The 56,028-nt window shown below is 55.5% G+C and carries 59 protein-coding genes and 1 pseudogene (2 of these 60 cut by a window edge); 38 read left to right on the forward strand and 22 right to left on the reverse strand.

All coding sequences use genetic code 11. From position 1 onward, the window contains the following. A protein-coding gene (gene gdhA, locus AC3WS9_RS13210; protein ID WP_492488790.1) for an NADP-specific glutamate dehydrogenase crosses the window boundary here: on the forward strand, positions 1–687 show its 3' portion. Its footprint begins 657 nt before the window's first position; 687 of the gene's 1,344 nt are visible here — the last part of the coding sequence; its start codon lies beyond the left edge, outside the window; its stop codon occupies positions 685–687. 86 nt (positions 688–773) lie between these two features. Here gdhA and AC3WS9_RS13215 read toward each other — a convergent pair whose 3' ends face one another. The 3 genes from AC3WS9_RS13215 to AC3WS9_RS13225 form a co-directional block, all read right to left on the reverse strand. Continuing rightward, the gene (locus tag AC3WS9_RS13215) at positions 774–2,681 is read right to left on the reverse strand and encodes a DNA topoisomerase III (protein WP_285150730.1); all 1,908 of its coding nucleotides are present in this window, start codon (positions 2,679–2,681) and stop codon (positions 774–776) included. Between the two features lie 4 nt (positions 2,682–2,685). After that, a complete protein-coding gene (gene selD / locus AC3WS9_RS13220) occupies positions 2,686–3,729 on the reverse strand; it encodes a selenide, water dikinase SelD (RefSeq protein ID WP_282494981.1) in 1,044 nt (347 codons plus the stop codon). A gap of 115 nt (positions 3,730–3,844) precedes the next feature. Beyond that, complete coding sequence (locus tag AC3WS9_RS13225) at positions 3,845–4,396, reverse strand: NAD(P)H nitroreductase (RefSeq protein WP_285144785.1); 552 nt, start codon at positions 4,394–4,396, stop codon at positions 3,845–3,847. A gap of 167 nt (positions 4,397–4,563) precedes the next feature. Here AC3WS9_RS13225 and sppA point away from each other — a divergent pair, with 167 nt between their 5' ends. From sppA to chiD, 5 genes are all read left to right on the forward strand, one after another. Next, a complete protein-coding gene (gene sppA, locus AC3WS9_RS13230) occupies positions 4,564–6,420 on the forward strand; it encodes a signal peptide peptidase SppA (protein ID WP_492488793.1) in 1,857 nt (618 codons plus the stop codon). Between the two features lie 60 nt (positions 6,421–6,480). After that, positions 6,481–7,497, forward strand: coding sequence for an asparaginase (gene ansA / locus AC3WS9_RS13235; RefSeq protein WP_285144787.1), 1,017 nt, complete (start codon positions 6,481–6,483; stop codon positions 7,495–7,497). 10 nt (positions 7,498–7,507) lie between these two features. Beyond that, positions 7,508–8,149 (forward strand): bifunctional nicotinamidase/pyrazinamidase, encoded by a 642-nt coding sequence (pncA, locus tag AC3WS9_RS13240; RefSeq protein WP_492488796.1) that lies wholly within the window; start codon positions 7,508–7,510, stop codon positions 8,147–8,149. Positions 8,150–8,183: 34 nt separating this feature from the next. Further along, positions 8,184–8,528, forward strand: a complete 345-nt coding sequence (gene yajD / locus AC3WS9_RS13245) for an HNH nuclease YajD (RefSeq protein WP_095281671.1) — start codon at positions 8,184–8,186, stop codon at positions 8,526–8,528. A gap of 187 nt (positions 8,529–8,715) precedes the next feature. Further along, positions 8,716–9,969, forward strand: coding sequence for a chitinase ChiD (gene chiD, locus AC3WS9_RS13250; RefSeq protein WP_492488798.1), 1,254 nt, complete (start codon positions 8,716–8,718; stop codon positions 9,967–9,969). 113 nt (positions 9,970–10,082) lie between these two features. On the opposite strand, the gene AC3WS9_RS13255 is transcribed toward chiD, so the two are convergent. Beyond that, a complete protein-coding gene (locus AC3WS9_RS13255) occupies positions 10,083–10,355 on the reverse strand; it encodes a YeaC family protein (RefSeq protein WP_282494975.1) in 273 nt (90 codons plus the stop codon). Positions 10,356–10,396: 41 nt separating this feature from the next. Further along, positions 10,397–10,810, reverse strand: coding sequence for a peptide-methionine (R)-S-oxide reductase MsrB (gene msrB / locus AC3WS9_RS13260; protein ID WP_100780525.1), 414 nt, complete (start codon positions 10,808–10,810; stop codon positions 10,397–10,399). A 340-nt stretch (positions 10,811–11,150) separates the two neighbouring features. On the opposite strand from msrB, the gene gapA reads away from it, so the two are divergent. Both gapA and AC3WS9_RS13270 read left to right on the forward strand, forming a co-directional pair. Then, a complete protein-coding gene (gapA, locus tag AC3WS9_RS13265; protein ID WP_282494974.1) occupies positions 11,151–12,146 on the forward strand; it encodes a glyceraldehyde-3-phosphate dehydrogenase in 996 nt (331 codons plus the stop codon). 74 nt (positions 12,147–12,220) lie between these two features. Next, positions 12,221–13,105 carry a D-hexose-6-phosphate mutarotase gene (locus AC3WS9_RS13270; protein ID WP_282494973.1) on the forward strand — a complete coding sequence of 295 codons (885 nt, stop codon included), beginning with the start codon at positions 12,221–12,223 and terminating at the stop codon, positions 13,103–13,105. An 83-nt stretch (positions 13,106–13,188) separates the two neighbouring features. On the opposite strand, the gene AC3WS9_RS13275 is transcribed toward AC3WS9_RS13270, so the two are convergent. Beyond that, positions 13,189–13,935, reverse strand: coding sequence for a MipA/OmpV family protein (locus tag AC3WS9_RS13275; RefSeq protein ID WP_282494972.1), 747 nt, complete (start codon positions 13,933–13,935; stop codon positions 13,189–13,191). A 435-nt stretch (positions 13,936–14,370) separates the two neighbouring features. On the opposite strand from AC3WS9_RS13275, the gene yeaG reads away from it, so the two are divergent. The 3 genes and pseudogenes from yeaG (at position 14,371) to AC3WS9_RS13290 (ending at position 18,326) form a co-directional block, all read left to right on the forward strand. After that, positions 14,371–16,305, forward strand: a complete 1,935-nt coding sequence (gene yeaG, locus AC3WS9_RS13280; protein ID WP_095281663.1) for a protein kinase YeaG — start codon at positions 14,371–14,373, stop codon at positions 16,303–16,305. Positions 16,306–16,429: 124 nt separating this feature from the next. Further along, positions 16,430–17,710, forward strand: a complete 1,281-nt coding sequence (locus AC3WS9_RS13285; RefSeq protein ID WP_282494971.1) for a YeaH/YhbH family protein — start codon at positions 16,430–16,432, stop codon at positions 17,708–17,710. A gap of 115 nt (positions 17,711–17,825) precedes the next feature. Further along, a pseudogene (locus AC3WS9_RS13290) lies at positions 17,826–18,326 on the forward strand (YbaK/prolyl-tRNA synthetase associated domain-containing protein). 21 nt (positions 18,327–18,347) lie between these two features. Here AC3WS9_RS13290 and yoaI read toward each other — a convergent pair. After that, positions 18,348–18,452, reverse strand: a complete 105-nt coding sequence (yoaI, locus tag AC3WS9_RS13295; RefSeq protein ID WP_285150737.1) for a small membrane protein YoaI — start codon at positions 18,450–18,452, stop codon at positions 18,348–18,350. Positions 18,453–18,663: 211 nt separating this feature from the next. Between yoaI and AC3WS9_RS13300 the strand changes: the two genes are divergently transcribed. After that, a complete protein-coding gene (locus AC3WS9_RS13300) occupies positions 18,664–19,110 on the forward strand; it encodes a DUF441 domain-containing protein (RefSeq protein ID WP_003857881.1) in 447 nt (148 codons plus the stop codon). Here the strand turns inward: AC3WS9_RS13300 and AC3WS9_RS13305 are convergent. Beyond that, entirely contained in the window at positions 19,094–19,885 is a 792-nt protein-coding gene (locus AC3WS9_RS13305; RefSeq protein ID WP_285144792.1) for an AraC family transcriptional regulator, read from the reverse strand. The genes AC3WS9_RS13300 and AC3WS9_RS13305 overlap by 17 nt on opposite strands. A 99-nt stretch (positions 19,886–19,984) precedes the next feature. Between AC3WS9_RS13305 and AC3WS9_RS13310 the strand changes: the two genes are divergently transcribed. Beyond that, positions 19,985–21,172 (forward strand): CynX/NimT family MFS transporter, encoded by a 1,188-nt coding sequence (locus tag AC3WS9_RS13310; RefSeq protein WP_324724135.1) that lies wholly within the window; start codon positions 19,985–19,987, stop codon positions 21,170–21,172. Between the two features lie 30 nt (positions 21,173–21,202). On the opposite strand, the gene AC3WS9_RS13315 is transcribed toward AC3WS9_RS13310, so the two are convergent. Then, entirely contained in the window at positions 21,203–21,910 is a 708-nt protein-coding gene (locus AC3WS9_RS13315) for a CTP synthase C-terminal region-related (seleno)protein (RefSeq protein WP_285144795.1), read from the reverse strand. Positions 21,911–22,057: 147 nt separating this feature from the next. Here AC3WS9_RS13315 and AC3WS9_RS13320 point away from each other — a divergent pair, with 147 nt between their 5' ends. Next, the gene (locus AC3WS9_RS13320; RefSeq protein WP_492488806.1) at positions 22,058–22,561 is read left to right on the forward strand and encodes a 2-thiouracil desulfurase family protein; all 504 of its coding nucleotides are present in this window, start codon (positions 22,058–22,060) and stop codon (positions 22,559–22,561) included. Beyond that, on the forward strand, positions 22,548–22,901 hold the full coding sequence (locus AC3WS9_RS13325) for a DUF488 domain-containing protein (protein ID WP_492488808.1): 354 nt from the start codon (positions 22,548–22,550) through the stop codon (positions 22,899–22,901). Before AC3WS9_RS13320 ends, AC3WS9_RS13325 begins: the two co-directional genes overlap by 14 nt. Here AC3WS9_RS13325 and AC3WS9_RS13330 read toward each other — a convergent pair. Continuing rightward, positions 22,887–23,192, reverse strand: a complete 306-nt coding sequence (locus tag AC3WS9_RS13330) for a hypothetical protein (protein ID WP_285158816.1) — start codon at positions 23,190–23,192, stop codon at positions 22,887–22,889. The two genes, AC3WS9_RS13325 and AC3WS9_RS13330, sit on opposite strands and share 15 nt — an antisense overlap. A gap of 82 nt (positions 23,193–23,274) precedes the next feature. Next, positions 23,275–23,517, reverse strand: a complete 243-nt coding sequence (locus tag AC3WS9_RS13335) for a putative hemolysin (RefSeq protein WP_282494962.1) — start codon at positions 23,515–23,517, stop codon at positions 23,275–23,277. A gap of 309 nt (positions 23,518–23,826) precedes the next feature. Between AC3WS9_RS13335 and AC3WS9_RS13340 the strand changes: the two genes are divergently transcribed. The 3 genes from AC3WS9_RS13340 to yoaJ are packed head-to-tail and all read left to right on the forward strand — an operon-like array spanning position 23,827 to position 25,071. Next, positions 23,827–24,855 (forward strand): sensor domain-containing diguanylate cyclase, encoded by a 1,029-nt coding sequence (locus AC3WS9_RS13340; RefSeq protein ID WP_492488811.1) that lies wholly within the window; start codon positions 23,827–23,829, stop codon positions 24,853–24,855. Between the two features lie 42 nt (positions 24,856–24,897). Beyond that, entirely contained in the window at positions 24,898–24,996 is a 99-nt protein-coding gene (locus AC3WS9_RS13345) for a YoaK family small membrane protein (protein WP_041689378.1), read from the forward strand. Then, the gene (yoaJ, locus tag AC3WS9_RS13350; protein WP_107704291.1) at positions 24,997–25,071 is read left to right on the forward strand and encodes a protein YoaJ; all 75 of its coding nucleotides are present in this window, start codon (positions 24,997–24,999) and stop codon (positions 25,069–25,071) included. Positions 25,072–25,795: 724 nt separating this feature from the next. Here yoaJ and AC3WS9_RS13355 read toward each other — a convergent pair. Continuing rightward, positions 25,796–26,044 carry a GlsB/YeaQ/YmgE family stress response membrane protein gene (locus tag AC3WS9_RS13355; RefSeq protein ID WP_154125112.1) on the reverse strand — a complete coding sequence of 83 codons (249 nt, stop codon included), beginning with the start codon at positions 26,042–26,044 and terminating at the stop codon, positions 25,796–25,798. Between the two features lie 481 nt (positions 26,045–26,525). Between AC3WS9_RS13355 and AC3WS9_RS13360 the strand changes: the two genes are divergently transcribed. Further along, positions 26,526–28,094, forward strand: coding sequence for a methyl-accepting chemotaxis protein (locus AC3WS9_RS13360; RefSeq protein ID WP_492488813.1), 1,569 nt, complete (start codon positions 26,526–26,528; stop codon positions 28,092–28,094). Positions 28,095–28,177: 83 nt separating this feature from the next. Here the strand turns inward: AC3WS9_RS13360 and AC3WS9_RS13365 are convergent, their stop codons facing one another. Continuing rightward, positions 28,178–28,390 (reverse strand): hypothetical protein, encoded by a 213-nt coding sequence (locus tag AC3WS9_RS13365; protein ID WP_095281643.1) that lies wholly within the window; start codon positions 28,388–28,390, stop codon positions 28,178–28,180. 97 nt (positions 28,391–28,487) lie between these two features. After that, entirely contained in the window at positions 28,488–29,150 is a 663-nt protein-coding gene (locus tag AC3WS9_RS13370) for a DUF1120 domain-containing protein (protein WP_492488815.1), read from the reverse strand. 267 nt (positions 29,151–29,417) lie between these two features. On the opposite strand from AC3WS9_RS13370, the gene AC3WS9_RS13375 reads away from it, so the two are divergent. The 5 genes from AC3WS9_RS13375 (at position 29,418) to AC3WS9_RS13395 (ending at position 34,838) form a co-directional block, all read left to right on the forward strand. Next, positions 29,418–30,116, forward strand: coding sequence for a fimbria/pilus chaperone family protein (locus tag AC3WS9_RS13375; protein WP_282494958.1), 699 nt, complete (start codon positions 29,418–29,420; stop codon positions 30,114–30,116). 19 nt (positions 30,117–30,135) lie between these two features. Beyond that, the gene (locus AC3WS9_RS13380; RefSeq protein WP_492488817.1) at positions 30,136–32,580 is read left to right on the forward strand and encodes a fimbrial biogenesis usher protein; all 2,445 of its coding nucleotides are present in this window, start codon (positions 30,136–30,138) and stop codon (positions 32,578–32,580) included. Then, entirely contained in the window at positions 32,577–33,131 is a 555-nt protein-coding gene (locus AC3WS9_RS13385) for a DUF1120 domain-containing protein (protein ID WP_282494956.1), read from the forward strand. Before AC3WS9_RS13380 ends, AC3WS9_RS13385 begins: the two co-directional genes overlap by 4 nt. 103 nt (positions 33,132–33,234) lie before the next feature. Next, positions 33,235–33,834 carry a helix-turn-helix domain-containing protein gene (locus AC3WS9_RS13390; RefSeq protein WP_282494955.1) on the forward strand — a complete coding sequence of 200 codons (600 nt, stop codon included), beginning with the start codon at positions 33,235–33,237 and terminating at the stop codon, positions 33,832–33,834. 329 nt (positions 33,835–34,163) lie between these two features. After that, entirely contained in the window at positions 34,164–34,838 is a 675-nt protein-coding gene (locus AC3WS9_RS13395) for a DUF1120 domain-containing protein (protein ID WP_282494954.1), read from the forward strand. An 89-nt stretch (positions 34,839–34,927) separates the two neighbouring features. Here the strand turns inward: AC3WS9_RS13395 and icd are convergent, their stop codons facing one another. After that, positions 34,928–36,178, reverse strand: a complete 1,251-nt coding sequence (icd, locus tag AC3WS9_RS13400) for an NADP-dependent isocitrate dehydrogenase (RefSeq protein WP_095281636.1) — start codon at positions 36,176–36,178, stop codon at positions 34,928–34,930. 108 nt (positions 36,179–36,286) lie between these two features. Between icd and rluE the strand changes: the two genes are divergently transcribed. The 8 genes from rluE (at position 36,287) to AC3WS9_RS13440 (ending at position 44,101) form a co-directional block, all read left to right on the forward strand. Continuing rightward, on the forward strand, positions 36,287–36,949 hold the full coding sequence (rluE, locus tag AC3WS9_RS13405; protein WP_282494953.1) for a 23S rRNA pseudouridine(2457) synthase RluE: 663 nt from the start codon (positions 36,287–36,289) through the stop codon (positions 36,947–36,949). 9 nt (positions 36,950–36,958) lie between these two features. Further along, the gene (locus tag AC3WS9_RS13410) at positions 36,959–37,432 is read left to right on the forward strand and encodes an NUDIX hydrolase (protein WP_095281633.1); all 474 of its coding nucleotides are present in this window, start codon (positions 36,959–36,961) and stop codon (positions 37,430–37,432) included. A 40-nt stretch (positions 37,433–37,472) separates the two neighbouring features. Further along, the gene (gene mnmA / locus AC3WS9_RS13415) at positions 37,473–38,582 is read left to right on the forward strand and encodes a tRNA 2-thiouridine(34) synthase MnmA (RefSeq protein WP_492488821.1); all 1,110 of its coding nucleotides are present in this window, start codon (positions 37,473–37,475) and stop codon (positions 38,580–38,582) included. Positions 38,583–38,609: 27 nt separating this feature from the next. Then, a complete protein-coding gene (hflD, locus tag AC3WS9_RS13420; protein ID WP_095281631.1) occupies positions 38,610–39,239 on the forward strand; it encodes a high frequency lysogenization protein HflD in 630 nt (209 codons plus the stop codon). Between the two features lie 19 nt (positions 39,240–39,258). Then, positions 39,259–40,629 (forward strand): adenylosuccinate lyase, encoded by a 1,371-nt coding sequence (purB, locus tag AC3WS9_RS13425; RefSeq protein ID WP_102103465.1) that lies wholly within the window; start codon positions 39,259–39,261, stop codon positions 40,627–40,629. Positions 40,630–40,753: 124 nt separating this feature from the next. Further along, a complete protein-coding gene (gene phoP / locus AC3WS9_RS13430) occupies positions 40,754–41,425 on the forward strand; it encodes a two-component system response regulator PhoP (RefSeq protein ID WP_282495018.1) in 672 nt (223 codons plus the stop codon). Beyond that, complete coding sequence (phoQ, locus tag AC3WS9_RS13435) at positions 41,426–42,889, forward strand: two-component system sensor histidine kinase PhoQ (RefSeq protein WP_285155209.1); 1,464 nt, start codon at positions 41,426–41,428, stop codon at positions 42,887–42,889. A gap of 90 nt (positions 42,890–42,979) precedes the next feature. Then, entirely contained in the window at positions 42,980–44,101 is a 1,122-nt protein-coding gene (locus AC3WS9_RS13440; RefSeq protein WP_282494949.1) for a ribosomal protein uL16 3-hydroxylase, read from the forward strand. Positions 44,102–44,227: 126 nt separating this feature from the next. On the opposite strand, the gene AC3WS9_RS13445 is transcribed toward AC3WS9_RS13440, so the two are convergent. Both AC3WS9_RS13445 and pepT read right to left on the reverse strand, forming a co-directional pair. After that, positions 44,228–44,719 (reverse strand): REP-associated tyrosine transposase, encoded by a 492-nt coding sequence (locus AC3WS9_RS13445; protein ID WP_492488824.1) that lies wholly within the window; start codon positions 44,717–44,719, stop codon positions 44,228–44,230. Positions 44,720–44,825: 106 nt separating this feature from the next. After that, entirely contained in the window at positions 44,826–46,049 is a 1,224-nt protein-coding gene (gene pepT, locus AC3WS9_RS13450; RefSeq protein WP_492488826.1) for a peptidase T, read from the reverse strand. 250 nt (positions 46,050–46,299) lie between these two features. Between pepT and potA the strand changes: the two genes are divergently transcribed. The 4 genes from potA to potD are packed head-to-tail and all read left to right on the forward strand — an operon-like array spanning position 46,300 to position 50,096. After that, positions 46,300–47,436 (forward strand): spermidine/putrescine ABC transporter ATP-binding protein PotA, encoded by a 1,137-nt coding sequence (gene potA, locus AC3WS9_RS13455; RefSeq protein WP_285155203.1) that lies wholly within the window; start codon positions 46,300–46,302, stop codon positions 47,434–47,436. Further along, positions 47,420–48,277: a spermidine/putrescine ABC transporter permease PotB gene (gene potB, locus AC3WS9_RS13460; RefSeq protein ID WP_285145876.1), complete on the forward strand. Its 858-nt coding sequence runs from the start codon at positions 47,420–47,422 to the stop codon at positions 48,275–48,277. The genes potA and potB overlap by 17 nt, the downstream gene beginning before the upstream one ends. Then, positions 48,274–49,065: a spermidine/putrescine ABC transporter permease PotC gene (gene potC / locus AC3WS9_RS13465; RefSeq protein ID WP_282494944.1), complete on the forward strand. Its 792-nt coding sequence runs from the start codon at positions 48,274–48,276 to the stop codon at positions 49,063–49,065. The genes potB and potC overlap by 4 nt, the downstream gene beginning before the upstream one ends. After that, positions 49,062–50,096 carry a spermidine/putrescine ABC transporter substrate-binding protein PotD gene (potD, locus tag AC3WS9_RS13470; RefSeq protein ID WP_492488829.1) on the forward strand — a complete coding sequence of 345 codons (1,035 nt, stop codon included), beginning with the start codon at positions 49,062–49,064 and terminating at the stop codon, positions 50,094–50,096. The genes potC and potD overlap by 4 nt, the downstream gene beginning before the upstream one ends. 118 nt (positions 50,097–50,214) lie before the next feature. Here potD and cobB read toward each other — a convergent pair whose 3' ends face one another. From cobB to lolC, 5 genes are read right to left on the reverse strand one after another with little or no spacing between them, the layout of a single operon-like run. After that, positions 50,215–51,036, reverse strand: a complete 822-nt coding sequence (gene cobB, locus AC3WS9_RS13475; protein ID WP_492488831.1) for a Sir2 family NAD+-dependent deacetylase — start codon at positions 51,034–51,036, stop codon at positions 50,215–50,217. 15 nt (positions 51,037–51,051) lie between these two features. Further along, the gene (gene nagK, locus AC3WS9_RS13480) at positions 51,052–51,963 is read right to left on the reverse strand and encodes an N-acetylglucosamine kinase (RefSeq protein WP_492488833.1); all 912 of its coding nucleotides are present in this window, start codon (positions 51,961–51,963) and stop codon (positions 51,052–51,054) included. 56 nt (positions 51,964–52,019) lie between these two features. Continuing rightward, positions 52,020–53,264, reverse strand: a complete 1,245-nt coding sequence (lolE, locus tag AC3WS9_RS13485) for a lipoprotein-releasing ABC transporter permease subunit LolE (protein ID WP_492488835.1) — start codon at positions 53,262–53,264, stop codon at positions 52,020–52,022. Then, on the reverse strand, positions 53,264–53,965 hold the full coding sequence (gene lolD / locus AC3WS9_RS13490) for a lipoprotein-releasing ABC transporter ATP-binding protein LolD (protein ID WP_282494939.1): 702 nt from the start codon (positions 53,963–53,965) through the stop codon (positions 53,264–53,266). The genes lolE and lolD overlap by 1 nt, the downstream gene beginning before the upstream one ends. Then, positions 53,958–55,157, reverse strand: coding sequence for a lipoprotein-releasing ABC transporter permease subunit LolC (gene lolC, locus AC3WS9_RS13495; protein WP_492488837.1), 1,200 nt, complete (start codon positions 55,155–55,157; stop codon positions 53,958–53,960). The genes lolD and lolC overlap by 8 nt, the downstream gene beginning before the upstream one ends. Before the next feature lie 61 nt (positions 55,158–55,218). On the opposite strand from lolC, the gene AC3WS9_RS13500 reads away from it, so the two are divergent. Next, positions 55,219–55,452 carry a hypothetical protein gene (locus AC3WS9_RS13500; RefSeq protein WP_492488839.1) on the forward strand — a complete coding sequence of 78 codons (234 nt, stop codon included), beginning with the start codon at positions 55,219–55,221 and terminating at the stop codon, positions 55,450–55,452. Then, positions 55,427–56,028, forward strand: the 5' portion of a protein-coding gene (locus tag AC3WS9_RS13505; protein WP_492488841.1) for an acyltransferase family protein. 472 nt of this gene lie beyond the right edge of the window; 602 of the gene's 1,074 nt are visible here — the first part of the coding sequence; it begins with the start codon at positions 55,427–55,429; the stop codon falls past the right edge of the window. Before AC3WS9_RS13500 ends, AC3WS9_RS13505 begins: the two co-directional genes overlap by 26 nt.

Consider the following 56,028-nt stretch of genomic DNA (forward strand, 5'->3'; position numbering starts at 1 on the left):
GAGGCGATGTTAAAACGTCACGGTCTGGGCTTCGAAGGAATGCGCGTGGCGGTGTCGGGCTCCGGCAACGTGGCGCAGTATGCGATTGAAAAAGCGATGCAGTTTGGCGCGCGCGTGGTGACGGCGTCGGACTCGAGCGGCACGGTGGTGGATGAAGCCGGTTTCACGGCGGAGAAACTGGCACGCCTGTGCGAAATCAAAGCCAGCCGCGACGGCCGCGTGGCGGATTACGCGCGCGAGTTTGGTTTGACCTATCTGGAAGGCAAGCAGCCGTGGTCAGTGCCGGTGGATATCGCCCTGCCGTGTGCGACGCAGAACGAGCTGGATGTGGAGGCTGCCCGGACGCTTATCAAAAACGGCGTGAAAGCGGTGGCGGAAGGGGCGAATATGCCGACCACCATCGAAGCGACGGATCTGTTCCTCGAAGCGGGCGTGTTGTTTGCGCCGGGTAAAGCGGCGAACGCCGGTGGCGTGGCGACGTCAGGCCTGGAGATGGCGCAAAACGCCGCGCGTCTGGGCTGGAAAGCCGAGAAAGTGGATGCGCGTTTGCATCACATCATGTTGGATATTCACCACTCCTGCGTGGAGTACGGCGGGGAAGCGGAGCAGACCAACTACGTGCGCGGCGCGAATATCGCCGGGTTCGTGAAGGTGGCCGATGCGATGATTGGGCAAGGGGTGGTTTAAGCCGCATCATCGTGTGTTGCCGGGTGGCGGCTCCGCCTTACCCGGCCTACAAAACCCGCGAAAGCACGAATCGTTGGCCCGTTTTTTCAGGCCGCACTCTTCTTCTTAAACTTCTTCTTCGCGTCACCACCGCCCGGTGCCACCATTCCGCGGAATGATTTCACCGGCGTATTGCGCGCCTGATTGATCAACTCAAACAGGGTACCCACCAGCGGCTGCATAAAGTCCTGATAGCGGCACTGCTTCTCGCTGATCTGCGTCAGGATCGACTCCCAGTGCGCCGTCATGTCCGGTCGCGCAGCCAGCTCCGGCAGGGAGTGAATCAACGCCCGCCCCGGATCCGTCGAGTGGATATAGCGCCCTTTTTTGATCAGGAAACCACGCTTAAACAGAAGCTCGATAATCCCCGCGCGCGTCGCTTCTGTGCCTAATCCATCCGTGGCGCGGAGGATCTTTTTCAGATCTTTATCCTGCACAAAACGGGCAATCCCGGTCATCGCCGAGAGCAACGTCGCGTCGGTAAAGTGGCGCGGCGGCTGAGTTTGTCGCTCAATCACTTCACCCTTTTCGCACAGCAGTTCGTCGTCTTTCGCCACCACCGGCAGCGGCGTGCCGTCGTTCTCTTCGTCGCGCTCTTTGTTGCCGAGCAGCGTGCGCCAGCCCGCTTCGGCGAGGAAACGCGCTTTGGCGACGAATTTGCCTTTGGCGATCTCCAGTTCAATCACACATTTGCGGAACATCGCGTCCGGGCAAAACTGCATCAGATACTGACGCGCCACCAGGTTATAAACCTTCGCTTCGTTCTCGCTGAGATTAACGTTGCTGGCGCGCGCCGTCGGGATAATCGCGTGGTGCGCGTCGACTTTTTTGTCATCCCAGCAGCGGTTGCGGGTGTCCGGATTCACGGCGGGCTGCGGGAGCAGGTCCGGCGCGTGAACGCCAATCGCATTCAGCACCGCATGACGCCCGGCGAAATGCTCTTCCGGCAGGTAGCGGCTGTCGGAACGCGGATAGGTGATGAGCTTGTGGGTTTCGTAAAGCTTCTGGCAGATATCGAGCACGTTCTGCGCGCTCATACCGAAGCGTTTACCGGCCTCAATCTGCAGGGCTGAGAGGGAAAACGGCAGCGGCGCGGGTTCTGATTCCCGTTTATCGTTATAGCTGGTGACTATCGCCGGCTGGCCGTTGATGCGGTTAACCACGTGATCCGCCAGCGGGCGATGCAACAGCCGCCCCTCTTCGTCCTGGTAAGATTCACAGGCGTCGCTCGGCTGCCAGGTGGCGGTAAACCGTTCCTCTTTCGGGGTGACGATATGCGCCTTCACCTCGAAGAAATCTTTCGCCACGAAGTTTTCGATCTCTTCGTCGCGGCGCACCACCAGACCGAGGACTGGGGTCTGCACGCGCCCGACGGAGAGCACGCCCTGATACCCGGCGTTACGCCCGAGAATGGTGTAGGCGCGGGTCATATTGATGCCGTACAGCCAGTCGGCGCGGGCTCGCGCCAGGGCCGAGACGCACAGTGGGATAAACTCGCTGTTGGCGCGCAGACGCGTAATCGCGCGCTCAACCGCCTGCGGGTTGAGATCGTTGATCAGGCAGCGCTGCACCTGCTGACGCTTTTCCGGCGCCAGCTCGAGATAGTCGAGCACCTCGTCCACCAGCAGCTGCCCTTCCCTGTCCGGGTCACCCGCGTGAATCACTTCTTCCGCGTCGTGCAGGAAACGTTTGATGACGTTGAGTTGCTTAGTCACGGAAGGACGCGGCTGCAGTTTCCACTTTTCCGGCACGATCGGCAGATCGTTGAGATTCCAGCGCGCGTAGCGGGCGTCGTAGACATCCGGCTGCGCCTGTTCCAGCAGGTGACCGATACACCAGGTGACCACCTGCCCGTTACCGCATTCGATAAAGCCGTCGCCCTTGCGATGCGGCTTGGGAAGCACATCGGCAATCGCACGGGCCAGACTCGGCTTTTCCGCAATAAACAGACGCATCGAATTAACGGATCTCAATCATCGGACGACCGCCGCGGGCAGTCACCAGCTCGCCAATGGCGCTCAGGCTGATGCCAAACTCGGCCGCCGTGGCTTTGACTTCGGCTTCCGCGTCAGGGGTGACGGCCAGCAGCAGGCCGCCGGAGGTTTGCGGATCGCACAGCAGATCGCGCCACTCTGTTGGCATGTCGCCCATCAGATGGCCGTAGCTGGCAAAGTTACGCTGGGTGCCGCCCGGCACCGCGCCCTGGGCGATGTACTCTTCCACGCCCGGCAGTTTTGGAATGTCCTGATACCAGACCTGTGCCTGAACGCCTGCGCCCTGACAGACTTCGCTCAGGTGGCCGAGGAGACCAAAGCCAGTAACGTCAGTCATCGCTTTGACGCCGTCGATATTGGCAAACGCCGCGCCCGCCAGGTTCATCTGACACATCACTTCCGTGGCGAGGCCAATATGTTCTGGCTTAAGCAGGGATTTTTTCTCCGCGGTAGTGAGCACGCCGATACCCAGCGGTTTGGTGAGGAACAGCTTGCAACCTTCCTGCGCGGTGCTGTTGCGCTTCACGCGCTCGGTCGGCACCACGCCGGTGACGGCGAGGCCGAAGATCGGCTCTGGCGCGTCGATGGAGTGTCCACCCGCCAGCGCAATGCCCGCCTGCTGGCAGGCAAAGCGACCGCCTTCGATCACTTCGCGGGCGATTTCCGGTGGGATGGTGTTGATCGGCCAGCCGAGGATGGCGATCGCCATGATCGGTTTACCGCCCATCGCGAAGATGTCGCTGATGGCGTTGGTCGCCGCGATACGCCCGAAATCAAACGGGTTATCGACAATCGGCATAAAGAAGTCGGTGGTGCTGATAATGCTGGTGCCGTTACCTAAATCGTATACCGCCGCATCGTCACGCGTTTCGTTGCCGACAAGCAGGTTCGGGTCGACAAACTTCGCCTGTTCGCTGTGCAGGATGGTCTCCAGCACTTTAGGGGAAATTTTACAACCGCAACCCGCTCCGTGGCTGTATTGCGTTAAACGAATAGTTTGCTCGCTCATGGACATCTCCTGTCATTGCAATCGCGCTATGGTAGCGCTCATTCCGTGATGAGGTAAGTATGACTGTCTGAATTATGCGACGCTTGCTCATAATCCAGACAGTTTAGCGTGATTATCAGAATCGGGTGACGAACGGGGCGGTGTCAGGCGTGGAAATGGTGGTCGAGGCTTTCAGCTGCGGCGTACCTAAATAGAGGAAGCCGACGATTTTGTCGTGCTCGGCGCAGGAGAGTCCTTCGCGTACCACCGGGCTTTCCGTCAGCGGACCGGTGCGCCAGATGCCGTTAAAGCCCTGGGCGACAGCGGCCATTTGCATCGCCATGACCGCGCAACCGGCGGACATCTCTTGCTCCCAGACTGGTACTTTGTGTTCGGGCTGGCATTTTGCCACCACCGCAACGATCATCGGCGCGCGAAACGGCGCATTGCGCGCTTTGTCGATCGCCTTTTCATCCTGCTCGGCGGCCATCGCCCCATTCTCCAGCAGGGTGCTGAAACGGTCGCGGCCCTCGCCTTCGATGATAAAGAAGTGCCACGGCGTCAGGGTGCCGTGATCCGGCGCGCGCATACCGGCGCGCAGAATGTTTTCCAGCTGTTCGCCCGCAGGCGCAGGTTCCGCCAGGCGTGAAGCGCTACGGCGGTTAACAAGCAGTTCAAGTGCGTCCATTGATTAACTCCTGTCTTGAAATTTATTCACAAAATTAACACGAGAGCAGAATTTGTTACAGCGCAGTGGGCGATTCCTGCTGACAAGTGGCGGTTGGGTCATTACGATAACCCCACATTGCCGTCCAGTCGCGACGGAAACGGTCATTATCTGGTTTGGGAGAATACATGCGAACCCTTTGGCGAATTTTTGCCGGTTTCTTTAAATGGACGTGGCGGTTGCTCAACTTCGTGCGCGAACTGGTGATGAATGTCTTTTTCATCTTCCTGATCCTGGTCTGCGTGGGCGTCTGGATGCACATCAGTAGCAGCAATCAGGCGCAGCACTCCGAGCGCGGCGCGCTGCTGCTGGATATCACCGGCGTGATTGTCGATAAGCCGTCCACCAGCAATCGTCTGGGCGTGATTGGCCGCCAGCTGCTGGGCTCGACCTCTGATCGCATGCAGGAAAACTCCCTGTTTGATATCGTCGACGCCATTCGTCAGGCGAAGGACGATCGCAACATTACCGGGATCGTGCTGGATTTGAAAAACTTTGCCGGGGGCGATCAGCCGTCGATGCAGTACATCGGTAAAGCGCTGCGCGAGTTCCGCGACAGCGGCAAGCCAGTGATTGCGGTCGGCGATAGCTACAGCCAGGGGCAATACTATCTGGCGAGCTTCGCTAACAAAATCTGGCTCTCCCCGCAGGGCACCGTCGATCTGCACGGTTTTGCCACCAACGGTCTGTACTACAAATCGCTGCTGGATAAGCTGAAAGTCACCACCCACGTCTTCCGCGTCGGCACCTATAAATCCGCCGTTGAGCCGTTTATTCGTGACGATATGTCCCCTGCCGCGCGTGAAGCGGACAGCCGCTGGATCGGCGAGCTGTGGCAGAACTATCTCGCCACCGTGGCGGCGAACCGTCAGATCACCCCTGAGCAGGTCTTCCCAGGCGCGCAGGCGATGCTGGATGGCCTGACCATAGTCGGCGGCGATACGGCAAAATACGCCCTGGATAACAAACTGGTCGATACGCTCGGCTCTAGCGCCGAGATCGAAAAAGCGCTGACCAAACAGTTCGGCTGGAGCAAAGAAGACAAGAATTACAGCGCCATCAGCCTCTACGATTACACGCCGAAAAAACCGGATGAATCGGGCGACAGCGTGGCCGTGGTCTTCGCCAACGGAGCGATCATGGACGGGGAAGAGACGCCGGGGAACGTGGGCGGAGATACCACCGCGTCGCAGATCCGCGATGCGCGTCTGGATCCAAAAGTGAAAGCCATCATCCTTCGCGTGAACAGCCCTGGCGGCAGCGTCAGCGCCTCGGAAGTGATCCGTGCGGAGCTGGCCGCAGCGCGTGCAGCGGGCAAACCGGTTGTGGTGTCGATGGGTGGGATGGCGGCATCCGGGGGGTACTGGATCTCCACGCCTGCGAACTACATCGTGGCGAACCCAAGCACGTTGACCGGCTCTATCGGTATCTTTGGCGTCATTAACACCGTCGAAAACAGCCTCGATTATCTGGGCGTGCACACGGACGGCGTGGCCACCTCGCCGCTGGCGGATGTGGCGGTGACCAAATCCCTGCCGCCGGAAGTGTCGCAGATGATGCAGCTGAGCATCGAAAACGGCTACAAGCGCTTTATCACTCTGGTCGCGGAGTCGCGTAAATCGACGCCAGAGCAGGTGGATAAAATTGCTCAGGGCCACGTCTGGACCGGTCAGGATGCGAAAAGCAACGGTCTGGTCGATAGCCTTGGCGACTTCGATGACGCCGTCGCGAAAGCGGCCGAGCTGGCGAAGCTGAAACAGTGGCACATCGCCTATTACCAGGATGAGCCGACGTTTGTGGATATGGTGATGAACAGCATGTCCGGTTCCGTACGTGCCATGCTGCCTGCCGCGATTCAGGCGTATCTGCCTGCGCCGGTGGCCACCGCAGCCAATGTCGTCAAAGCCGAGAGCGATAAGCTCGCCGCCTTTAACGATCCGCAAAACCGTTACGCGTTCTGCCTCACCTGCGCTAACGTACGCTAAACCCCGTCCCCTCTTCTCGCGAAGGGGGGATTTTTCTTTGAAGCACAAGAACACACTATCATGCAGAAGAAATCGATTTATGTGGCGTATACCGGCGGGACCATCGGTATGCAGCGCTCCGAAAATGGCTACATTCCTGTTTCCGGTCATCTGCAGCGCCAGCTCGCGCTGATGCCTGAGTTCCACCGCCAGGAGATGCCGGACTTCACCATTCACGAGTACGATCCGCTGATGGACTCCTCGGATATGACGCCGGAAGACTGGCAGCATATCGCGGAAGATATCAAAGCCCATTACGACGAGTACGATGGCTTTGTGATCCTTCACGGCACCGACACCATGGCGTTCACCGCCTCGGCGCTCTCCTTCATGCTGGAGAATCTGGGTAAGCCGGTGATTGTCACTGGGTCGCAAATCCCGCTGGCCGAACTACGCTCCGACGGGCAGATCAACCTGCTGAACTCCCTGTACGTGGCGGCCAATTATCCGATCAACGAAGTGTCGCTGTTCTTCAACAATCGCCTCTATCGCGGAAACCGCACCACCAAAGCCCACGCCGACGGTTTCGACGCCTTTGCGTCGCCAAACCTGCAGCCGCTGCTGGAAGCGGGTATCCATATTCGCCGCCTGGGCACGCCGCCTGCGCCGCACACGGCGGGCGAGCTGATCGTTCACCCGATCACCCCGCAGCCGATTGGCGTGGTGACCATCTATCCAGGCATCTCTGCCGACGTGGTGCGTAACTTCCTGCGCCAGCCGGTGAAGGCGCTGATCCTGCGCTCCTACGGCGTTGGCAATGCGCCGCAGAACGGCGAGTTCCTGAAAGAGCTGCAGGAAGCGAGCGATCGCGGCATCCTGGTGATTAACCTGACTCAGTGCATGTCCGGCAAAGTGAATATGGGCGGTTACGCCACCGGCAACGCGCTGGCGCACGCCGGGGTGATCAGCGGGTTTGATATGACGGTCGAAGCCACCCTGACTAAACTTCACTACTTACTCAGCCAGAATCTGGACGTGCAGTCCATGCGTGCGGCGATGATGCAGAACCTGCGCGGCGAGCTGACGCCGGACGAATAAGGAGTTTTTTATGAAGCAACGAGCCCTGCTGCTGGTCGATCTGCAGAATGATTTCTGCGCCGGTGGTGCGCTGGCGGTGGCCGGTGGTGATAGCACCGTGGACGTCGCCAATACGCTGATCGGGTGGTGTAAAGCGCGCGGCGAAGCGGTGGTCGCAAGCCAGGACTGGCATCCGGCGAATCACGGCAGCTTTGCCAGCCAGCATAACGTGGAGCCTTTTACCCAGGGTGAACTGGACGGACTGGCGCAAACCTTCTGGCCGGATCACTGTATCCAGCAGACCGAAGGGGCGGAACTGCATCCCCTGCTGGATCAGAAGGCGATCGACGCGGTGTTTCATAAAGGCGAAAATCCTAATATCGACAGCTACAGCGCCTTTTTCGATAATGAGCACCGCCACAAAACCGCCCTCGACGATTGGCTGCGCCATCATGAGATTAGCGATCTGATCGTGATGGGGCTGGCAACGGATTATTGCGTGAAGTTCACCGTGCTCGATGCGCTAAAATTAGGGTATAACGTCAGCGTGATCACCGACGGCTGCCGCGGCGTAAACATTCAGGCGCAGGATAGCGCGCTGGCGTTTATGGAGATGTCGACCGCAGGGGCGACGCTGTACACGCTGGCAGACTGGCAAGAGACGCAGGCGTAAACGCATTTTTATATCATTCAGGAGTGCCAGTGTTATGGCTTTTATCCCTAAAAACTATGCCCGACTGGAAGTCGGTTACCGCGAAAAAGCGCTGAAGCTTTTCCCGTGGGTCTGCGGTCGCTGCAGCCGTGAGTTTGTCTATTCCAATCTGCGTGAGTTGACGGTGCACCACATCGATCACGATCACTCGAATAACCCGGAAGACGGCAGCAACTGGGAGATGTTGTGCCTGTTCTGTCACGATCATGAGCATTCCAAATACACCGAAGCGGATCTGTACGGCTCAACGGTCGTCGCGGGTGAAGATGCGCAGAAGAGCGTCGGGGAAGCCACATATAACCCGTTTGCGAATCTCAAATCGATGATTGATAAAAAGTAATCGCACGGTTTGACATGCCCGGTGGCGCTACGCTTACCGGGCCTACAATCTGAAGCCGCCCCCCGGCAATCTCCTGTAAAGTGAACTCCCTCCCAACACAAACGAAGCGGCACTGCTATCCTCAATGGGCAGTTTTTTGTCACATCCCTGATGTGGCTTACTTTTTTTAAGTCAAAGAGGATACGTTATGAAGCTATTGCCTGTGATGGCAGCATTACCCCTGCTCTGCGCGCCATACCTTTTCGCTGCTGATCTGATGTCCGTCGGCTACTTCAACGGCGGCGGTGACGTGACTGCCGGCCCTGGCGGTGATATCGACAAGCTGGACGTGCGTCAGATTACCCATCTCAACTACTCGTTTGGTCTTATCTACAACAACGAAGCCGGTGAAACCAACGCCGCGCTGAAAGATGCCAGTAAGCTCCACCAAATCTGGCTGTCGCCGAAAGTCATGGCCGACCTGCATAAGATCCCTGAACTGCGTAAGCAAAATCCGCAACTGAAAGTCCTGCTTTCGGTCGGCGGCTGGGGCGCGCGCGGATTCTCCGGGGCGGCGGATAGCAAACAGAGCCGCGCCGTGTTTATTCGCTCGGTGCAGGATATCGTCAACACCTACGGTCTGGATGGCATCGACCTCGACTGGGAGTACCCAGTGAACGGCGCGTGGGGCCTCGTGGACAAGCAGCCCGCGGATAAAGACAACTTTACCGCCCTGCTGAAAGAGATCCGCGAAACGCTGCCGAAAGAGAAGTTAGTCACCGTGGCGCTGGGCGCGAATGCGGAGAGCCCGAAGAGCTGGGTCGATGTGAAAGCGATCGCGCCGTATCTGAACTACATCAACCTGATGACCTACGATATGGCCTACGGCACGCAGTATTTTAACTCGAACCTGTACGACTCGACGAAGTGGCCGACGGTGGCCGCGGCGGACAAGTACAGCGCTGATTTTGTGGTGAACAACTATCTTGCCGCCGGGCTTAAACCTGAGCAGGTGAATCTGGGGATCGGTTTTTATGGGCGCGTCCCGAAACGCAGCGTTGAGCCGGGCATCGACTGGACGAAAGCGGACGCCGAGAAAAACCCGGTGACGCAGCCGTATTTCGGCGCAAAAGAGATCGGGATGTTCAAAGCGCTGGGGTATGACCTCACCAAAGACACCTATGTGAAGTACAACGATATCGTCAGCAAGCTGATTAACGATCCTGAGAAGCGCTTTACCGAGCACTGGGACGACCAGGCGAAAGTGCCGTGGCTGTCGATCAAATCGGCGGAAGATAAAGAGTTGTTTGCGCTGTCGTATGAGAACCCGCGTTCGGTCGACCTGAAGGCGCAGTACATCAAAGAGAAAGGTCTGGGCGGCGCGATGTTCTGGGAGTATGGCGCGGACGACCACAACCAGCTGGCGAAGCAGTTGGCGACGTCGTTGGGAATCAAGCACTAAGTCGTTGTAGGCCCGGTAAGCGCAGCGCCACCGGGCATGTTTAGCCGCACACCCGTTTGTTGCCGGGTGGCGGCTTCGCCTTACCCGGCCTACGGTTTAGGTTACGCTTTCGGTTATTTGAACGTGGCGATGGGTTTTGGCGTGATGCCAAAATCTTCTTTCAGCTCGCGCTTACTCTTCATCACCATCTGCCCCTGAGTGTCGATAGTCATGTGCTGCGCTTCGCTGTTATTGCGCGCCTGCCACAACATCACCAGTTGCAGACTGTTCTCTTTTTGCTCTGCCGTCAGCGCCACGCCATCAGGCCATTTTCCCAGCTCTACGGCTGTTACCAGGCGCTGATACACTTCCGGCGTCATGCTGCTAATCATGTCATCAATATTCATCAGAAATCCGCTGTGATGGAATAATTTGCTGAATCGGTTTTTCAACCTTTCGTCTGGTCGCCATTTTCATCATCGGAGAAGCTCATCGACGCCGAATTGACGCAGAAACGTTCCCCCGTTGGCTGCGGGCCATCCGGGAATACGTGTCCGAGATGAGCATCGCAGTTTCCGCAGCGAATTTCTGTGCGCTGCATACCGTGTGACGAGTCGGTTAAATAGCGGATAGCCTCATCGCTGACGGGCTCATAGAAGCTCGGCCAGCCGCAGCCAGAATCGTATTTTGATTGCGAATTGAACAGCGGGGCATCGCACACCAGACAGTGGTACACGCCATCGCGCTTATTGTGCAGCAAACGCCCGGTGAATGGGGGTTCAGTCCCGTGGTTCTGCGTCACGTAGAACTGCATTTCTGTTAAATTTTTTTTGAGTTCGTCAGGGTTACGTTGATTCGACATATGCTCAGATCTCGCTGTAGAAACAGATACCTTTCATCGCGAATTCTAACAAAACATTAACACTGAAGTGTGAACTTTTGTTCTAAACTTATGCGTTGCGGTACGGCAGTCAGGCAATTGTGATCTTGCTCACATATTTATCCTGATAGCCCTTTAAAATTCCGGGCGCAGCCCCCATGTGGTTGCTAGCTCAAAGGGAAAGTGAGGCTGTCAGTCGCACAAAGGTTATGCGCAGGATTGATTTGTCGCAATGATTGACACGATTCCGCTTGACGCTGCGTAAGGTTTTTGTAATTTTACAGGCAACCTTTTATTCACTAACAAATAGCTGGTGGAATATATGACTATCAAAGTAGGTATCAACGGTTTTGGCCGTATCGGCCGTATTGTTTTCCGTGCTGCTCAGGAACGTTCTGACATCGAAATCGTTGGTATCAACGATCTGTTGGACGCTGAATACATGGCGTACATGCTGAAGTACGACTCAACTCACGGTCGTTTCAAAGGCACCGTTGAAGTGAAAGACGGCCACCTGGTTGTTAACGGCAAAACCATCCGTGTTACTGCTGAAAAAGATCCAGCTAACCTGAAGTGGAACGAAATCGGTGTTGACGTTGTGGCTGAAGCGACCGGTATCTTCCTGACCGACGAAACCGCGCGTAAACACATCACCGCGGGTGCGAAGAAAGTTGTTCTGACTGGTCCTTCCAAAGACAACACGCCTATGTTCGTTAAAGGCGCTAACTTCGAAAAATATGCTGGCCAGGACATCGTTTCCAACGCATCCTGCACCACCAACTGCCTGGCTCCACTGGCTAAAGTTATCAACGACAACTTCGGTATCGTTGAAGGCCTGATGACCACTGTTCACGCAACTACCGCTACTCAGAAAACTGTTGATGGCCCGTCTCACAAAGACTGGCGCGGCGGTCGTGGCGCAGCTCAGAACATCATCCCATCTTCTACCGGTGCTGCTAAAGCTGTAGGCGTTGTCCTGCCAGAGCTGAACGGTAAACTGACTGGTATGGCGTTCCGCGTTCCAACTCCTAACGTTTCCGTAGTTGACCTGACCGTTCGTCTGGAAAAAGCTGCTTCTTATGAAGAAATTAAGAAAGCAATCAAAGCTGCTTCCGAAGGCGCAATGAAAGGCGTTCTGGGTTACACCGAAGACGACGTTGTATCTACCGATTTCAACGGCGAAGTGTGCACTTCCGTGTTCGATGCTAAAGCTGGTATCGCACTGAACGACAACTTCGTGAAACTGGTTTCCTGGTACGACAACGAAACTGGCTACTCTAACAAAGTACTGGACCTGATCGCTCACATCTCCAAATAAGTTGAGATGAGACACTGATCCAAAAAGGCGACCTCGGTCGCCTTTTTTTATGCTTAAAGACAGAGGATTGCGTAATGATTCACAAAATTTTTGCACTTCCAGTAGTCGAACAACTTACCCCTGTACTCTCCCGCCGCCAGATTGATGGCGCCGATATTATTGTCGTCGATCACCCGCGCGTGAAAGCCTCCGTCGCCCTCAACGGCGCACACCTCCTCTCCTGGAAACCGGAAGGCGAAGAAGAAGGCCTGTGGCTGTCAGCTGCGACCTCGTTCAAAAAAGGGGCGGCGATCCGCGGCGGCGTACCGATTTGCTGGCCGTGGTTTGGCCCGGCGGCAGAAGCTGGCCTGCCAGCGCACGGTTTTGCCCGTAATCAGCAGTGGACGCTGAAAGCGCATAACGAAGATGATAACGGCGCAGTGCTGACCTTCGAGCTGCAGAGCAACGATGAAACCCGCAAACTGTGGCCGCACGATTTCACCCTGTACGCTCGCTTCAAGCTGGGTCAAACCTGTGAAATTGAGCTGGAAGCCCACGGCGAATTCGAAACCACCTCTGCCCTGCACACCTACTTCAACGTGGGTGACATTGCGGATGTGAAGGTGAGCGGCTTTGGCGATCGCTTTATCGATAAAGTGGATAACGCGAAAGAAGGCAAACTGAGCGACGGCGTCCAGACCTTCCCGGACCGTACCGACCGTGTCTATCTGAACCCGGAAGCCTGCAGCGTGATCCACGATGCAGCGCTGAACCGTGGCATTGAAGTGGTTCACCATCATCACAGCAATGTGGTGGGCTGGAACCCAGGCCCTGCACTGTCAGTGAGCATGGCTGACGTGCCGGACGACGGATACAAAACTTTCGTCTGCGTCGAAACCGCGTGCGTCACCGCACCGCAGAAAACCAGCGCGGACAAACCCTCTCGCCTGGGTCAGACCATCAAAATCGTTAAACGCTGATCCTGTTTTTCTGCACCACCATAAAGCAAAAGGGGCGCAAGCGCCCCTTTGTCATACACAGAATGCACGTTAAAAGTGCACAATCAGAAACTGTAGGTCACGCCTGCAGAGAACAGACCGGTCCAGGACTTATCGACCATTGGACTGTCTTTCACTTCATCGCTCAGACGAGTGTAGCGTGTTGACGCGTACAGGTTCCAGTCACTGGCAAACTTAAAGCTTGCAGTCAGTTCCAGGTACGGGTTCCATGCGTCGTCAGCTTCGTAGCTGTTCAGGCCACTACGTCTGGACTCTTTATGGGACACCCCATAATAGTAGTCATTGTAGTTTTCACTGTTGTACTCCACACCGATACCCGGCGTCAGCGTGATAGCGCCGTTGGTATAACGGTACAGCCACGCCAGATCCCAGATAAAGCCGTTGCTGTTATCCAGCGTATCGCCTGCCAGCGCGGTGCGCAGGAAGCCATACTGGGTGTTGTGGACGTAAGACAGGCCAGCCATCAGGGAGCTTCTGCGCTTATCGAGCTGGCGCAGCGCATGGCTGTCACTGTCGCCCGGCTTGAAGTGACGCGGGTCGTAGTAGGCCATAACGGAGAGCTTGTCGGTGGTGTCATTCCACAGGTAATAACCGCCACCCAGACCGCGGAACCAGAAGTTATCACCTTCATACGTGATGACCGGCACCGGATAAACATCGCGATCGTACTGTTTATACGGGCTGTTGATAACGCCAACGCCTGCGCCAACGGACCACTGATCGGCCGCGTGAGCGGTGCTAACGGACGTGGCGACAAGTACGCCCAATGCCAGAAGTTTGAGTTTGGTCACAATCCATTCTTTCCTGTAGTCAAATAATCAGCGGGTGAAGTGTAACCGCCCTGCCCGCACATCCCAAAATTTTTTGCCTGCTAATGAGTTTAATTAACCGATTATTTTCATCATTTAAGATGACCGGAGGCTTTCATTTCTGTGACGAAGCAATGAAACCCGCACTTTCGTCCCGATTCCCGCGGCAGTTTTTTTGGATGAGTTATTGATATGTCATTGAAATTAGATTCTGAGGGCATGCAAGTTTTGCAAACTCCATCTACGCTTAATTTTAGGAAGATGAATTGCTGAACGCCCGGCGGTTTAGAGCGCAAGACCTGGCACACGGGTTGCTGCTCTGGTACTGAGGTGCGGGGGTGAAGATGCTTCCAGGAGCCTCCACTATTCATACGAACGGCTCTTTTCCTGTGCTAAAAAACGAAAGGACGGCATGCCATGAATATATTCGATCACTATCGCCAGCGCTATGAAGCTGCCAAGGACGAAGAGTTCACACTGCAGGAGTTTCTTGCTGTCTGTAAGCAAGATCGCAGTGCCTATGCCAATGCGGCAGAACGGCTATTGATGGCTATCGGTGAGCCAAATATGGTCGATACAGCCCTCGAACCACGGCTCTCCCGTCTCTTTTCGAATCGTGTGGTTGCACGATATCCCGCTTTTGAAGAATTTTATGGCATGGAAGATGCCATCGAGCAGATTGTTTCGTACCTGAAACACGCGGCTCAGGGTCTGGAAGAGAAGAAACAGATCCTCTATTTACTCGGCCCCGTCGGTGGCGGTAAATCGTCCCTGGCAGAGCGCCTGAAATCACTGATGCAGCGCGTGCCAATCTACGTTCTTAGCGCCAACGGAGAACGCAGCCCGGTTAACGATCATCCGCTGTGCCTGTTCAACCCGCAGGAAGATGCGCAAATTCTGGAAAAAGAGTTTGGCATCCCGAACCGCTATCTCGGCACCATTATGTCGCCGTGGGCGGCGAAACGCCTGCATGAGTTTGGCGGCGACATCACCAAATTCCGCGTGGTAAAAGTCTGGCCGTCGATTCTGCAACAGATTGCGATTGCCAAAACCGAGCCGGGCGATGAGAACAACCAGGATATCTCCGCGCTGGTCGGTAAAGTGGATATCCGCAAACTGGAACACCACGCGCAAAACGACCCAGACGCTTATGGCTATTCCGGTGCGCTGTGCCGTGCCAACCAGGGGGTGATGGAATTCGTCGAGATGTTTAAAGCGCCGATCAAGGTGCTGCATCCGCTGCTGACCGCCACCCAGGAAGGGAACTACAACGGGACGGAAGGTATCTCCGCCCTGCCGTTCAACGGGATCATTCTGGCGCACTCAAACGAATCCGAATGGGTGACCTTCCGTAATAACAAAAACAATGAGGCGTTCCTTGACCGTGTCTACATCGTCAAAGTGCCTTATTGCCTGCGGATCTCCGAGGAGATCAAGATCTACGAAAAACTGCTTAACAACAGTGAGCTGGTGCATGCCCCTTGCGCGCCGGGCACGCTGGAAACGCTGTCGCGCTTCTCGATTCTGTCGCGTCTGAAAGAGCCAGAAAACTCCAGCATCTACTCGAAGATGCGCGTCTATGACGGGGAAAGCCTGAAAGATACCGATCCGAAAGCGAAGTCCTATCAGGAGTATCGCGATTACGCGGGTGTCGACGAAGGGATGAACGGTCTGTCCACGCGTTTCGCGTTTAAAATCCTCTCCCGCGTGTTCAACTTTGACCACGCCGAAGTGGCGGCCAACCCGGTGCATTTGTTCTACGTTCTGGAACAGCAGATCGAGCGCGAGCAGTTCCCGCAGGATCTGGCGGAACGTTACCTCGAGTTCCTCAAAGGCTATCTGATCCCGAAATACGCCGAGTTCATCGGGAAAGAGATCCAGACGGCGTACCTGGAGTCCTACTCTGAATACGGGCAGAACATTTTCGACCGTTATGTCACCTATGCAGACTTCTGGATCCAGGATCAGGAGTACCGCGACCCGGATACCGGCCAGCTGTTTGACCGTGAATCCCTGAACGCGGAACTGGAAAAAATTGAGAAGCCGGCCGGGATCAGTAATCCGAAAGACTTCCGTAACGAGATCGTCAATTTTGTTCTGCGCGCCAGAGCGCACAACAGCGGACGCAACCCGAACTGGACCAGCTACGAAAAACTGCGCACGGTTATTGAGAAGAAAATGTTCTCCAATACCGAGGAGCTGTTGCCGGTCATTTCTTTCAATGCCAAAACCTCAACCGACGAGCAGAAAAAGCACGACGATTTTGTCGACCGCATGATGGAGAAAGGCTATACCCGCAAGCAGGTTCGTCTGCTGTGCGAATGGTACCTGCGCGTGCGTAAATCGTCTTAACTGAAGTGCCCGGTGGCGCTCGCGCTTACCGGGCCTACAACGACAGCGATCCGTAGGCCGGATAAGCGTGAGCGCATCCGGCAGACAGGTAGCGCGAAAGTTGGCAATGCAGTACGGGGGGCATATGACCTGGTTTATTGACCGGCGTCTTAACGGCAAAAACAAGAGCACGGTGAATCGCCAGCGCTTCTTGCGTCGTTATAAAGCGCAAATTAAACAGTCGATCTCCGAGGCCATCAACAAACGTTCGGTGACCGATGTGGATAGCGGCGAGTCCGTCTCTATCCCGACGGATGATATTAGCGAACCGATGTTCCATCAGGGACGGGGCGGCTTGCGCCATCGCGTACACCCGGGTAATGATCACTTCGTCCAGAACGATCGCATTGAACGCCCGCAGGGCGGAGGCGGCGGTTCGGGCAGCGGTCAGGGGCAAGCGAGCCAGGACGGTGAAGGCCAGGATGAGTTCGTCTTCCAGATTTCCAAAGATGAGTATCTCGATCTGTTGTTCGAGGATTTGGCGCTGCCAAACCTGAAGAAAAACCAGCATCGTCAGTTAAACGAGTACAAAACCCACCGCGCGGGTTACACCGCCAACGGCGTTCCGGCGAACATCAGCGTCGTGCGTTCTCTGCAAAATTCGCTGGCCCGTCGTACGGCGATGACGGCAGGCAAACGTCGCGAACTGCGCGAGCTGGAAGTCAGCCTGAAAACTGTCGAGAACACCGAACCCGCACAGCTGCTGGAGGAAGAACGGCTGCGCAAAGAGATTGCCGAATTACGGGCGAAAATCGATCGCGTGCCGTTTATCGACACCTTTGACCTGCGTTACAAGAACTACGAGAAACGTCCGGAACCTTCCAGCCAGGCGGTGATGTTCTGCCTGATGGACGTCTCCGGCTCGATGGATCAGGCCACCAAGGATATGGCGAAGCGCTTTTATATTCTGCTGTATCTGTTCCTGAGCAGAACCTATAAGAACGTGGATGTGGTTTACATCCGCCACCATACCCAGGCGAAAGAGGTGGATGAGCATGAGTTCTTCTACTCTCAGGAGACGGGCGGGACCATTGTGTCGAGCGCCCTGAAGCTGATGGATGAAGTAGTGAAAGAACGCTACGACCCGGCGCAGTGGAATATTTATGCCGCGCAGGCGTCCGATGGCGATAACTGGGCGGATGACTCCCCGCTGTGTCACGAAATACTGGCGAAGAAAATTTTGCCGGTGGTGCGGTATTACAGCTACATCGAAATCACCCGTCGCGCGCATCAAACGCTGTGGCGGGAATATGAACACCTGCAGGCGATGTTCGATAATTTTGCCATGCAGCATATCCGCGACCAGGATGATATTTATCCGGTCTTCCGCGAACTGTTCCACACGCAAAGTACCAGCAACGCATAATAAACAGCCAGCGCAAAACGCTGGCTGTTTTCTGTTCATCCCTCGCCCGCACGATCAAAATGAAATGTGATAATGTAGACCCTGCATCTCACCAGGTCACAGGGAAAAAACAATCATGTCCGAAGCGATCAAAGGCACCAATACTCATCAGCGGCTGATTGCGCTGTTATCCGAGTAGGGCGCGCAATACCGGGTGGTGGAGCATGAGGCGGTCGGGAAATGCGAGGCAGTCAGCGAAATTCGCGGGACGGAACTCGGTCAGGGTGCCAAAGCGCTGGTGTGTAAAGTGAAGGGAAACGGGGTGAAAAAGCATATCCTGGCGATTCTGGCGGCGGATCAGCAGGCCGATCTGAGTCAACTGGCCAGCCATTTTGGTGGGATCAAAGCGTCGCTGGCAAGCCCGGCGGAAGTGGACGATTTAACCGCCTGTGTCTTTGGCGCCATCCCGCCTTTCAGCTTTCATCCCGATCTGACGCTGGTCGCCGATCCGCTCCTGTTCGAGCGTTTTGATGAAATCGCCTTTAACGCCGGCCTGCTGGAAAAGTCGGTGATCATGAGCAGTGCAGATTATCTGCGCATCGCCCAGCCGGAGCTGGTTGCCTTTCGCCGTTCCTGAACGTCGCGGCTGACAGCGCTGTCAGTCGTGCCTTTCCAGAAACATCACCGACGCCACCAGAATCATCGCGATGGTGAAAAACGTAGACGAGATAATCAGCGTTTCAACAAACATGTGATCGTTCATGTTGATTCCCCTTTTGCTGCCTTTGCTTATTTTTAATCCACACAGATGACAATGGCATGACAGTAACAGGTCAGCCGGATGAATAATGTGATGCGGATAAATTCGCCTCAGGCAGCCGCCCAAATTTGAGAGATTTGTCGATAAAAGCCTGTTTACGCACGTCTTTGCGGGTAAAGTAAGCAGGCTTACTTTTTCTGGCAAGGAACCCCTCATGTTTGACCCTACCCTGCTGATCCTGCTGGCGCTGGCGGCGCTCGGCTTTGTCAGCCACAACACCACGGTGGCGATTTCGATCCTGGTGTTAATTATCGTGCGCGTCACTCCGCTCAATACCTTCTTCCCGTGGATTGAAAAACAGGGCCTGACCATCGGGATTATTATTCTGACCATCGGCGTGATGGCCCCGATCGCCAGCGGCACACTCCCGGCATCGACGCTTTTACACTCTTTTGTGAACTGGAAATCGCTGGTGGCGATCGCCGTGGGCGTGTTTGTCTCCTGGCTTGGCGGGCGCGGCGTGACGCTGATGAGCTCTCAGCCCTCTCTCGTCGCCGGTCTGCTGGTAGGAACCGTGCTCGGCGTGGCGTTGTTCCGCGGTGTGCCGGTCGGCCCGCTGATTGCCGCCGGGCTGGTGTCGCTGTTTATTGGGAAGTCGTAGACAGGCTGGCGATATAGCGTGCGGGGGTTTGTCCCAGCCCTTTTTTGAACATGGTGATGAACGCGGTGGTGGAGTCATACCCCAGTGACTGCGCCGCCTGCTGCACCGATTTGCCGCTGATTAACAGCTGGAGCGCCACAATCAGCTGCAGCTGATGCCGCCAGCGCCGAAAACTGAGTCCCGTCTCCTTCACCACCAGCCGCGCCAGATTGCGCTCGCTCATGGCAAAGTGATTTGCCCACTGGGCCAGCGTCTGCCATTCGGCGGGGTGTTCAGCCATGGTTTCGCTCATCATGCGAATTTTCGGGTGCGGTGAAACCGGAAGCTGAAGTTGCTCCTGCGGCTGCTGCGGCACTTCGTCAAACAGCACATCCACCAGCCGGGTCGTCGCCGCAAGCGACAGCTCTTCGGGTGTTTTGGCTGCCAGCGTCAAAATCAGCTCGCGCACCAGCGGGGAAATTTTCAGCGTGCAGCAGCGATCCGGCAGCGTCACCGCGCCGGGCTCGATAAACAGAAAACAGAGCTGCGCGCCGGGCGTGGCTTTGTTGCTGTGGGGGATTTGCCCAGGGATCCACACCGCGTACTGCGGCGGCACCATCCACATCGCGTTTTCCACTTCGCAGGTGATGGCCCCGCGCAGGGCGAGGATCAGCTGACCTTTGCGATGCTGATGGACTGGAATGCGCTGTTCGTCTTCCACCACGCGGATGCGAAACGCTACGGCCGCATCGTGCTGGCTATCAGGATCGTAGCCGTCGAGTCCAAGACCTTGCATAAAGTTGTCCGATATGAGCGATAAACTGTCATTTTAGCTTGATTCAAACACCGCTGAAAACGGGTATTGTGTGCCCTCGTTACGATGTAAGAGAAAACCATGACCACTGCCATTCCCTCTTCCGGCAAGGATCGCCTGCTGCTGATTGCCGGTATCCTGATGATTGCCACCACGCTGCGCGTGACCTTTACCGGCGCGGCCCCTCTGCTGGACATGATTCGCCACGACTACGGCCTGACGACCGCCCAGACCGGTTTGCTGACCACCCTCCCGCTGCTGGCCTTTGCGTTGATCTCTCCGCTCGCCGCCGGTGTGGCGCGCAAAATCGGCATGGAGCGCAGTCTGTTTATCGCCATGCTGCTGATCTGCGCAGGCATTGGCATCCGTTCGCTGCCCTCCTCCGCGCTGCTGTTTATCGGTACGGCGGTGATTGGCTGCGGCATTGCGCTCGGCAACGTGCTGCTCCCGGGCCTGATTAAGCGCGATTTCCCCGGGCAGGTGGCCAAACTCACCGGGGCCTACTCCCTGACCATGGGCGCGGCGGCCGCGCTGGGTTCGGCGATGATCGTCCCGCTGGCGCTGAGCGGCGCGGGCTGGCACGGCGCGCTGCTGATGCTGATGGTATTCCCGCTGGTGGCGACGCTGCTGTGGCTGCCCCAGTGGCGTCAGAAGCATACCGCCTCATTAAGCGGCGCGCGGGCGCTGCATAACCGTGGGATCTGGCGCTCGGCGCTGGCCTGGCAGGTGACGCTGTTCCTTGGGATTAACTCGCTGATTTACTATGTGATTATCGGCTGGCTGCCGGCGATTTTACTCAGCCACGGCTACAGCGAAACCGAGGCCGGGTCGATGCACGGTTTGCTGCAGCTGGCGACAGCCGCTCCGGGCCTGGCCGTGCCGTTGCTGCTGCATAAGCTGAAAGATCAGCGCGGCATCGCCGGATTATCGGCCCTGATGTGCGCCGTGAGTCTCGCCGGGTTCTGGTTTGTGCCGGATCAGGCGGTGCTCTGGACGATTGTCTACGGCTTTGGTTCTGGCGCGACCATGATTCTCGGCCTGACCTTTATCGGCCTGCGTGCCAGCTCGGCGCATCAGGCGGCGGCACTTTCCGGCATGGCGCAATCAGTAGGCTATCTGCTGGCGGCCTGCGGGCCTCCGCTGATGGGGAAAATTCATGATACGGCAGGTGACTGGCGAATTCCGCTGATGGCCTGCGCCCTGGCGGGGGTAGTGATGGCGGTCTGTGGGGTGCTTGCCGGGCGCGACCGCGAGATCACGCCCAACTGAGTCTGACGGCAGGCCGGGCGGCCTGCCCGTTTAGCTGCGTGCGGCGTGGAGCATCGCCTGCACCAGCGGAACCGGACGCCCTGCCAGCGCACCGCGCTCGTGCTGGAACAGGGTGGCGACGAAGAACGGATGCGTCACCAGCTCAACCGCCCGGATTTCACCCTGCTCATCCCAGCCCGTCACGCGCATATCGCCGCTTTCCAGCTCTTGTGTGAACTCAGGCGAGACGCCGTAGTTGCAGTGATACCCTTCTTCAATCTCTTCCCGACCGTAGGCTTTGGCGATAATCGTATTGGCGCGAAGCTCGATGGTGTCGGTTTTTTCCACCAGCGAGCAGGTCAATGGCGCGATCACCATTCTGCCGTCGGTGTCGGTTTCCGCGTGGGCCGCATCGGTCCAGCCCAGTACGTTGCGCGCATACTCAATCAGCGCATGCTGGAACCCGCCGCAGGTGCCGAGGAACGGAATACTGTTTTCACGCGCAAAGCGCGCGGCGATAAAGGCCCCGTCGACATTCTTATAAGGGCTTGCCGGAACCAGCCAGATCGCGTCGTAACCCACCAGATCTTCCGGGCTGGTCAGCTCGGGGGTGGCGATCCAGTCGTAATCCGCCGTTAAATCCAGAACGGCAGCGGCATCATCGATGGATAAAGGGATCGCCTGATGGGCGATAACGTCAGGGTTGTAGTCACCGACAAGGGCAATGCGCAGCGTATCTTTTACCGGGGTGTGTTCCATGAGGGGTTCCATATGCCAGAGAATTATCAGATAACATAAGGAACCTCAGCCTACCGATCTTTTGCAGGCTTCACAATACCTTAAATTGGAGGGGGAAAAACTCGGGTGGTATAGTGGTAACGTATTTTCCCCCTTCTTCGGATCGTTATGAAAACCAAAATTCTGGTCAGCGCCTGCCTGATGGGTCACAAAGTTCGCTATAACGGCAGCGAAAAAGCGGCGATCTCTGACACCCTCCACCGCTGGCAGCTTGAGCAACGCCTGGTCACCCACTGCCCGGAGCTGGCGGCGGGATTGTCGATCCCCCGTTTACCGGCTGAGATTGTCGACGGCAGCGGAACTGAGGTGATGGCAGACCAAGCGCGAATTCTGGAAAGCGACGGCAGCGATGTCACCGCGCACTATCAGCTTGCCGCCTGGCTGGCGTTACGCGCCGCTCAGGAGGGAAAGTGCAGCGCCGCGCTGCTCACCGACGGCAGCCCGACCTGCGGCAGCGAAAAGATCTACGACGGCACGTTCAGCGGGCAAAAACGCCGTGGAATGGGTGTCGCCGCCGCGCTGTTACGTGAACATGGCATTCAGGTATTTTCCGATAACCAGCTTACAGAGCTGATCGCCTGGGTTGAGGAGAGAGACAATGATTCAGTGTAAACGGGTGTATGACGCAGCAACTGAGGATGACGGCTATCGCATTCTGGTCGACCGGCTGTGGCCGCGCGGCGTCAAAAAAGAGGATCTGGCGTTTGATGAGTGGTGCAAAGCGCTGACGCCTTCAAGCGATCTACGCAAAGCCTTCCACGGCGAAATCATCGATTTCACCGCTTTTCGCGAGGCGTATCAGCAAGAGCTGGCGCAGCACCTGGACGAGGGAAAACGCGTGGCTGCTGTCGCCCAGAAGCAGACTGTGACGCTGCTCTACGGCGCGAAGAATACCCAACAGAATCACGCCCTGGTGTTAGCCGACTGGCTGCGTCAGTTAGCTAAAGGTTAATTCGTCGAGCGTTTGCGAGGCGTCGTCCGGCGTCAGCGGCAGGAGATGTTCCGGTCGCACAAACGCGAACCCATGCTGATTATCGACAGCAAAAACATCGCCGGTAACCAGCCACAGGGCGCGGTCGGCGCTGGCAGGCAGCTCGGTCATCACGCCGTTGACCGGATTGAGAAAACGCTCGCCTGGCTTGCAGAGTTCAAAAAGCTCAACGGATTTGCCGATATTGCGCCGCCCGGCGGCGGTGCGGGCGCCAATGACCATGCACAGGCTGCCCGGTTTTAACTGGAACATACTTCTCTCGCGGTAAGGGTTATCAGCCCCGGGGACTGAGATAATTCTTAAAGAGAAGTGTATCGCAGTCGCGCCTTGACTGTCACGCGGCAGGCGTGGGGTGATCGCGGCGGAACAGATCCCATTCGTCAATCACTTCCCCGCCCGGCAGTTTGCACTCGGTGCGAACGCCCTGCGGACTTTGTACCGGAACGCGCTCTCCGCCCTTCTTCACGCAGTAGACGGCAGCAGGATTCGCCATACCGATTTGCGGCGGTTTTGGCGCGTCGGGAGGGGTCGAACAGGCGGCTAACGGCAGAGCCATCGCCAGCAGCAGATATCGCATCGTATTGTCCTTTCTGTTTGCAGAGCGTAAAGCGTACCGACTCTTCGGCGTTTTCTCCATGATTTCTCCATTAAACCTGCACTTTTTCACCCTATAGTGGCAGCGTTCTCAATGACCAGAGAACATCATTCCGTAATCAAGATGTCTTTTGCCCTGCCCGCAACGGCGGGGCTTTTTTTCGCCTGCCCTGCGGCACCTGCCGCGACAATATATAAAATTTCCTGTATTCGTGTTCTACTATGCCCCAGCCGAAAAATTCAGCACAACATGCAGATACTGGCGTCTTCTGCATGGGAGTCTACCTACGTCATGTCGGATATTATTCTTGCCCGTGTTTCAGAAACCCTCGCAACCGAACAATCCCTTGAAAGCCTGGTGCGTCAGCTCCTGGAGATGCTGGAGATTGTCACCGATATGGAATCGACCTATCTGACGAAAGTCGATATCAATGCGCGTTTGCAGCACATTCTTTACGCCCGCAACAGCAAGCAGATGCAGATCCCCGAGGGGCTGAGCGTGCCATGGGGCGATACCCTCTGTAAGCGCGCCATCGACAGTCACTGCTTTTTCAGCAACGAGGTGGCGGAACGCTGGGCGGATTGCGACGCGGCCAAAGCGCTCGGCATCACCACCTACGTGAGTATTCCTATTCATCTGGCCGATGGTTCGCTGTACGGCACCCTCTGCGCGGCCAGTACGCAGAAACAGACCCTGAGCGACCGCGGCGAGCAGGTGCTGCAGCTGTTTGCCGGTCTCATCGCCCAGTACATTCAGAAAGAGTCATTAGTCATTCAGCTGCGCGAGGCCAACGCGGCCCTGATTGCCCATTCGTATACGGATGCGCTGACCGGTTTACCCAACCGCCGCGCGATTTTTGATAATCTCAATACCCTCTTCTCGCTGGCGCGTCATCTCAAGCGCAACGCCATTATCGCCTACATCGATCTGGATGATTTTAAGCTCATCAACGATCGCTTTGGTCACGAGACAGGCGACCAGTTTTTGGTGGAAGTGGGTAAACGTCTTACCGACGGGCAGACCGAAGATGACATCGTGGGCCGACTCGGCGGCGATGAGTTTTTGGTGGCGTGTCTGAGTAAAGACGATAATGCGGCCGACAACGCGCAGATAAATATTCTGCGCACGCAGATCGGGGCGTCAATTGCCGGGGAATACTGGCTCGGCAACGTGCATCTGGTTTATCCTGGCGCAAGCCTGGGCGTAGTCGAAGTCGATCCCGCCGATACCGATGCTGACAGCGCGCTGCGCGCGGCGGATACGGCGATGTATCGGGAGAAAAAAGGCAAAAGCAAAACGCGCTTTCTCCCGGAGGAGTAACCCCGTACACTCTGCGGGCAAGGAAACCTTAGAGGTGATGTGATGAGGATCGGAATTGTTTTCCCGGTCGTGATTTTTATCACGGCAGTGGTCTTTTTAACGTGGTTTTTTGTCGGCGGTTACGCCGCGCCGGGGGCGTAAATGCGCAAGACAACCATCATTATGTTGATCGTCGCGGTAGTGGCGGTGGCAGGCACCCAGCTCGGCTGGTGGTGACCTCTGCAAACGAAAAAGGCTGCCGGATGGCTAATGCCAGTCAGTTAAGCGAAATAATGAATTTAAATTCATTATTTCGCTTGCCCCAGGACCTTTATGGCATCAGTAGAATTGTTCCGTTCACTTTCGTTCCTCTGCTTCCGGTCCATCTCTCTGCGGTGAACGTGCCAGGGTGGCTCAATCGCCACCACCCTGGCAACCCCGGCTCCCGGCAAAGAAAATCGCCGCTTCGCGGTGCCTTCGTCTTATTCCTTCCGGGTGACGGGGACGGGCGCAGGTAACATCCCTGTAAGTCGCGCCCTCGACGCACATCCCTGTGCGTCGCCCCTGCCTCCAGTCAACGCCTCAGCGATTTTCAGCCGGACTCCCGCTCCCTCAACCTTCACAGCTGTCTGAATGTGGCTCCGGTGTGGGTCCCCGCTGAAATCGGCGAACCGGAGGCCAGATGACAAGGGCTGGACGCCAGGGATGGCGGCCAGAGGCGAAACGAGACAGGAAGTCGAGTCGAGCCGACCGCGGGCAGCAGGCCGGGAGGTGAGCGCAGTGCGAAGCACCGATTTCTTTGCGGGGCGCGGGGATTGCAAAGGGGGCCGCGTGGCCCCCTTTTCACGTTCACAAGTTGTGAAGCGATTATATTCTGCGGAACATAAGGTGAACGGAACAACCTCAGGTGCTTAACTGACCAGCATTAGCCCGATGGCAGCCTTTTTCACGTTTCAGCCGCTTAGCTTTTGATTTTTCTGTAGATAAACAGAACGACCAGCGCGCCGATCACCGCAACAGCAAAGCTGCCGAAGTTAAAGCCATCGACTTTACCAAAACCGAACAGGGTGCTGATCCAGCCGCCGACGACGGCGCCCACGACCCCCAGTATCACTGTGACGAAGAACCCGCCGCCATCTTTGCCCGGCATGATCCACTTCGCCAGAATCCCCGCAATAAGCCCAAAGATAATCCAGGATAAAATTCCCATAGCTTTCCTCTCTGTATGGTTTTTGTCATTAAATCAACGACACAGAAAAGGATAGCACAGGATCACCAAAATGAAATTTGTGATAAGGATCACACTGCCTGACTGCGCATTTTATCAGCACTAAAAAAATGCTGCGCCACACAAAAGATGGGGTTGCAACTTTAGTTGAGAAAGATTATCTTTCTCAACACTGAATAGTTGAGCGAAACACTCGGGTATTCAGTACGACATTGCTCACATTGCTTCCAGTATTTCTTGCCCACTTTTTAGTGGGCTTTTTTTTGGCGACATCGCGCCCCGCCTGACATACGCATCCGGATCATCAAGTTTAAATCTCGCTTTTCCCCTCAGAAAAAACAGTAAACGTCATATTTGGGTTTTGGGCTGATTTTGCTCTTTCTGCGAATCAAGCCCGCTATCCCCCTGCCGATAACCCTTCCAACATTGATGGTACTCGCTACAGGTTACAAAGGGGTTTATTGTGAAAAATATTAAAATCAGCGTCGGGCTGTTGATCGTTCTGACGACATTTACGCTCATGCTCATTCTTTCCAGCGGCCTGGGGCTCTACTTCCTCCACCGCAGCAACAGTGATATTCAGACTCTGAGTTACAACGCCGGAGAGCAAAAGGCGCTTAACAACGTGCGTAACGCCATTTTGCGCGCGCGAGTTATCATTGATACTGCCGCTCAGGCCAAAACTCACGGCGATGATATTGACGAGCCGGGTATCCAGGAGAGTATCCGCAAAGAGATGCAGACCGCTGCCGAGCAGTATCAGCTGTTTGTGCAGATCCCAGGGCTTTCAACCATTCATCCCGAAGTCGGCGAGAGAATAAAAGACCGTTACGACCAGCAAATGGGCGTGATTACGCATAATGCGGGCCTGGTGATCAATGTGAACGATCCGCAGGAGCTGAAGTCCGCGTTAGCCAAATATGCAGATACCACCCAGCAGGTTCGCCAGGCCTGGGATGATGAATATCGCTCTTACATTGATACCACACAGAGCAATCTGGACGGCGTCATCAGTTACAGCAACAGCTCCTATCACTTTGCCCTGTATGTGATGATCGCCATGCTGGTGGTGGCTGCTGTCTTGTTCTTTGTGATCAACGGCTGGATGCGCAAAATGTTAGTCCTTCCTCTGCAGGAAGTGGCTGAGCACTTCGAGTTTATTGGTAAAGGCGATCTGACCGGCGAAATCCACGTCGAAAACAGCAATGAAATTGGTTTGCTGTGTGCCTCGCTGCAAACCATGCAGGCCGAGCTGAACTCCACCGTGGTCTCTATCCGTCAGGGCGTTGAGTCGATCAATATCGGCACGCAGGAGATTTCAGCGGGCAACAGCGACCTCTCCCGTCGTACCGAAGAGCAGGCAGCCGCCGTCGTGGAAACCGCCGCGAGCATGGAGCAGATCACCTCTACGGTGAAACTGAATACCGACAATGCGCTTGAAGCGGCGCAGATGGTGCAGAATGCCGCCGGTATTGCCAACGAAGGCGAAGAGCAGATGCGCGGCATGATGAAGAAGATGGAAGCCATCAGCCAGAGCGCCCAGAAGATGGTTGAGATCATCAGCGTTATCGACAGCATCGCGTTCCAGACCAACATTCTGGCTCTTAACGCCGCAGTAGAAGCCGCCCGTGCCGGCCAGTCCGGACGCGGTTTCGCGGTGGTGGCAGGGGAAGTCAGAAACCTGGCCCGCCGCTGTACGGACTCCGCAAAAGAGATCACCACGCTGATTAACGAATCACGACTCTATATCGAAGAAGGCGCGGAGCTGGCGAATAAAACCAGCCAGACCATGCTGGATATCAGCGGGGCCGTCAGTAAGGTCAACGTGATGATGGAGAATATCGCGCTGGCGTCGGAAGAGCAGAGCCGCGGCGTGGAGCAAATCCGCATCGCCATCACGCAGATGGACCACGTCACGCAGCAAAACGCCGCGCTGGTGGAGGAAGTGGCGACGACCGCATCGGGCGTGAATGGCCAGGCAAACCTGCTGTCACAGTCCGTGGCGCTGTTTAAAGTAAAAGATATTTTCTAAACCGGCTGTCCGGGAGCAAAGTTGCTCCCGGATCCGCGTGAGAACATCGTGATGGATGAAAACGGTTAGCAGAATATTGACGCTCAGTGATGGTGAATTTCACCATTGCTGTGCTTAGGCCCTATTCGTCCTGCTTCAATTAAGATCTCTTCAATCAACTCCTCCAGACACTCCCGCCCGTGATGATCGCAGACCAGGTGTACCTGACGAGAAATCTCCTCCGTTTGCATCCCATCGCATAACGCCGATTTCAGCATTACCGATGCCCACCGTTTGGCTTCAGAATGAGTCAACATAACCCCTCCCGCTATAGGTTACCTGTTTAAGCGTAGCTACAAGAAAGTTAATCGCCAGGGTTTTTGACCGGTAAAATGCAACACCTTTTTACAGGGCTCAGAGATAGACCAGGCTTATCGTCGCAAGCCCTTCATACGGCTGGTCGTCCGTCAGCGCGAGGGTTTTGCGGCTTTGTACGATGGGGTGGACTGACAGCTCCACTTCGGCGGTTTCAACGGCCAGCGGATGGGTGAAATCCTGAGTGTCGGAAAAGGCCGCCAGATTGCTACCGCTGTTTGAAGCGCGGGTTGAACTGGAGGCCAGGTTCCAGTCAGCGCCGTTATTGTCAGAGAAGATCGTGCGGGCCGGGGCATTATTGACCACCGGCGTGTCGGGGCCGACCAGGTAGAGGTAATAGTGGCCGATATTCACGCCCCCTGCTGTTTTGCCGATGCCAAATCCGTAAGTGGCAATATCCGCGCTGCCGCCGTCCAGAGTATCGCTGCGGTCATCCTGAAAGGTGTAGGCCAGCGCGACAGGAGCAGAACAGGTAATGTGGAGGCTAATATTGCGCGTATCCAGTCCGCTTGGGGTGTCTTCGTAGAGGTGATCCACGGGAAATCCGCCAAAATCCAGCAGACCACCGTTATCCAGCGAAGGTGTACAGGAGCCCATTACCAGCATGGCCTGGACTTTGATAATCGCGGTATCTGCGGCCATGACATCAGGTGAAAGCAGCAGCGGGACAACCGCTGTTGCACGCATTAATGATTTTATCATTGCCAGTTCCCATTTTGAGCACGGGTAAATACAGCATCCATATTATGAATACCCTTAGTGAATCTGTTCAGAAGTTAATGATATACGGCTGTTTTTCTATTTTGCAAATAAATAAATCGCAAAATCGGACTCCAAATTGACTTTGTTTTTGGTTTATTTTCGAGCTGATTTTAACAGTGCACCTAATTAGAATGCACGGCATCGGATAGCGATGTTCGTCATCAACCTCCGCCTTTTAATATAATTTAATTACCGACTGGAGATAATATGGTTCACCTGAAAAAATCAGCAAAACTCATTACATTATTACTTATTATTAAATCCGCCGCCGCACTGGCCACGGGTATGGTTCCAGAATCCTCGCTGCTTATTATTGAAGAGCAGGATAAAGGCGGTAGCATTAATGTTAAAAATACCGACCCGCACCCTTCCCTGCTGTATACCAATATTGTCGATATTCCTGGGGATACAGGTACGCATCTGACCGTCACCCAGCCCGTCACCCGTGTCGAAGATGGACAGACCCAACAGCTGCGTTTTATTCTGGCGACCGATGCCCCATTAACAACAGAACATTTGAAGCGCGTGACCTTTGAAGGTATTCCACCGAAAATAAAAAGCGATCACAGCCGGGTGTCCATTAATATTCGTCAGGATATTCCGGTACTGATTCATCCGGCAAGTCTTGCGGTCGTAAAAGATGCCTGGACACTGCTGAAATGGTCTGCATCCGGTAACACAGTTACTGTCAAAAATGACTCTCCTTACGTGGTGCGTATGGCTGAAAATCTGGTGGCTCAGCCTTCAGGTACGCAAATGAAAATTAAGCAGACTTATATTCTTCCAGGTCAGACGCTGACTGCGCAGGCAAAAACATCACTTGCCGGAGATAGCCAATTAAAATTCTTCCCGGCCAGTCGCTACGGCATTGATGTCCCAAGCTACACCGCCACTCTGAATAAATAATCTAACCGAGTATTCTGAGATGGTTTCGTTATCGCGTCGTTATTTATCGTTAGCCGTACTGTGCTGCCTGTATCCGGTACTTTCCTCGGCGACTGAAGCTCCGCTGGAGTTTAATACCAGCATCATCAAAGATCGTGGGCTTGATCCTTCACTGGGTCACTATTTTGCCTCTACACCGAAATTTACGCCCGGCGTAAAAATGGTCACCGTGGTGGTGAATGGCGAGAGAAAAGGAAAGGTATCCGCAACTTTTGGCCAGGATGGCCAGCTTTGTGCCACCACCCCTTTTCTGCAGGGAGCTTCGTTAGTGGTGCCGCATGAAGTGACAAAGCTCAGCGATGACGAAAAGAGCAACGCCTGTTTCGACTATACCAAAACCTTCCCAGGCACAGTGATTACTCCCGTTCCTGCACAGGAAGAGCTGGATCTGGTCGTTCCGCAAGAGGCCATTGATACAACAGGCGAAGGCGATCAGGCCAAAGATTACAGCACGGGCGGTACGGCAGGCATTCTCAATTATACCGCTTTCGCGACGCAAAATAGGTCTGACAGCGGCAACAGCGAGACTAAGCAACTGATGTTGGAAGAGGGTTTGAACGTCCATGACTGGCTGTTTCGCAGCAGACAATCCCTGGCAGAGAATGACGGCACGCGTACCACCGATAACCTTTACGCCTATCTGCAGCATACGCTTGTTGATAGCAAGAAATTATTCCAGGCGGGTGAAATCAACACTGGCGGCACGATTTTCGCTGGCACCGCCATTTCAGGTATGCAGATCATGCCGGAAGAAGCACTGAGCCCGGAAGGCAGCAGCGGTGTGGCTGTTTCTGGTATTGCCCGCACAGCCCAGGCGCGTGTTGAAGTCCGCCAGGGAGGCCGGATGGTCTATTCCACTCTGGTCCCCGTGGGTCCGTTCACTCTGAACGATGTTCCGATTATTCGCAGCAATGCCGAACTCGATGTCACGGTCACGGAAACCGACGGCAGTAAAAGCCATTTCGTGATCCCTGCTGATGCGGTGAACAGTCATCAACTGACCAGTCCGTCAGGCCTTTCTGCCGCCGTGGGCCGCTATCGCAGCAACGGCGACGGGGAGAGTCAGCCGATGCTGGCGACCCTCTCCGACGGCTGGCGGGTCAAACCCTGGCTGAATATCGGTACCGGCGTGATGACTGCACAGGGCTATGACTCTGCGGCTCTCACGCTGGATACCTTACCCTTTAATAAAATGCTGCTGTCGGCCACCTTTAAGGCGTCGCTGGATGAAGAGCATGGCGTAAAAGGACGTAGCAGCACCTTGTCAGCCAGCTACGCCTTGTCCGGCCAACTGACGACCGATGTCAGCATGACGCGTTATACCCAGGGCTATCGCGAACTGGAAGACTCTCTTGAGGATGATTTTCAGCAGTACGAAGGCCAATACTCTGCAGGGCTGCATTACTCCCTGTCGAATTTGGGTTCCTTTAATCTGCGTTACTCGAAGAACCAGGGTACAGAAGGAACCGAAGGCAGCGAATTTGTGAACGCCTCATGGGGTAAGTCATTTGGCCACATGAACCTGAACGTCAGCTGGCAGCGCTCAGTGAATCAGAAAAACGATGATCAGGACGATGGTCGCAACGAGAGCGAAGACAACGGGGACACGGTGTTTGTGAATATCAGCATGCCCCTTGGCGGTCAGCACGTCAGCGCCTACTCGCACACCATGCATCATGAGACCAATACCGGATTGCAGACCAGCGGGGATATAAGTCAGAGCACCAGTTATTCCCTGGCTGCCGAGCGCGATCTGGCCGATCGGGAAAACAGCTTCAGCGGCTCGATCAACAGTAATCTGCACTACACCCGACTGGGCGTTAGCGCCGGAACCGATGGTCCAGATGGTCGTAACTATGGTGTGGCACTTTCTGGTGGCGTGGTTGCGCATGATAGCGGCGTAACCTTCTCACCCTGGCCGGTTAAGGACACATTCGCCATCATCGATGCGGGTAAAGATTTGGCCGGAACGCGAATCAACACCCCAGCGGGTGATGTCTGGACCGATCATTGGGGCAAGGCCATCGTACCTTCCGTTAATCCGTACCACAAAGTTCGAGTCGAACTGGACAGTAATAGTCTTCCGCAGGATGTGGACGTCGAGAACGGTTTCAGTGAACTGGCAGCAGGTCGCGGAGCCGTCGGACACGTAGCGTTCAATACGCTGCATGTCCACCGGGCCATGATCCGCGTGCAAATGGCAAATGGTAAGACCCTGAAAAAAGGCAGTACCGTGGTTGATGGTGACGGTAACTACGCTGCCACGGCAGTGGACGATGGCCTTCTGTTTATGGAAGACGTTTCTGCCAAACCGGCGCTTTATCTCACGAACGAAGATGGCGTGAACGTATGCCAGATCAGTTACGCCCTGGCAAAAGGTGGCGAAAATCAGACTTATGAAAATATCAACGGGGTATGCAAATGAAAATCCAATCCATCATTAAATTCACGCTACTGGCGGGATTACTCTGCGCAAATGCTGCCCGCGCCGAATGCAACGTCACCGTTTCTGATACGACTGTTGATTACGGCAAGCTCAGCAACAACGACATTACCAGCCATCGCGGCGGTGTCTATACGCTGGATGAGCGTGAGGTCAGAGTGAATGCTATTTGCAGTGAACCGCAAGCGATGGCGCTGTTCATTAGCGATGATTCTGGTGAGCGACGGTTTCGCTTTGGAGACAACGGAGATATTCTGATCTCTGCTCAACAGGCGGTGCTGGACGGTAAACCCGTTGATCTCGGTAAGACTCTGTCCCATGGCTCCTTTGTCCCTAAGCAAGAGAGAAATCGGAAAAAGGTGCTGGTGCTGAATAACGACGGCCTGCTTCCTGTTCGTAACGGTGAAGTGCCTGCCGGTCAGCAATTCTCTATACTTTTGCATATTCGACCCGCGCTTAAGCAGGGGATACATTCCGTCCAGGATGAAACGAACTTGATGACCAACCTGACGGTTCAGCTTGAGGGCCAGTAATAAAACTGCATATGCATCAGGTCGTATCTATGTGGCTATCAAGTCACACCTCCTTCTGAATATAGGCTACCATTAACGGCAACAGTGACGAGTGGAAAAAATCATGTTAAATCCCAAGGAACATATTCAGCTCTTAATTGACAACTTATCGCAACAAGAAAATATATTTTCTAAACGTAAAAACCAAATTGTCACAATGGATGGTTTCACGGAAAGAAATATACTTATATTCCATGAGGGTGTAATTTCAGGCTGTCGTCCAAGTGATGACCGTCTGTTAGTTAACTTTAGCGCCCCGCGAATTTTCGGCATCAACCTCTACTTCGATACCACATATCTCTATTTTCGTGCCTGCACTGACATTCGTTATGAATTTCTACCATTCGTAGAGGCAGAGAAAATCATCAATGATAAAAACCTGTGGCAAGGTGTCTCCGTCAACCATATGACAACCATCGCTAACATGCTGAAGTATGTTAACAATATGGCTGGGGTATCCAGCTATGCCCTGGTGATTAACTGTCTGTATCAGCTGCAGGCAGAACCTGAAATTATTCGTTTACGTCGTACAGCAGCTGATTATATTGTCGATAAAAGCGGGCTATCGCGCAGCACAGTGATGAAGATGCTGGCCCAGTTTAAGGCCGAAGGTAAGATATTGCTCAGCAAGGGCTTGCTGATGGATGTGAAGAACCTCGAGTAATCAGCCTTATAACTCATCTACTTTGCGGATTGCCAGTATCGATTGTTCAGGCAATCCGTAGTCTTTTTAGATTCTGTTTATCCCTCCCCCTTTACATTACCACGCGTCGCTGCTCTTAATTCTATCTAGATTAAAAAATTGCATTTATTTCCACACCTCATTAAAAATGCTGATTTCTATAAATATAAATTCAAGTCCAATTTTACACTCAACATTGAATCCATAACTGCGTGCTTATTGAATTGATGCATTGAGAGGAAACACAGATAATATATCCAACAAGACAACAGTGTCTTATTTAAATCATCCAACTGAAGAGTCATTATTCCATGAAAAATATTTTTAAATTCTGTGCAGCCGCTGCACTCGTTATCTCTACCGCTAATTCAGCATTCGCAGCTGATACTGCCGACCTGAAAGTACAAGGTAAGTTAATTATGGGTTCCTGTACGCCTTCTCTTTCATCCGGTGGCGTAGTGGATTATGGAACACTGCCGATCGCTTCTCTGAGTGATACTGCCGTAAACCAGTTGGGTGATAAGAATATTACCCTGACTCTGAGCTGCACAAGTCCAACTAAAGTAGCCTGGACGACAATGGATGATAAATCTTCAAGTGTTGTCGATACAGCTCCGAAAGTAGGCAGTGCTGTTACAACCGCAGCCAATGAGTTTGGTCTGGGCGAAACAGCAGATCATGTCAAATTAGGTTCATATGGTCTCGTTGCCATTTACGATCAAGCCACAGTTGATTCAGCCCCTGGGCATCTGGCAGATTCTGTTGATAATGGTGCCAACTGGGCCCCAGAGGCTGGTGACGTCTATAACCACCCAGACGGTAGCCGACTGATCACCTTCGCTGATACTCAGGGTAATCCCGTTGCAATCACCACAGCCAGTGATGTTTTGACTGTTGGCGCATCAATCCAGGATACTGCCACTCTGGCGATTACCGATGACACCCCTCTGGACGGCCAGGCAACCATCTCTGTGAAGTACCTGTAAGCGACTCTTACAAGGCAAAGTCACACCTAAACAGACATAAAAAAACGGGAGCCCATCGGCTCCCGTTTTCATTTAATCCCGAAAATGGATTACATGTTTTTAATGATCGCGTCACCAAACTCGGAACATTTCAGCAGCTTAGCGCCTTCCATCAGACGTTCAAAATCATAAGTCACGGTCTTAGCGTTAATCGCGCCTTCCATACCTTTGACGATCAGGTCTGCGGCTTCGAACCATTCCATATGACGCAACATCATTTCCGCGGACAGGATGATAGAACCTGGGTTCACTTTATCCTGGCCTGCGTATTTTGGTGCGGTACCGTGGGTGGCTTCGAACAGCGCGCACTCGTCACCGATGTTGGCGCCTGGAGCGATACCGATACCGCCAACCTGGGCTGCCAGGGCGTCGGAGATGTAGTCACCGTTCAGGTTCATACAGGCGATCACGTCGTATTCCGCCGGACGCAGCAGGATCTGCTGCAGGAACGCATCGGCGATCACGTCTTTAACCACGATCTCTTTGCCGGTATTTGGGTTCTTGATTTTCACCCATGGGCCGCCGTCGATCAGCTCACCACCAAACTCCTCACGCGCCAACTGGTAACCCCAGTCTTTGAAAGCGCCTTCGGTGAATTTCATGATGTTGCCTTTGTGCACCAGGGTCACGGAATCACGGTCGTTGGTGATCGCGTATTCGATGGCTGCACGCACCAGGCGTTTAGTGCCTTCTTCGGAGCATGGCTTGATGCCGATGCCGCAATGTTCAGGGAAACGAATCTTCGTCACGCCCATCTCATCGCGCAGGAACTTGATCACTTTCTCGGCTTCGGCGCTGTCGGCTTTCCACTCGATACCGGCATAGATGTCTTCGGAGTTTTCACGGAAGATCACCATGTTGGTCAGCTCAGGGTGTTTAACCGGGCTTGGCGTGCCCGCGTAGTAACGCACCGGGCGCAGACACACGTACAGGTCAAGCTGCTGGCGCAGCGCAACGTTCAGGGAACGAATACCGCCACCGACCGGGGTAGTCAGCGGGCCTTTGATGGCAACGCGGTAATCACGAATCAGGTCCAGAGTTTCTTCTGGCAGCCAGACATCCTGGCCATACAGCTGGGTAGATTTTTCGCCGGTATAGATTTCCATCCAGGAAATTTTCCGCTCGCCCTTATAGGCTTTCTGCACGGCGGCATCCACCACTTTGATCATGGCTGGCGTCACATCCACACCGATACCATCACCTTCAATGAAAGGAATGATTGGGTTGTGAGGGATGTTCAGTTTGCCATCTTGCAGGGTGATCTTCTTACCTTCCGCCGGAACGACTACTTTGCTTTCCATTAACCTCTCCTTCGAGCGCTTCTGGTTTTTTGTTAATGAGTTGTAATATGCGAGCTCATACTACTCGAATATCAGGCTCGCGCCAATCACTCATGAATTTCCGTTATAATGCTCGAATACACCCATTCTGAAAACACTATGAACAAAACTTCTTTTAGAAATCACCAAGTTGAACGATTCAGCACGCGACGCAGCGCCAAAAAAAAGCCTGACACTGGACCGAAGCGGCTGGTTATCTTCAATAAACCTTATGATGTGCTGCCGCAGTTCACGGACGAGGCGGGACGCAGCACCCTGAAAGATTACATCCCGTTACAAGGAATTTATGCCGCTGGCCGCCTGGATCGCGACAGCGAAGGCCTGCTTGTGCTGACTAATGACGGTCAGCTACAGGCGCGACTGACTCAACCGGGCAAGCGCACCGGTAAGATTTACTACGTGCAGGTGGAGGGCGAACCGACGGCAGAGGCGATGGATGCCCTGCGCAATGGCGTGACACTTAACGACGGCCCCACCCTGCCCGCGGGCATCGAGCTCGTCGAAGAGCCAGCGTGGTTATGGCCGCGCAATCCGCCGGTTCGCGAACGCAAAACCATCCCCACCAGCTGGCTGAAAATCACCTTATACGAAGGACGGAACCGCCAGGTGCGACGCATGACGGCGCACGTCGGTTTTCCCACGTTGCGCCTGATACGCTATGCGATGGGCACATTGACGCTCGACACTCTGGCGTCCGGTGAATGGCGAGAGATCCCGATCGACTCAATCTAAGGAGAACAGATGTTTAAACCACACGTTACCGTCGCCACCCTGGTGCACGCCGAAGGCAAATTCCTGGTCGTCGAAGAGACCATCAACGGCAAAGCGCTCTGGAACCAGCCCGCAGGCCATCTTGAAGCCGACGAAACGCTGGTCCAGGCCGCGCGTCGCGAGCTGTGGGAAGAGACAGGCATCCACGCCGAGCCGCAGCACTTTGTGCGTCTGCATCAGTGGATCGCCCCGGATCGCACGCCGTTCCTGCGCTTTTTATTCGTCGTCGAACTTAACGAAATGTGCGCCACTGAGCCGCACGACGATGATATCGACCGCTGCCTGTGGGTGACGGCTGAGGAGATCCTGAACGCGCCAAACCTGCGCTCACCGCTGGTTGCCGAAAGCATTCGCTGCTATCAGTCTGGCAGCCGCCTGCCGCTTGAGGTGATCGCAGAATTTAACTGGCCGTTTACAGAGGGTGCCAATGCGGGGGGCGCGTGATAGAATACGCCGCCTTTAAGTTCAATGTCGTGAGTATTCCATGTCAGATAACAGCCAGAAAAAAGTGATCGTCGGCATGTCCGGCGGTGTCGATTCCTCCGTTTCCGCCTACCTGCTGCAACAGCAGGGCTATCAAGTGGAAGGCCTGTTCATGAAGAACTGGGAGGAAGACGATGGCGAGGAATACTGTACGGCGGCAGCGGATCTTGCGGATGCGCAGGCCGTGTGCGACAAACTCGGCATTGAGCTGCATACCGTAAACTTTGCCGCAGAGTACTGGGACAACGTGTTCGAACTCTTCCTCGAAGAGTACAAAGCGGGCCGCACCCCAAACCCGGACATCCTCTGCAACAAAGAGATCAAATTCAAAGCCTTCCTCGAATTCGCCGCTGAAGACCTGGGCGCAGATTACATCGCGACCGGTCACTACGTACGCCGCGCGGATGTCGATGGCAAAAGCCAGCTGCTGCGCGGTCTCGACGGCAACAAAGATCAGAGCTATTTCCTCTACACTTTAGGCCACGAGCAGATTGCGCAAAGCCTGTTCCCGGTCGGTGAGCTGGAAAAACCGGAAGTGCGTAAAATCGCCGAAGATCTGGATTTGATCACCGCAAAGAAAAAAGACTCCACCGGCATCTGTTTTATCGGCGAGCGTAAATTCCGCGAATTCCTCGGGCGTTACCTGCCTGCTCAGCCGGGCAAAATCATCACCGTTGACGGGGATGACGTCGGCGAGCATCAGGGGCTGATGTACCACACTCTGGGCCAGCGTAAAGGTCTGGGGATCGGCGGCACCAAAGAAGGCAGCGAAGAGCCGTGGTACGTGGTCGATAAAGATGTCGAAAACAATATTCTGGTGGTGGCGCAGGGACACGAGCATCCGCGTCTGATGTCCGTCGGCCTGATTGCCCAACAGCTGCACTGGGTCGATCGCGAGCCGTTCATCGGCACCCTGCGCTGCACGGTGAAAACCCGTTATCGTCAGACAGATATCCCTTGCACCGTCACGGCCATTGATGACGAGCGTATCGAAGTGCGCTTCGACGAGCCAGTTTCTGCCGTCACGCCAGGCCAGTCCGCCGTCTTCTACAGCGGCGAAATTTGCCTTGGCGGCGGGATCATTGAACAGCGTCTGCCGCTGGCCGAATAAACCGATTTCACACCAAAAGGAGCACGTGTGGCGAAGAATTACTATGACATCACCCTGGCGCTGGCAGGTATTTGCCAGTCCGCCCGTCTGGTGCAACAGCTGGCACATCAGGGTCATTGCGACGCTGATGCGCTGCACGTTTCGCTCAACAGCGTTATCGACCTTAACCCCGGCTCGACGCTGGGCGTGTTCGGTGGCAGCGAAACCAATCTTCGCCTCGGTCTCGAAACCCTGCTCGGGGTGCTGAATGCCAGCAACCGTCAGGGGCTGAATGCAGAGCTGACCCGCTACACCTTAAGCCTGATGGTGCTGGAGCGTAAGCTGAGCGGCGCAAAAGGCGCGATGGACACGCTCGGCAACCGCATTGACGGCCTGCAGCGTCAGCTCGACCATTTTGATTTGCAGTCCGAAACCCTGATGAGTGCGATGGCCGCGATTTATGTCGATGTCATCAGCCCGCTGGGGCCGCGCATCCAGGTCACCGGCTCCCCTGCCGTGCTGCAAAGCCCGCAGGTGCAGGCGAAGGTTCGCGCCTCGCTGCTGGCCGGTATTCGTGCCGCCGTGCTGTGGCATCAGGTTGGCGGTGGCCGACTGCAGTTAATGTTCTCTCGTAATCGCCTGACGACTCAGGCAAAACAAATTCTTGCTCATTGTTAACCTCCCGGAGTTGCGAATTATGGAATTATCCTCACTGACCGCCGTTTCCCCTGTCGATGGACGTTACGGCGATAAAGTCAGCGCGCTGCGCGGGATCTTCAGCGAATATGGTCTGCTGAAGTTCCGTGTACAGGTTGAAGTGCGCTGGCTGCAAAAGTTAGCTACCCAGGCAGCAATCAAGGAAGTTCCTGCTTTTGACGCCCAGGCAAACGATTACCTTGATAAAATCGTCGCGGAGTTCAGCGAAGAAGACGCGGCGCGTATCAAAACCATTGAGCGCACCACCAACCACGACGTGAAAGCGGTTGAATACTTCCTGAAAGAGAAAGTGGAAAGCGTACCGGCGCTGCACGCGGTGTCTGAGTTCATCCACTTCGCCTGTACTTCAGAAGATATCAACAACCTGTCTCACGCGCTGATGCTCTCTACCGCGCGTCAGGACGTGGTGCTGCCTTACTGGCGCAAAATCATCGACGCGGTGAAAGATCTGGCCGTGCAATACCGTGATATCCCACTGCTCTCCCGTACCCACGGTCAGCCAGCCACCCCGTCCACGATGGGTAAAGAGATGGCGAACGTGGCGTACCGCATGGAGCGTCAGTATCGCCAGCTGGAGCAGGTTGAGATCCTCGGTAAAATCAACGGCGCGGTCGGGAACTATAACGCCCACATCGCCGCTTACCCGGAAGTGGACTGGCACCAGTTCAGCGAAGAGTTCGTGACTTCTCTGGGCATTCAGTGGAACCCGTACACCACTCAGATCGAGCCGCACGACTACATCGCCGAGCTGTTTGACTGCATCGCGCGCTTCAACACCATCCTGATCGACTTCGACCGAGATGTGTGGGGCTACGTAGCCCTGAACCACTTCAAACAGAAAACCATCGCCGGTGAAATCGGCTCTTCAACCATGCCGCACAAAGTGAACCCGATTGACTTCGAAAACTCCGAAGGCAACCTGGGCCTGGCGAATGCCCTGCTGCAGCATATGGCGAGCAAACTGCCGGTCTCCCGCTGGCAGCGTGACCTGACCGACTCCACCGTGCTGCGTAACCTCGGCGTGGGTATTGGCTATGCGCTGATCGCCTACCAGTCCACCCTGAAAGGGGTGAGCAAACTGGAAGTGAACCGCGACCGTCTGTTGGACGAGCTGGATCACAACTGGGAAGTGCTGGCGGAGCCAATCCAGACCGTGATGCGCCGTTACGGCATTGAAAAGCCATACGAAAAACTGAAAGAGCTGACCCGCGGCAAGCGTGTCGACGCCGAAGGCATGAAGCAGTTTATCGACGGTCTGGATGTGCCAGAAGAAGAGAAAACGCGCCTGAAAGCGATGACGCCGGCGAACTACATTGGCCGCGCTATTGCTATGGTTGATGAGCTGAAGTAATTCCCCTCACCCTCTTTCCGCCCGGAAAGAGGGTTCCTTCCTCTGCGGTTTACGCAATGTTTATCCCCGTAACAACATAATCACGTTAAACTATTCATACCATTCATGTTAGGGAGAAGAGATGATGCGCGTACTGGTTGTTGAGGATAATGCATTGCTACGTCATCACCTGAAAGTTCAGCTTCAGGAACTGGGGCATCAGGTCGACGACGCGGAAGACGCAAAAGAAGCGGATTATTATCTCAATGAACACCTGCCCGATATCGCCATCGTCGATCTGGGGCTGCCGGACGAAGACGGTCTGTCGCTGATCCGCCGCTGGCGCAGCCACGATGTCTCGCTCCCGGTGCTGGTTTTAACCGCCCGCGAAGGCTGGCAGGATAAAGTCGAAGTGCTCAGCGCGGGTGCCGACGACTATGTGACCAAACCTTTCCACATCGAAGAAGTGGCCGCCCGTATGCAGGCGTTGATGCGCCGTAACAGCGGCCTGGCGTCACAGGTGATCTCTCTTCCTCCTTTCCAGGTCGATCTCTCGCGTCGTGAATTCTCGATCAACGACGAAGTCATCAAACTGACGGCGTTTGAATACACCATTATGGAAACGCTGATCCGCAACAGCGGCAAAGTGGTGAGCAAGGATTCCTTAATGCTCCAGCTTTATCCGGATGCCGAGCTGCGCGAAAGCCACACCATCGACGTGCTGATGGGCCGCCTGCGTAAAAAAATCCAGGCGCAGTATCCGCAGGACGTCATCACCACGGTGAGGGGTCAGGGATACCTGTTTGAATTACGCTAAATGAAAAAAATCCTTCGCCACTTTTTGCCGCTGTCGCTGCGGGTCCGCTTTTTGCTGGCCACTGCCGCCGTGGTGCTAATCCTGTCACTCGCGTACGGCATGGTGGCGCTGGTCGGGTATAGCGTCAGCTTCGACAAAACCACCTTCCGCCTGCTGCGCGGCGAGAGCAATCTCTTTTATACCCTGGCTAAATGGGAAAACAATCGCATCAGCGTGGAAATGCCGGAGAACCTGAACCGGCAGAGTCCGACGATGGCGCTGATTTATGATGAAAAAGGCCAGCTGCTGTGGGCGCAACGCCATGTGCCGTGGCTGGAAAAAAGTATTCGCCCGGAGTGGCTGAAAACCAACGGCTTCCACGAGCTCGAAGCCGATCTGAACGCAACCAGCAGCCTGCTGGGCAACGACGCCTCGATGCAGCGTCAGCTCGACGAGATCCGCGAGGACGACGACAACACGGAGATGACCCACTCGGTGGCGATCAATCTCTATCCCGCGACCATGGATATGCCGCAGCTCACCATCGTGGTGATCGACACCATTCCGGTTGAGCTTAAACGCTCCTATATGGTCTGGAGCTGGTTCGTGTATGTTCTGGCAGCTAACCTGCTGCTGGTGATCCCGCTCCTGTGGGTCGCCGCCTGGTGGAGCCTGCGCCCTATTGAATCGCTGGCGAAAGAGGTCCGCGAACTCGAAGAGCACAACCGGGATAAACTCAATCCGCAAACCACCCGCGAACTCACCAGCCTGGTGCGCAACCTCAACCGTCTGCTGAAAAGCGAGCGCGAGCGGTACGATAAATACCGCACCACGCTGACCGATCTGACACACAGCCTGAAAACCCCGCTGGCGGTGATGCAGAGCACCCTGCGATCCATGCGCAGCTCGAAGCTCAGCGTCGACGACGCCGAGCCGGTGATGCTTGAGCAGATCAGCCGTATCTCCCAGCAGATTGGCTATTACCTGCACCGCGCCAGTATGCGCTCGGGCAGCCCGTTGCTGAGCCGCGAGCTGCACCCTGTCGCCCCGCTGCTGGACAGCCTGACCTCGGCGCTGAATAAAGTTTATCAACGTAAAGGGGTGAACATTAGCCTCGATATTTCGCCGGAGATCAGTTTTGTCGGCGAGAAAAATGACTTTATGGAAGTGATGGGCAACCTGCTGGATAACGCCTGCAAATATTGCCTCGAGTTTGTGGAAGTGTCTGCGCATCAGACCGATGACGAGCTGCAAATCATCGTCGAGGATGACGGCCCCGGCATTCCGCAAAACAAACGCGACGTGGTGTTTGACCGCGGTCAACGCGCCGACACCCTGCGCCCCGGTCAGGGCGTGGGATTATCCGTCGCGCAGGAGATTGTCGATCAGTACAACGGGCGAATCGAAACCAGCGACAGCCTGCTGGGCGGCGCGCGGATGGTCGCCATTTTTGGTCGTCAGCATCCCTCTTCTGACGATAGTTAGAACGGAATGTGAAAAAAGCGAGATTCTCGCGCGCAGGCTCTTGCGCTTCCGTTATAATCCGAGTCAGTAAGAGCCTGCGGAAATATAATTATGGATTATCAATTAACACTTAACTGGCCCGAGTTTATCGAACGTTACTGGCAAAAACGCCCTGTCGTTCTGAAACGCGGGATCAGCAATTTTGTCGACCCGATCTCGCCGGATGAACTGGCTGGACTGGCGATGGAAAACGAAGTCGACAGCCGCCTGGTGAGTCATCAGGAGGGGAAATGGCAGGTCAGTCACGGTCCTTTTGAAAGTTACGATCACCTCGGCGAGACCAACTGGTCGCTGCTGGTGCAGGCCGTGAACCACTGGCATGAACCTACCGCTGCGCTGATGCATCCGTTCCGCGCCCTGCCAGACTGGCGCATGGACGATCTGATGATCTCCTTCTCCGTGCCGGGTGGCGGCGTGGGTCCGCACCTCGATCAGTACGACGTGTTTATCATTCAGGGTACCGGCCGTCGTCGCTGGCGCGTCGGCGAGAAAGTGCCGATGAAACAGCACTGCCCGCATCCAGACCTGCTTCAGGTCGACCCGTTTGAAGGCATCATCGACGAAGAGATGGAGCCGGGCGATATTCTCTATATTCCGCCAGGATTCCCGCACGAAGGCTATTCCCTCGAAAACTCCCTGAACTATTCGGTCGGTTTCCGCGCGCCAAGCGGCCGCGAGATGATCAGCGGATTTGCGGATTACGTGCTGCAACGCGAGCTGGGCAGCCATCGCTACAGCGATCCGGACGTGCCTGCGCGTGAGCATCCTGCGGATATTCTGCCGCAGGAGCTGGATAAGCTGCGCGAGATGATGCTCGGTCTGATTAACGAGCCAGAACATTTCCGTCAGTGGTTTGGCGAGTTTGTCAGCCAGTCGCGTCACGAGCTGGACGTTGCCCCCGCCGAGCCGCCTTATCAGCCGGATGAGATTTACGACGCCCTGCAGCAGGGTGATTCGCTGGTGCGTCTGGGTGGGTTGCGCGTGCTGCGTATTGGCGACGATATTTTCGTCAACGGCGAGAAGCTGGATTCCCCGCACCGTCCGGCGCTGGAAGCCCTGGCCAGCCATATGGTGCTGAATGCAGAGACCTTCGGCGATGCGCTGGAAGATCCGTCCTTCCTCGCCATGTTGGCGGCGCTGGTGAATAGCGGGTATTGGTTCTTCGAGGACTGAGTTGGCTGCGTGTGTCGGACCGACCTACAAAAACGGTGCGGTTTGTTGATGTCGGGTGGCGCTTCGCTTACCCGACCTACGATTCAGGTTTTGTAGGCCGGGTAAGGCGTAGCCGCCACCCGGCTTTTATTTCGGTTCCCCGGCCACCAAATCTTCTGGTTCACCGGCCCAATCCTCCGGATATAAACCGTCGCGCACATCGCGATGAAACGTTGAAAACGGCCAATCCGCCACGCGGGTGACATGTCCATGTTTGACCGGATTGATATACACGTAATCTATATGCCGCCGGAAATCCTCTTCGTTGCGAATCGTATGTTCCCAGAATCGTGATTGCCACACGTGACGCATTTCAATCGCGCGGGTAAAGGTTTTCTTGATTTCCCGCCAGCGGCCCGAAAAATCATCATCGTTTTCCGGTAAGGTCCAGATGCAGTGCATATGTTCAGGAAGCACCACCCAGGCGTTGATGGTGAAGGGTTTGGCGCGTTTAACAGTTTGTAATGCGCCGCGCAGGTGATCGATATGGCGGGTCAGCAGATCGCTCTGGCGATTTTGCAGATTAACGGTGAAAAACCAGGTTCCACCAGGGATATAGTTGCGGCGGTAATTTGACATGGGAAATCCTTTTCCGGGTGCAGGGTGTCGGGTGGCGGCTTCGCCTTACCCGACCTACGATTCGGATTTTGTAGGCCCGGTAAGCGCAGCGCCACCGGGCGTTTATTCACTGCTTCGCCGTTAACTCCGCAATCCGCACAATCACCTTCACCGCTTTCTCCATCCCTTCCAGCGTCACAAACTCGTGCTTGCCGTGGTAGTTATACCCACCGGTAAACAGGTTCGGACACGGCAGTCCCATGAAGGAGAGTTGCGACCCGTCGGTGCCGCCGCGAATCGGTTTCAGCTGCGGTTCGATGTCGCAATCGCGCATCGCCTGCTGGGCGATGTCGAGAATATGCGGATGCTCCATCACCTTCTCGCGCATGTTGTAGTAACTGTCTTCGATGATCAGCTCAATGTAGCAATCCGGGTGCAGCCCTTTGCCGACTTTTTTGGCGATCTCCATCATCTTACGCTTACGCGCTTCAAAGGCTTTGCGGTCAAAATCGCGGACGATGTAGTGCATCTGCGCGCTGTCTACCGTGCCTTTGATGCTGGTCAGATGGTAAAAACCTTCGTACCCGTCGGTCTGCTCCGGACTCTCTTCCGCCGGGACTTCCGCATGAATCCGCGAAGCCAGCGACAGCGCGTTGACCATCACCCCTTTCGCCGACCCAGGATGCACATTGTTGCCAACGATTTTGATGGTGACTGAAGCCGCGTTAAAGTTTTCAAACTCCAGCTCACCCACGCCACCGCCGTCGACGGTGTAGGCCCACTTCGCGTCGAACGCTTCCACGTCGAAATGCTTCGCCCCTTTGCCCACCTCTTCATCGGGCGTAAAGGCGACGCGGATATCACCGTGAGGAATGTTTTTGCCTTTCAGCACCGCCAGGGCGGTCATGATCTCCGCGACGCCCGCTTTATCATCCGCACCCAGCAGCGTTTTGCCGTCGGTGGTGATCAGCGTCTGGCCCAGCAGCTGGTGCAGCACCGGGAACATCACCGGCGACAATACTTCATCGCCGATACCGAGCGCGATATCACCGCCGCGGTAGTTTTCCACGATCTGCGGGTTGACGTTTTTACCGCTAAAATCAGGTGAGGTATCAACGTGAGAAATGAATCCAATCGCCGGAACCGAACCTTTGACGTTCGACGGCAGCGTCCCCATCACAGTGCCCTTCTCGCTTAAGGTCACGTTGACCAGGCCGAGCTCCTCCAGCTGATCCTTCAGCAGGTTTAAAAGCTTCCACTGGCCCTCGGTGCTCGGCACCTGTCGGACACCCGCTTTAGATTGGGTATCCAGCGAAACGTACTGTAAAAAACGCTCAAGTAATTTTTCCATGCAGTCACCCTCACTTTTTGTGACAACATTATCAGGAAGCATCAAATCCCAAATATTGCGTCAGGTCACTTTTATCCCGTAAACGAGAATATTTTCGATTTTGTCGTGATTCGTTAATAAATGTAGCTTATCAATCAGTCACAAGGATTGGTGATTTCAGTGGTTTGCCGTAGAATGACCGCCCTCATTAAGAGTCACCAAGGTGGTTACACACAAACCCCGCTGTCGGTAAACCCACCGACGCGTTTATATGGGACAGCGCCAAAAATTGAATACACAACCGGGAACACTGTCACCGCTGGTTCTTCTGTCGGGGATCAGCAAAAGTTTCGATGGTAAAACCGTCATTGACGATCTTAACCTGACTATCAATAACGGTGAGTTTCTTACGCTGCTTGGCCCTTCCGGCTGCGGCAAGACAACCGTTCTGCGCCTGATTGCCGGACTGGAAAACGTCGACAACGGCCAAATTCATCTTGAAAATCAGAACATCACCGATGTTCCCGCCGAACATCGTCACGTTAACACCGTCTTTCAGAGCTACGCCCTTTTCCCGCACATGACCGTGTTCGAAAATGTGGCCTTCGGCCTGCGCATGCAGAAAACCCCTAACGAGCAAATCACGCCCCGCGTGAACGATGCCCTGCGTATGGTGCAGCTCGACGAGTTCGCCCAGCGTAAGCCCCATCAGCTCTCCGGCGGCCAGCAACAGCGCGTAGCGATTGCCCGTGCGGTGGTCAATAAACCGCGCCTGCTGCTGCTGGATGAGTCCCTCTCCGCGCTCGACTACAAGCTGCGCAAGCAGATGCAGAACGAACTGAAAGCCCTGCAGCGTAAGCTTGGCATTACCTTTGTGTTCGTCACCCACGATCAGGAAGAAGCCCTGACCATGTCGGACCGTATCGTGGTGATGCGCGACGGCAAAATTGAGCAGGACGGCACGCCGCGCGAAATCTACGAAGAGCCGAAAAACCTGTTTGTCGCCAGTTTCATTGGCGAGATCAATATCTTCGACGCCACGGTGATCGAACGCCTTGACGACCAGCGCGTGCGCGCCAGCGTCGAAGGCCGCGAGTGCAATATCTACGTCAACTTTGCCGTCGAAAAAGGCCAGAAGCTGAACGTCATGCTGCGCCCGGAAGATCTGCGCGTCGATGAGATCCACGACAGCACCGACGTGGAAGGCCTGATCGGCTACATCCGCGAGCGTAACTACAAAGGTATGACTCTGGAATCGGTGGTTGAGCTGGAAAACGGCAAAATGGTGATGGTCAGCGAGTTCTTTAACGAGGACGACCCGGACTTTGACCATCCGCTCGATCAGAAAATGGTCGTTAACTGGGTAGAGAGCTGGGAGGTTGTGCTGGCTGATGAAGAACACCAGTAAATTCCAGAACGCGGTGATCGCCACGATCGTGGGTTGGCTTGTGTTGTTTGTTTTCCTGCCCAACCTGATGATCATTGTCACCAGTTTTCTGACCCGCGACGACACGAACTTCGTCAGCCTGGTCTTTACGCTGGATAACTACGCGCGCCTGCTGGACCCGCTCTACTTCGAGGTCCTGCTGCACTCCCTCAACATGGCGCTGATCGCCACCCTCGCCTGCCTGGTGCTGGGATATCCCTTCGCCTGGTTTCTGGCGCGGCTGCCGCAAAAAATCCGTCCGCTGCTGCTGTTTCTGCTGATTGTTCCCTTCTGGACCAACTCGCTGATCCGCATCTACGGCCTGAAGATTTTCCTCAGCACCAAAGGTTATCTGAACGAGTTTCTGCTCTGGCTGGGGGTGATTGATACGCCGATCCGCATCATGTTCACGCCGGGCGCGGTGATTATTGGTCTGGTCTATATCCTGCTGCCGTTTATGGTGATGCCGCTTTACTCCAGCATCGAAAAGCTCGATAAACCGCTGCTCGAAGCGGCACGCGATCTCGGGGCCAGCAAGCTGCAAACCTTCCTGCGGATCATTATTCCGCTGACCATGCCGGGCATTATTGCCGGTTGTCTGCTGGTGATGCTCCCGGCGATGGGGCTGTTCTACGTCTCGGATCTGATGGGCGGCGCGAAAAACCTGCTGATCGGCAACGTGATTAAGAGTCAGTTCCTGAACATTCGCGACTGGCCGTTTGGCTCGGCCACCAGCATTACGCTGACGGTAGTAATGGGCCTGATGCTGCTCGTCTACTGGCGCGCCTCCCGCTGGCTGAATAAGAAGGGAGATCTCGAATGATCGGTCGTCTGCTGCGCGGCGCTTTTATGTCCGCCATTTACGCATTCCTTTACATTCCGATTATCATTTTGATCGTGAACTCGTTTAACAGCTCACGCTTCGGGATTAACTGGCAAGGCTTTACCACCAACTGGTACAGCCTGCTGATGAACAACGACAGCCTGCTGCAGGCAGCACAGCACTCTCTGACGATGGCGATTGTCTCCGCGACCTTCGCCACGCTGATTGGCTCCCTGACCGCCGTGGCGCTTTATCGCTACCGTTTTCGCGGTAAGCCGTTTGTCAGCGGGATGCTGTTTGTGGTGATGATGTCGCCGGACATCGTGATGGCGATTTCCCTGCTGGTGCTGTTTATGCTCCTCGGCATTCAGCTTGGCTTCTGGTCGCTGCTCTTCTCCCACATCACCTTCTGCCTGCCCTTCGTGGTGGTGACGGTTTACTCCCGTCTGAAGGGCTTTGACGTGCGGATGCTGGAAGCGGCGAAGGATCTGGGGGCGAGTGAAATGACCATTCTGCGCAAAATCATTCTGCCGCTGGCGATGCCCGCGGTCGCCGCCGGATGGCTGTTGAGCTTTACCCTGTCGATGGACGACGTCGTGGTTTCGTCGTTCGTCACCGGCCCAGGTTATGAAATTCTGCCGTTGAAGATCTATTCGATGGTGAAAGTCGGCGTGTCACCTGAGGTGAACGCGCTGGCGACGATACTGCTGGTGCTGTCGCTGGTGATGGTGATTGCCAGCCAGATTATTGCTCGTGATACAACCAAATCTCAGGGGACGTCAAAATGAAAAAAATGCTTGCCGCCGCCGCGCTGGTGCTCGGAATGGGTGCCGCTCACGCCGACGACAGTAAAACGCTCTACTTCTACAACTGGACCGAGTATGTGCCGCCGGGCCTGCTGGAGCAGTTCACCAAAGAGACCGGGATCAAGGTGATCTATTCGACCTACGAGTCGAACGAGACCATGTATGCCAAGCTCAAAACCTACAAAGACGGCGCGTACGATTTGGTGGTGCCGTCGACCTACTTTGTCGACAAAATGCGCAAAGAAGGGATGATCCAGAAGATCGACAAAACCAGGCTGACCAATTTCAGCAATCTCGATCCGGAGATGCTGAATAAGCCGTTCGATCCGAACAATGACTACTCCATTCCGTACATCTGGGGCGCGACCGCGATCGGCGTGAACAGCGACGAAATTGATCCGAAAACCGTCACCAGCTGGGCCGACCTGTGGAAGCCAGAATACAAAGGCAGCCTGCTGCTGACCGACGATGCGCGCGAAGTGTTCCAGATGGCGCTGCGTAAATTGGGTTATTCCGGTAACACCACCGATCCGAAAGAGATTGAAGCGGCCTACAACGAGCTGAAAAAGCTGATGCCAAACGTGGCGGCATTTAACTCCGACAACCCGGCGAACCCGTATATGGAAGGCGAAGTGAATCTGGGGATGGTGTGGAACGGCTCGGCGTACGTGGCGCGTCAGGCGGGTACGCCTTTGCAGGTGGTCTGGCCGAAGGAAGGCGGGATCTTCTGGATGGACAGCCTGTCCATTCCGTCTAACGCCAAAAACGTCGACGGCGCGATGAAGCTGATTAACTTCCTGCTGCGCCCGGAAGTGGCAAAACAGGTGGCGGAAACCATCGGTTATCCCACGCCAAACCTGGCGGCCCGCAAGCTGCTGAGCCCGGAAGTGGCGAACGATAAGTCACTGTATCCGGATGCGGAAACCGTGAAGAAAGGCGAGTGGCAAAACGACGTGGGCGACGCGAGCCGCATTTATGAAGATTATTATCAGAAGTTGAAGGCCGGTCGTTAAGTTCGTGCGGTTTGGGCCCCTCACCCCGGCCCTCTCCCCAAAGGGGCGAGGGAGAAAAGACGGCTCCGAGCGGTCCCCTCTCCCTTTGGGGAGAGGGTTAGGGTGAGGGGAAAATAAACTACAATCCCTTCAACAGCTTCTCGACAAAATCTGGCACCACCTCGCTCGCCAGACCATACTGTTTCTCTTCAAACTCGCTGCCGACCTGGCTCGGCTCCAGATTCAGCTCCACCGTATGCGCCCCATGCAGCCGCGCCTCGTGGACAAAACCCGCCGCCGGATAGACATGCCCGGAGGTGCCAATCGCGATAAACACATCGGCCATCGCCAGCGCGCTGTAGATCTCATCCATCCCCAGCGGCATTTCGCCGAACCATACCACGTGTGGACGCAGGGGTGACGGGAACTGGCAGCAGTGGCACTTATCGTCCGGAGTGATATCACCCGTCCAGTCCAGCACCTGCCCGCTCCACGCGCAGCGCACCTTCAGCAGCTCGCCGTGCATATGGATAATGTTGTGGTTCCCGGCGCGCTCGTGCAGGTTGTCGATGTTCTGCGTCACCAGCAGAAAGCGGTCGCCTAGAGCCTCTTCGAGCTTCGCCAGCGCCAGATGCGCCGCATTGGGCGCAATCTCCGGCGACTGAAGCTGTCGGCGGCGGTCGTTGTAAAACGTCTGCACCAGCTGAGGATTACGGGCAAAACCTTCCGGCGTTGCCACGTCTTCCACGCGGTGCTCTTCCCACAGTCCGTCAGTGGCGCGGAAGGTGCGAATTCCGGATTCGGCGGAGATCCCCGCCCCCGTCAGCACCACCACTCTTGGCTTTTCCATACCTTCTGGTATCACCCTGTCTCTGAAAAAGATCCGCTGGCGCAAGCGCTCACGCAGGCGGCGTTTAGTTTTGCGAAAACGGCTCAGTCGACCTAACCGACGCGACAGCATAAAAACCTCGTATAACTAGCGGGTGAGATGAAGGAATGCCGCACCGCGCATGCCTCCGGCATCCCCATGGCGCGCACGTTCGATACGCGGTACGCGGGCGACCGGCAGCAGATGTCGGGGCAGTCGCCCGGACAGGTGCTCGGTGATCGCCGAGAAGTTGGATAACCCGCCACCGATCACCAGTAAATCGGGATCGACGATGGTCAGAATATTGCCCAGACACACCGCCAGCAGATCAAGATAGCGTTCAACGTGTTCGCGAGCCTGTTCATCGCCCTGCTCCCACAAGGTGATGATTTCCGGGGCCTCACGTTTCTGATGATAGAAGTGTTCGTAAAGCCATGCAAACCCGCGACCGGAAAGATAATTCTCAATACAGCCGTGCTGTCCGCAGCCGCAGCGCGTCAGGGGAAAATCGCGTCCGACCACCTCAAGTGCATCGACCGGCAGCCGAATATGACCGAACTCGCCGGTGATATAGCTGCGCCCGGTAATCGGTTTGCCGTCGATGATGATCCCGCCGCCGACGCCGGTGCCGAGGATCAGCCCCATGACTAAAGGATAATGACGGAACTCATCGTCCCAGGCTTCGGAGAGGGCAAAACAGTTGGCATCGTTGTCGAGGCGTACGTCGCGGTCAAGGCGAGCAGAGAGATCGGCTCGCAGCGGCTTGCCGCTGGCGGCGGGAACGTTGGCCGCGTACAGCGTGCCGTCGTCCGTTTCCGGCATCCCAGGAATGCCGATCCCCACGGAGCCTTTCACGCCGAAACGGGTATCGGCTTCGGTCACCAGGGCGGCGACCGCGTTTAAAAATTCGTCGTAGCTCTCGCGCGGCGTGGGAACGCGAGTTTCCCACTGCAGTTTAAGCTGTTCATCAAAGACGCCGAGCGCAATTTTGGTGCCGCCAATATCAAATCCATAATACATAACGCATTCCTCTTTCTGATTTGGCGGCACAGCATGCCGCTCAAATCATGACGTAATTACTGACCACTTAGCACCCTCGCCGGATCAATTCGGCTTGCGCGACGCGCCGGATACCAGCTTGCCAGCAGACTCAGTAAAAGTGCTGTAACCAGCACATAAATAACGTCCAGCCAGTGCAATTCAGACGGCAGGAAGTCAATAAAATAGATATCACCCGACAGGAACTGATGCCCAATCAGCTTTTCAATTCCGTTGATAATAGGCGTTAATTGCAGGGAAACCACCACGCCAATCACCACGCCGCACAGGCTGCCGAACAGCCCCGCCAGCAGACCGTACCAGACGAAGATGGCACGAATAAGACCGTCTTTCGCGCCCAGGGTGCGCAGCACGGCGATGTCGCTGCTCTTGTCTTTGACGGCCATCACCAGCGTCGAGACGATGTTAAAACAGGCCACGCCGATCACCAGCACCATCGCCAGATACATAATGGCGCGGATCATCTGAATGTCGCGGTACATGTAGCCGTAGGTGCCGATCCAGCTTTTGATGTAGACATAGCTGTTGGTCACACCGCCTGCGTCCCGCACCAGTTTGTTGGCGTTGAAGACGTCGTTCACCTTGATGGCAATGCCGGTGACGCTGTCGCCCATATCCAGATACTGGCGCGCATCGTCCAGCGGGACCATCGCGAAGCTGTGATCGAGCTGACCGCTCAGCTGCAAAATACCGGTCACGTGCAGACGCACTCGCTTCGGCTGCTGGAGCTTATGGTCGGCGCTGGCGTTGGGGATCATGATGGATACCCAGTCGCCCTGCTTCACCTTCAGCGCATCGGCGACACCTTTGCCGATAATAATCTGCTGCTCACCGGCTTTAAAGTTCGCCCACGCGTTGTTCTGCACAAACTGTGGCAGCGCGCTCAAACGTGCTTCCTGCTGCGGATTGACACCTTTCACCTGGATAGCACGCAGATTGGCCCCGCTCTCCACCAGCCCGGTAAAGTTAATGTACGGCGCGGCGGCGGCAATGCCCGGCACTTTCTCGACGTGGTTAAGCGCCTCTTTCCAGTTGGTCCAGGGCTGACTCACCGCTTCAATTTCGCCGTGCGGAACCACTGCCAGAATGCGATTATTCAGCTCACGCTCGAAGCCGTTCATCGCGCTCAGGCCGACAATCAGCACCGCCACGCCCAGCGCAATACCGACGGTGGAGATCACCGAAATCAGCGACACCATGCCGCCGCGACGACGGCCACGGCTAAAGCGCATTCCGATCAGTAAGGATAACGATGAAGCCATTACTCGGCTCCCATCAGGGTCAGTTCCGCCGTCAGACGACCGTCGCGCATCTCCAGCTGACGGCTCATGCGGCGCGCCAGCTGCAGATCGTGGGTCACCACCAGGAACGCGGTTCCCTGAGAGGCGTTGAGTTCACCGAGCAGCTCAAAAATACTGTCTGCGTTGCGCGCATCGAGGTTACCGGTCGGTTCATCGGCCAGCACCAGACGCGGGTTGTTCACCAGCGCACGGGCAATCGCTACGCGCTGACGTTCGCCGCCGGAGAGTTCCGACGGGCGATGATTCGCGCGATGACCGAGGCCCACGGCTTTCAGCATATCGCTGGCGCGGGTGTTGATCTCTGCCGGTTTCTTTTTGCCAATCAGCAGCGGCATAGCGACGTTTTCCAGCGCGGTGAAATCGGGCAGCAGATGGTGGAACTGATAGATAAAGCCCAGCGACTGGTTGCGCAGATCCGCCTTCGCCGTCGACGACATTTTGCTCATCGGCTGACCGGAGAAAATCACATCCCCGGAGGTCGGCGTATCCAGCCCGCCCAGCAGATGTAGCAAGGTACTTTTGCCCGAGCCGGAGCTGCCGACAATCGCCATCATTTCGCCTTCGCCCACGCTGAAACTGACCTCATGCAGGACATCGGTCTGCACGGTGCCTTCCTGATAGCGCTTGGACAGGTTGTCGCATTGCAACAGGATCTTATTCATAACGTAAAGCCTCAGCGGGTTGGGTGGCGGCGGCGCGCCAGGAAGGATAAAGCGTCGAGAGCAGCGCAATCGCCATCGCGACCAGCGCAATAGTGACGACCTGCAGCGGCTCGATCGCCACCGGCAGCGCGGCACCGTCGAGCAGAATACCGATAACCGGCATTAAATTATTCAGTTGGCTGGCAAGCAATGCCCCCAGCACGGCGCCGAGCAGCGCACCGATAATCCCGGCGCTGGCCCCCTGAACCATAAACACCGCCATGATCTGGCGCGGCGTCAGCCCCTGGGTTTGCAGGATCGCCACTTCGCCCTGCTTCTCCATTACCATCAGGCCCAGAGAGGTGATGATGTTAAACGCGGCCACGGCGACGATCAGGCTCAGCAGCAGGCCCATCATGTTCTTTTCCATGCGCACGGCCTGGAACAGCTCGCCTTTACGCTCGCGCCAGTCCGTCCATTTGGTGCCTTCAGGCAGTTTTTGTTCGCTCAGGACGTCCACTTTCAGCGGCTCGTTGAGCCACAGACGCCAGCCGCTGATGTTGCCCAGCGGATAGCGCATCAGGCGGGAGGCGTCCTGAATATTGACCAGCATCTGATAGCCATCGACTTCGCTGTTGGCGGCGAAGGTGCCGATCACGTTGAACAGACGCTGGCTCGGCAGGCGTCCCATCGGCGTGAACTGGCTGGCCGAGGGCACCATCACGCGCAGCTGATCGCCACGGTTGACGCCCAGCTGGCTGGCGAGTTGTTCGCCGAGAATGACGTTGTATTTGCCAGGTTCGAGATCGGTCTGTTTGACGTTAACCAGATACGGCGTGAGGGGATCTTTTTGCGCCGGATCGATACCGAGCATCACCCCGACCGACACGCTGCGCGCGCTTTGCAGCACCACATCACCGGTAGTCAGCGGCGCAATGCGGCTCACGCCCTGTAACTTCACGGCATTTTCCGGCAGCTGTTGCGGGTTGATCGACCCCTGAGAAGAAGAGAGAACCGCCTGCGGCATTAGCCCCAGGATGTTGTTTTGCAGCTCGCGCTCGAAGCCATTCATCACGGACAGAACCGTCACCAGCGCCATCACGCCAAGCGTAATGCCAATAGTGGAAAGCCAGGAGACAAAGCGACCGAAGCGGTCCGCGGCGCGCCCACGCATGTAGCGTAAGCCTATGAAGAGTGCGACAGGTTGATACATGAAATCCGTCTGGTTGCTGATAGCAGACCCACGAGTATATAAGCGAATCCGTTAAGCGTAAATGACTGAAACCGTAAGCTTTGGTAATGATTCTGGCGAAAAAGTCAGAGAAATCATCACGCTACTTCACGAATCGACTTTCCCGCGAGACGCGCCCTTCTCCACCTTTTCTGAAAATCGTCCTGATACAGACTCTTACCCGTTACATCTCTGGCCCCTTCACCCAGGATTAACGGCTTCTTTTATGGCAAAACAGGGTTCAAAGACCGATGAAACAAAAAGCATTATGGATTAATCAGATAAAGGGGCTGTGTATCTGCCTGGTGGTGATTTACCACTCGGTGATCACCTTTTATCCTCACCTGAACGGGCTGCAACACCCGCTATCCGGTCTGCTCGCCAAATGCTGGGTCTACTTTAATCTCTATCTCGCCCCCTTCCGTATGCCGGTGTTTTTCTTTATTTCGGGCTATCTGATCCGCCGCTACATTTACGACGTGGGCTGGCGCGTCAGTGTCGATAAGCGGATCTGGAGCATTGTCTGGGTGCTGGCCCTGTGGGGCGTGTTGCAGTGGCAGGCTCTGAGCCACATTAACGCCTGGCTCGCGCCGGAGCGCGAATTAGCCACTTCCTCTAATGCCGCGTATGCCGGTTCGATCGGCGAGTTTATGCGCGCCATGCTTACCGCCAGCACCAGCCTGTGGTATCTCTACGCCTTGATTGTCTATTTCACCCTGTGCAAAGTGCTCAGCCGCTGGAAGCTGCCGGTGCTTGTACTGCTGGCCCTCGCAAGCGTGGCGATTAACTTCCTGCCGCTGCCGTGGTGGGGGATGAACAGCGTGGTGCGCAATATGATCTACTACAGCCTCGG

The organism is Lelliottia sp. EB106-05-01-XG201 (assembly GCF_058791735.1).

Coding starts and splice junctions, on each gene's coding strand:
- AC3WS9_RS13215 (WP_285150730.1), bottom strand. CDS start 2,681: ATGCGTCTGTTTATTGCGGAAAAGCCGAGTCTGGCCCGTGCGATTGCC.
- selD (WP_282494981.1), bottom strand. CDS start 3,729: ATGAGCGAGCAAACTATTCGTTTAACGCAATACAGCCACGGAGCGGGT.
- AC3WS9_RS13225 (WP_285144785.1), bottom strand. CDS start 4,396: ATGGACGCACTTGAACTGCTTGTTAACCGCCGTAGCGCTTCACGCCTG.
- sppA (WP_492488793.1), top strand. CDS start 4,564: ATGCGAACCCTTTGGCGAATTTTTGCCGGTTTCTTTAAATGGACGTGG.
- ansA (WP_285144787.1), top strand. CDS start 6,481: ATGCAGAAGAAATCGATTTATGTGGCGTATACCGGCGGGACCATCGGT.
- pncA (WP_492488796.1), top strand. CDS start 7,508: ATGAAGCAACGAGCCCTGCTGCTGGTCGATCTGCAGAATGATTTCTGC.
- yajD (WP_095281671.1), top strand. CDS start 8,184: ATGGCTTTTATCCCTAAAAACTATGCCCGACTGGAAGTCGGTTACCGC.
- chiD (WP_492488798.1), top strand. CDS start 8,716: ATGAAGCTATTGCCTGTGATGGCAGCATTACCCCTGCTCTGCGCGCCA.
- AC3WS9_RS13255 (WP_282494975.1), bottom strand. CDS start 10,355: ATGAATATTGATGACATGATTAGCAGCATGACGCCGGAAGTGTATCAG.
- msrB (WP_100780525.1), bottom strand. CDS start 10,810: ATGTCGAATCAACGTAACCCTGACGAACTCAAAAAAAATTTAACAGAA.
- gapA (WP_282494974.1), top strand. CDS start 11,151: ATGACTATCAAAGTAGGTATCAACGGTTTTGGCCGTATCGGCCGTATT.
- AC3WS9_RS13270 (WP_282494973.1), top strand. CDS start 12,221: ATGATTCACAAAATTTTTGCACTTCCAGTAGTCGAACAACTTACCCCT.
- yeaG (WP_095281663.1), top strand. CDS start 14,371: ATGAATATATTCGATCACTATCGCCAGCGCTATGAAGCTGCCAAGGAC.
- AC3WS9_RS13285 (WP_282494971.1), top strand. CDS start 16,430: ATGACCTGGTTTATTGACCGGCGTCTTAACGGCAAAAACAAGAGCACG.
- yoaI (WP_285150737.1), bottom strand. CDS start 18,452: ATGAACGATCACATGTTTGTTGAAACGCTGATTATCTCGTCTACGTTT.
- AC3WS9_RS13300 (WP_003857881.1), top strand. CDS start 18,664: ATGTTTGACCCTACCCTGCTGATCCTGCTGGCGCTGGCGGCGCTCGGC.
- AC3WS9_RS13305 (WP_285144792.1), bottom strand. CDS start 19,885: ATGCAAGGTCTTGGACTCGACGGCTACGATCCTGATAGCCAGCACGAT.
- AC3WS9_RS13310 (WP_324724135.1), top strand. CDS start 19,985: ATGACCACTGCCATTCCCTCTTCCGGCAAGGATCGCCTGCTGCTGATT.
- AC3WS9_RS13315 (WP_285144795.1), bottom strand. CDS start 21,910: ATGGAACACACCCCGGTAAAAGATACGCTGCGCATTGCCCTTGTCGGT.
- AC3WS9_RS13320 (WP_492488806.1), top strand. CDS start 22,058: ATGAAAACCAAAATTCTGGTCAGCGCCTGCCTGATGGGTCACAAAGTT.
- AC3WS9_RS13325 (WP_492488808.1), top strand. CDS start 22,548: ATGATTCAGTGTAAACGGGTGTATGACGCAGCAACTGAGGATGACGGC.
- AC3WS9_RS13330 (WP_285158816.1), bottom strand. CDS start 23,192: ATGTTCCAGTTAAAACCGGGCAGCCTGTGCATGGTCATTGGCGCCCGC.
- AC3WS9_RS13335 (WP_282494962.1), bottom strand. CDS start 23,517: ATGCGATATCTGCTGCTGGCGATGGCTCTGCCGTTAGCCGCCTGTTCG.
- AC3WS9_RS13340 (WP_492488811.1), top strand. CDS start 23,827: ATGTCGGATATTATTCTTGCCCGTGTTTCAGAAACCCTCGCAACCGAA.
- AC3WS9_RS13345 (WP_041689378.1), top strand. CDS start 24,898: ATGAGGATCGGAATTGTTTTCCCGGTCGTGATTTTTATCACGGCAGTG.
- AC3WS9_RS13355 (WP_154125112.1), bottom strand. CDS start 26,044: ATGGGAATTTTATCCTGGATTATCTTTGGGCTTATTGCGGGGATTCTG.
- AC3WS9_RS13365 (WP_095281643.1), bottom strand. CDS start 28,390: ATGTTGACTCATTCTGAAGCCAAACGGTGGGCATCGGTAATGCTGAAA.
- AC3WS9_RS13370 (WP_492488815.1), bottom strand. CDS start 29,150: ATGATAAAATCATTAATGCGTGCAACAGCGGTTGTCCCGCTGCTGCTT.
- AC3WS9_RS13375 (WP_282494958.1), top strand. CDS start 29,418: ATGGTTCACCTGAAAAAATCAGCAAAACTCATTACATTATTACTTATT.
- AC3WS9_RS13380 (WP_492488817.1), top strand. CDS start 30,136: ATGGTTTCGTTATCGCGTCGTTATTTATCGTTAGCCGTACTGTGCTGC.
- AC3WS9_RS13385 (WP_282494956.1), top strand. CDS start 32,577: ATGAAAATCCAATCCATCATTAAATTCACGCTACTGGCGGGATTACTC.
- AC3WS9_RS13390 (WP_282494955.1), top strand. CDS start 33,235: ATGTTAAATCCCAAGGAACATATTCAGCTCTTAATTGACAACTTATCG.
- AC3WS9_RS13395 (WP_282494954.1), top strand. CDS start 34,164: ATGAAAAATATTTTTAAATTCTGTGCAGCCGCTGCACTCGTTATCTCT.
- icd (WP_095281636.1), bottom strand. CDS start 36,178: ATGGAAAGCAAAGTAGTCGTTCCGGCGGAAGGTAAGAAGATCACCCTG.
- rluE (WP_282494953.1), top strand. CDS start 36,287: ATGCTCGAATACACCCATTCTGAAAACACTATGAACAAAACTTCTTTT.
- AC3WS9_RS13410 (WP_095281633.1), top strand. CDS start 36,959: ATGTTTAAACCACACGTTACCGTCGCCACCCTGGTGCACGCCGAAGGC.
- mnmA (WP_492488821.1), top strand. CDS start 37,473: ATGTCAGATAACAGCCAGAAAAAAGTGATCGTCGGCATGTCCGGCGGT.
- purB (WP_102103465.1), top strand. CDS start 39,259: ATGGAATTATCCTCACTGACCGCCGTTTCCCCTGTCGATGGACGTTAC.
- phoP (WP_282495018.1), top strand. CDS start 40,754: ATGCGCGTACTGGTTGTTGAGGATAATGCATTGCTACGTCATCACCTG.
- phoQ (WP_285155209.1), top strand. CDS start 41,426: ATGAAAAAAATCCTTCGCCACTTTTTGCCGCTGTCGCTGCGGGTCCGC.
- AC3WS9_RS13440 (WP_282494949.1), top strand. CDS start 42,980: ATGGATTATCAATTAACACTTAACTGGCCCGAGTTTATCGAACGTTAC.
- AC3WS9_RS13445 (WP_492488824.1), bottom strand. CDS start 44,719: ATGTCAAATTACCGCCGCAACTATATCCCTGGTGGAACCTGGTTTTTC.
- pepT (WP_492488826.1), bottom strand. CDS start 46,049: ATGGAAAAATTACTTGAGCGTTTTTTACAGTACGTTTCGCTGGATACC.
- potA (WP_285155203.1), top strand. CDS start 46,300: ATGGGACAGCGCCAAAAATTGAATACACAACCGGGAACACTGTCACCG.
- potB (WP_285145876.1), top strand. CDS start 47,420: ATGAAGAACACCAGTAAATTCCAGAACGCGGTGATCGCCACGATCGTG.
- potC (WP_282494944.1), top strand. CDS start 48,274: ATGATCGGTCGTCTGCTGCGCGGCGCTTTTATGTCCGCCATTTACGCA.
- potD (WP_492488829.1), top strand. CDS start 49,062: ATGAAAAAAATGCTTGCCGCCGCCGCGCTGGTGCTCGGAATGGGTGCC.
- cobB (WP_492488831.1), bottom strand. CDS start 51,036: ATGCTGTCGCGTCGGTTAGGTCGACTGAGCCGTTTTCGCAAAACTAAA.
- nagK (WP_492488833.1), bottom strand. CDS start 51,963: ATGTATTATGGATTTGATATTGGCGGCACCAAAATTGCGCTCGGCGTC.
- lolE (WP_492488835.1), bottom strand. CDS start 53,264: ATGGCTTCATCGTTATCCTTACTGATCGGAATGCGCTTTAGCCGTGGC.
- lolD (WP_282494939.1), bottom strand. CDS start 53,965: ATGAATAAGATCCTGTTGCAATGCGACAACCTGTCCAAGCGCTATCAG.
- lolC (WP_492488837.1), bottom strand. CDS start 55,157: ATGTATCAACCTGTCGCACTCTTCATAGGCTTACGCTACATGCGTGGG.
- AC3WS9_RS13500 (WP_492488839.1), top strand. CDS start 55,219: ATGACTGAAACCGTAAGCTTTGGTAATGATTCTGGCGAAAAAGTCAGA.